The organism is Streptococcus sp. HMSC062D07 (assembly GCF_001814215.1).
Taxonomy (GTDB): Bacteria; Bacillota; Bacilli; order Lactobacillales; family Streptococcaceae; genus Streptococcus; species Streptococcus infantis_I.
This window is the reverse complement of record NZ_KV815325.1, coordinates 1-57,671: the sequence shown is the minus strand read 5'-3', so window position 1 is coordinate 57,671 and position 57,671 is coordinate 1. Positions and strand designations below refer to the sequence as shown.

56 protein-coding genes and 2 tRNA genes (1 of these 58 running past the window's edge) are annotated in these 57,671 nt (G+C 39.8%); 7 read left to right on the top strand and 51 right to left on the bottom strand.

The genetic code is table 11. From position 1 onward, the window contains the following. The 4 genes from HMPREF2957_RS02405 to HMPREF2957_RS02390 form a co-directional block, all read right to left on the bottom strand. On the bottom strand, positions 1 to 512 hold the 5' portion of the coding sequence (locus tag HMPREF2957_RS02405) for a DNA polymerase III subunit delta' (protein WP_070677193.1). Its footprint begins 373 nt before the window's first position; 512 of the gene's 885 nt are visible here — the first part of the coding sequence; it begins with the start codon at positions 510 to 512; the stop codon falls past the left edge of the window. Further along, positions 509 to 1,147, bottom strand: coding sequence for a dTMP kinase (gene tmk / locus HMPREF2957_RS02400; RefSeq protein ID WP_070677192.1), 639 nt, complete (start codon positions 1,145 to 1,147; stop codon positions 509 to 511). The genes HMPREF2957_RS02405 and tmk overlap by 4 nt, the downstream gene beginning before the upstream one ends. Before the next feature lie 270 nt (positions 1,148 to 1,417). Then, positions 1,418 to 2,614 carry an elongation factor Tu gene (gene tuf / locus HMPREF2957_RS02395; RefSeq protein ID WP_004253262.1) on the bottom strand — a complete coding sequence of 399 codons (1,197 nt, stop codon included), beginning with the start codon at positions 2,612 to 2,614 and terminating at the stop codon, positions 1,418 to 1,420. A gap of 199 nt (positions 2,615 to 2,813) precedes the next feature. Then, positions 2,814 to 3,914 carry an AI-2E family transporter gene (locus HMPREF2957_RS02390; protein ID WP_070677189.1) on the bottom strand — a complete coding sequence of 367 codons (1,101 nt, stop codon included), beginning with the start codon at positions 3,912 to 3,914 and terminating at the stop codon, positions 2,814 to 2,816. A gap of 105 nt (positions 3,915 to 4,019) precedes the next feature. On the opposite strand from HMPREF2957_RS02390, the gene pbp3 reads away from it, so the two are divergent. Beyond that, positions 4,020 to 5,261, top strand: coding sequence for a D-alanyl-D-alanine carboxypeptidase PBP3 (gene pbp3, locus HMPREF2957_RS02385; RefSeq protein WP_070677187.1), 1,242 nt, complete (start codon positions 4,020 to 4,022; stop codon positions 5,259 to 5,261). 28 nt (positions 5,262 to 5,289) lie between these two features. Here the strand turns inward: pbp3 and HMPREF2957_RS02380 are convergent, their stop codons facing one another. The 26 genes from HMPREF2957_RS02380 to HMPREF2957_RS02255 all read right to left on the bottom strand — a co-directional run bounded on the left by HMPREF2957_RS02380 (position 5,290) and on the right by HMPREF2957_RS02255 (position 30,918). Further along, complete coding sequence (locus HMPREF2957_RS02380; protein WP_070677185.1) at positions 5,290 to 6,687, bottom strand: APC family permease; 1,398 nt, start codon at positions 6,685 to 6,687, stop codon at positions 5,290 to 5,292. A 139-nt stretch (positions 6,688 to 6,826) separates the two neighbouring features. Beyond that, the gene (locus HMPREF2957_RS02375) at positions 6,827 to 7,396 is read right to left on the bottom strand and encodes a hypothetical protein (RefSeq protein WP_070677184.1); all 570 of its coding nucleotides are present in this window, start codon (positions 7,394 to 7,396) and stop codon (positions 6,827 to 6,829) included. Positions 7,397 to 7,415: 19 nt separating this feature from the next. Further along, on the bottom strand, positions 7,416 to 8,828 hold the full coding sequence (sufB, locus tag HMPREF2957_RS02370) for a Fe-S cluster assembly protein SufB (protein ID WP_004253255.1): 1,413 nt from the start codon (positions 8,826 to 8,828) through the stop codon (positions 7,416 to 7,418). Positions 8,829 to 8,885: 57 nt separating this feature from the next. Then, complete coding sequence (sufU, locus tag HMPREF2957_RS02365; protein ID WP_070677183.1) at positions 8,886 to 9,326, bottom strand: Fe-S cluster assembly sulfur transfer protein SufU; 441 nt, start codon at positions 9,324 to 9,326, stop codon at positions 8,886 to 8,888. Further along, positions 9,313 to 10,539, bottom strand: coding sequence for a cysteine desulfurase (locus HMPREF2957_RS02360; protein ID WP_070677182.1), 1,227 nt, complete (start codon positions 10,537 to 10,539; stop codon positions 9,313 to 9,315). The genes sufU and HMPREF2957_RS02360 overlap by 14 nt, the downstream gene beginning before the upstream one ends. A 10-nt stretch (positions 10,540 to 10,549) precedes the next feature. Further along, positions 10,550 to 11,812, bottom strand: a complete 1,263-nt coding sequence (gene sufD / locus HMPREF2957_RS02355; protein ID WP_070677181.1) for a Fe-S cluster assembly protein SufD — start codon at positions 11,810 to 11,812, stop codon at positions 10,550 to 10,552. A gap of 27 nt (positions 11,813 to 11,839) precedes the next feature. Further along, complete coding sequence (gene sufC / locus HMPREF2957_RS02350; RefSeq protein WP_000114489.1) at positions 11,840 to 12,610, bottom strand: Fe-S cluster assembly ATPase SufC; 771 nt, start codon at positions 12,608 to 12,610, stop codon at positions 11,840 to 11,842. 154 nt (positions 12,611 to 12,764) lie between these two features. After that, positions 12,765 to 12,959, bottom strand: coding sequence for a DUF3272 family protein (locus HMPREF2957_RS02345; RefSeq protein WP_004253242.1), 195 nt, complete (start codon positions 12,957 to 12,959; stop codon positions 12,765 to 12,767). A 22-nt stretch (positions 12,960 to 12,981) separates the two neighbouring features. Continuing rightward, the gene (gene dnaX / locus HMPREF2957_RS02340; protein ID WP_070677180.1) at positions 12,982 to 14,646 is read right to left on the bottom strand and encodes a DNA polymerase III subunit gamma/tau; all 1,665 of its coding nucleotides are present in this window, start codon (positions 14,644 to 14,646) and stop codon (positions 12,982 to 12,984) included. Then, positions 14,646 to 15,143, bottom strand: coding sequence for a GAF domain-containing protein (locus HMPREF2957_RS02335; RefSeq protein ID WP_070677179.1), 498 nt, complete (start codon positions 15,141 to 15,143; stop codon positions 14,646 to 14,648). The genes dnaX and HMPREF2957_RS02335 overlap by 1 nt, the downstream gene beginning before the upstream one ends. A gap of 84 nt (positions 15,144 to 15,227) precedes the next feature. Continuing rightward, positions 15,228 to 16,430 (bottom strand): 30S ribosomal protein S1, encoded by a 1,203-nt coding sequence (rpsA, locus tag HMPREF2957_RS02330; RefSeq protein ID WP_004253232.1) that lies wholly within the window; start codon positions 16,428 to 16,430, stop codon positions 15,228 to 15,230. Between the two features lie 159 nt (positions 16,431 to 16,589). Further along, positions 16,590 to 16,661 (bottom strand) — tRNA-Gln (locus HMPREF2957_RS02325). 9 nt (positions 16,662 to 16,670) lie between these two features. Further along, positions 16,671 to 16,751: transfer RNA gene (locus HMPREF2957_RS02320), tRNA-Tyr, on the bottom strand. A 49-nt stretch (positions 16,752 to 16,800) separates the two neighbouring features. Continuing rightward, the gene (locus HMPREF2957_RS02315) at positions 16,801 to 17,031 is read right to left on the bottom strand and encodes a DUF2969 domain-containing protein (protein ID WP_070677178.1); all 231 of its coding nucleotides are present in this window, start codon (positions 17,029 to 17,031) and stop codon (positions 16,801 to 16,803) included. Between the two features lie 125 nt (positions 17,032 to 17,156). Further along, positions 17,157 to 17,801 (bottom strand): pyroglutamyl-peptidase I, encoded by a 645-nt coding sequence (gene pcp / locus HMPREF2957_RS02310; RefSeq protein ID WP_070677177.1) that lies wholly within the window; start codon positions 17,799 to 17,801, stop codon positions 17,157 to 17,159. Between the two features lie 13 nt (positions 17,802 to 17,814). Further along, positions 17,815 to 18,738 carry a DUF979 domain-containing protein gene (locus HMPREF2957_RS02305; RefSeq protein ID WP_070677176.1) on the bottom strand — a complete coding sequence of 308 codons (924 nt, stop codon included), beginning with the start codon at positions 18,736 to 18,738 and terminating at the stop codon, positions 17,815 to 17,817. After that, positions 18,735 to 19,424 carry a DUF969 domain-containing protein gene (locus HMPREF2957_RS02300; protein WP_004253220.1) on the bottom strand — a complete coding sequence of 230 codons (690 nt, stop codon included), beginning with the start codon at positions 19,422 to 19,424 and terminating at the stop codon, positions 18,735 to 18,737. Before HMPREF2957_RS02300 ends, HMPREF2957_RS02305 begins: the two co-directional genes overlap by 4 nt. Positions 19,425 to 19,458: 34 nt before the next feature. After that, positions 19,459 to 21,426 (bottom strand): peptide ABC transporter substrate-binding protein, encoded by a 1,968-nt coding sequence (locus tag HMPREF2957_RS02295; RefSeq protein ID WP_070677175.1) that lies wholly within the window; start codon positions 21,424 to 21,426, stop codon positions 19,459 to 19,461. A gap of 21 nt (positions 21,427 to 21,447) precedes the next feature. After that, positions 21,448 to 22,470: a branched-chain amino acid aminotransferase gene (locus tag HMPREF2957_RS02290; RefSeq protein ID WP_070677174.1), complete on the bottom strand. Its 1,023-nt coding sequence runs from the start codon at positions 22,468 to 22,470 to the stop codon at positions 21,448 to 21,450. A gap of 126 nt (positions 22,471 to 22,596) precedes the next feature. Continuing rightward, complete coding sequence (gene parC, locus HMPREF2957_RS02285) at positions 22,597 to 25,077, bottom strand: DNA topoisomerase IV subunit A (protein ID WP_083312328.1); 2,481 nt, start codon at positions 25,075 to 25,077, stop codon at positions 22,597 to 22,599. A gap of 218 nt (positions 25,078 to 25,295) precedes the next feature. Next, positions 25,296 to 26,114: an aminoglycoside 6-adenylyltransferase gene (locus HMPREF2957_RS02280; RefSeq protein ID WP_070677172.1), complete on the bottom strand. Its 819-nt coding sequence runs from the start codon at positions 26,112 to 26,114 to the stop codon at positions 25,296 to 25,298. After that, positions 26,104 to 26,646, bottom strand: a complete 543-nt coding sequence (locus HMPREF2957_RS02275) for a hypothetical protein (protein WP_070677171.1) — start codon at positions 26,644 to 26,646, stop codon at positions 26,104 to 26,106. The genes HMPREF2957_RS02280 and HMPREF2957_RS02275 overlap by 11 nt, the downstream gene beginning before the upstream one ends. Positions 26,647 to 26,695: 49 nt before the next feature. Beyond that, positions 26,696 to 28,639, bottom strand: a complete 1,944-nt coding sequence (gene parE, locus HMPREF2957_RS02270; protein ID WP_070677170.1) for a DNA topoisomerase IV subunit B — start codon at positions 28,637 to 28,639, stop codon at positions 26,696 to 26,698. Between the two features lie 145 nt (positions 28,640 to 28,784). Then, positions 28,785 to 29,627, bottom strand: coding sequence for an amino acid ABC transporter substrate-binding protein (locus HMPREF2957_RS02265; RefSeq protein ID WP_070677169.1), 843 nt, complete (start codon positions 29,625 to 29,627; stop codon positions 28,785 to 28,787). A gap of 9 nt (positions 29,628 to 29,636) precedes the next feature. Next, positions 29,637 to 30,266 (bottom strand): amino acid ABC transporter ATP-binding protein, encoded by a 630-nt coding sequence (locus tag HMPREF2957_RS02260; protein ID WP_070677168.1) that lies wholly within the window; start codon positions 30,264 to 30,266, stop codon positions 29,637 to 29,639. 10 nt (positions 30,267 to 30,276) lie between these two features. Further along, positions 30,277 to 30,918: an amino acid ABC transporter permease gene (locus HMPREF2957_RS02255; protein WP_070677167.1), complete on the bottom strand. Its 642-nt coding sequence runs from the start codon at positions 30,916 to 30,918 to the stop codon at positions 30,277 to 30,279. A 216-nt stretch (positions 30,919 to 31,134) separates the two neighbouring features. On the opposite strand from HMPREF2957_RS02255, the gene plsY reads away from it, so the two are divergent. Continuing rightward, positions 31,135 to 31,776 carry a glycerol-3-phosphate 1-O-acyltransferase PlsY gene (gene plsY, locus HMPREF2957_RS02250; RefSeq protein ID WP_070677472.1) on the top strand — a complete coding sequence of 214 codons (642 nt, stop codon included), beginning with the start codon at positions 31,135 to 31,137 and terminating at the stop codon, positions 31,774 to 31,776. Positions 31,777 to 31,806: 30 nt separating this feature from the next. Here plsY and HMPREF2957_RS02245 read toward each other — a convergent pair whose 3' ends face one another. The 9 genes from HMPREF2957_RS02245 to HMPREF2957_RS02205 form a co-directional block, all read right to left on the bottom strand. Then, complete coding sequence (locus HMPREF2957_RS02245; protein ID WP_070677166.1) at positions 31,807 to 32,763, bottom strand: ABC transporter permease; 957 nt, start codon at positions 32,761 to 32,763, stop codon at positions 31,807 to 31,809. Positions 32,764 to 32,765: 2 nt separating this feature from the next. Continuing rightward, positions 32,766 to 33,824, bottom strand: coding sequence for an ABC transporter permease (locus HMPREF2957_RS02240; protein WP_070677165.1), 1,059 nt, complete (start codon positions 33,822 to 33,824; stop codon positions 32,766 to 32,768). Further along, complete coding sequence (locus HMPREF2957_RS02235) at positions 33,817 to 35,352, bottom strand: ABC transporter ATP-binding protein (RefSeq protein ID WP_070677164.1); 1,536 nt, start codon at positions 35,350 to 35,352, stop codon at positions 33,817 to 33,819. Before HMPREF2957_RS02235 ends, HMPREF2957_RS02240 begins: the two co-directional genes overlap by 8 nt. A 140-nt stretch (positions 35,353 to 35,492) precedes the next feature. Continuing rightward, entirely contained in the window at positions 35,493 to 36,548 is a 1,056-nt protein-coding gene (locus HMPREF2957_RS02230) for a BMP family lipoprotein (protein ID WP_004253177.1), read from the bottom strand. Between the two features lie 90 nt (positions 36,549 to 36,638). Continuing rightward, a complete protein-coding gene (locus HMPREF2957_RS02225) occupies positions 36,639 to 37,028 on the bottom strand; it encodes a cytidine deaminase (protein WP_004253174.1) in 390 nt (129 codons plus the stop codon). After that, the gene (deoC, locus tag HMPREF2957_RS02220) at positions 37,015 to 37,677 is read right to left on the bottom strand and encodes a deoxyribose-phosphate aldolase (protein WP_070677163.1); all 663 of its coding nucleotides are present in this window, start codon (positions 37,675 to 37,677) and stop codon (positions 37,015 to 37,017) included. Before deoC ends, HMPREF2957_RS02225 begins: the two co-directional genes overlap by 14 nt. Positions 37,678 to 37,694: 17 nt before the next feature. Beyond that, complete coding sequence (locus tag HMPREF2957_RS02215; protein WP_070677162.1) at positions 37,695 to 38,978, bottom strand: pyrimidine-nucleoside phosphorylase; 1,284 nt, start codon at positions 38,976 to 38,978, stop codon at positions 37,695 to 37,697. Further along, positions 38,975 to 39,565, bottom strand: coding sequence for a class I SAM-dependent methyltransferase (locus tag HMPREF2957_RS02210; protein WP_148131967.1), 591 nt, complete (start codon positions 39,563 to 39,565; stop codon positions 38,975 to 38,977). The genes HMPREF2957_RS02215 and HMPREF2957_RS02210 overlap by 4 nt, the downstream gene beginning before the upstream one ends. Positions 39,566 to 39,672: 107 nt before the next feature. Next, positions 39,673 to 39,939 (bottom strand): 1,4-dihydroxy-2-naphthoate prenyltransferase, encoded by a 267-nt coding sequence (locus tag HMPREF2957_RS02205; RefSeq protein WP_261674142.1) that lies wholly within the window; start codon positions 39,937 to 39,939, stop codon positions 39,673 to 39,675. Between the two features lie 135 nt (positions 39,940 to 40,074). Between HMPREF2957_RS02205 and coaA the strand changes: the two genes are divergently transcribed. From coaA to HMPREF2957_RS02190, 3 genes are all read left to right on the top strand, one after another. Beyond that, the gene (gene coaA, locus HMPREF2957_RS02200; RefSeq protein ID WP_006148720.1) at positions 40,075 to 40,995 is read left to right on the top strand and encodes a type I pantothenate kinase; all 921 of its coding nucleotides are present in this window, start codon (positions 40,075 to 40,077) and stop codon (positions 40,993 to 40,995) included. 52 nt (positions 40,996 to 41,047) lie between these two features. Next, on the top strand, positions 41,048 to 41,296 hold the full coding sequence (gene rpsT / locus HMPREF2957_RS02195; RefSeq protein ID WP_029689886.1) for a 30S ribosomal protein S20: 249 nt from the start codon (positions 41,048 to 41,050) through the stop codon (positions 41,294 to 41,296). A 65-nt stretch (positions 41,297 to 41,361) separates the two neighbouring features. Continuing rightward, a complete protein-coding gene (locus HMPREF2957_RS02190; protein ID WP_070677159.1) occupies positions 41,362 to 41,880 on the top strand; it encodes a DNA topology modulation protein in 519 nt (172 codons plus the stop codon). Between the two features lie 14 nt (positions 41,881 to 41,894). Here the strand turns inward: HMPREF2957_RS02190 and deoD are convergent, their stop codons facing one another. The 9 genes from deoD to HMPREF2957_RS02145 form a co-directional block, all read right to left on the bottom strand. Continuing rightward, positions 41,895 to 42,605, bottom strand: coding sequence for a purine-nucleoside phosphorylase (deoD, locus tag HMPREF2957_RS02185; RefSeq protein WP_070677158.1), 711 nt, complete (start codon positions 42,603 to 42,605; stop codon positions 41,895 to 41,897). A gap of 201 nt (positions 42,606 to 42,806) precedes the next feature. Next, the gene (locus tag HMPREF2957_RS02180; RefSeq protein ID WP_070677157.1) at positions 42,807 to 44,087 is read right to left on the bottom strand and encodes a chloride channel protein; all 1,281 of its coding nucleotides are present in this window, start codon (positions 44,085 to 44,087) and stop codon (positions 42,807 to 42,809) included. Positions 44,088 to 44,089: 2 nt separating this feature from the next. Continuing rightward, the gene (locus HMPREF2957_RS02175) at positions 44,090 to 44,899 is read right to left on the bottom strand and encodes a purine-nucleoside phosphorylase (protein WP_070677156.1); all 810 of its coding nucleotides are present in this window, start codon (positions 44,897 to 44,899) and stop codon (positions 44,090 to 44,092) included. Next, positions 44,899 to 45,456, bottom strand: coding sequence for a DUF1697 domain-containing protein (locus HMPREF2957_RS02170; RefSeq protein ID WP_070677155.1), 558 nt, complete (start codon positions 45,454 to 45,456; stop codon positions 44,899 to 44,901). Before HMPREF2957_RS02170 ends, HMPREF2957_RS02175 begins: the two co-directional genes overlap by 1 nt. Position 45,457: 1 nt before the next feature. Then, on the bottom strand, positions 45,458 to 46,669 hold the full coding sequence (locus tag HMPREF2957_RS02165; RefSeq protein WP_070677154.1) for a phosphopentomutase: 1,212 nt from the start codon (positions 46,667 to 46,669) through the stop codon (positions 45,458 to 45,460). Positions 46,670 to 46,692: 23 nt separating this feature from the next. Beyond that, on the bottom strand, positions 46,693 to 47,376 hold the full coding sequence (gene rpiA, locus HMPREF2957_RS02160; RefSeq protein WP_070677153.1) for a ribose-5-phosphate isomerase RpiA: 684 nt from the start codon (positions 47,374 to 47,376) through the stop codon (positions 46,693 to 46,695). A gap of 104 nt (positions 47,377 to 47,480) precedes the next feature. Then, entirely contained in the window at positions 47,481 to 48,410 is a 930-nt protein-coding gene (locus HMPREF2957_RS02155; protein ID WP_070677152.1) for a peptidase U32 family protein, read from the bottom strand. A 111-nt stretch (positions 48,411 to 48,521) separates the two neighbouring features. Beyond that, positions 48,522 to 49,202: an ABC transporter ATP-binding protein gene (locus HMPREF2957_RS02150; protein WP_070677151.1), complete on the bottom strand. Its 681-nt coding sequence runs from the start codon at positions 49,200 to 49,202 to the stop codon at positions 48,522 to 48,524. A gap of 13 nt (positions 49,203 to 49,215) precedes the next feature. Further along, the gene (locus HMPREF2957_RS02145; RefSeq protein WP_070677150.1) at positions 49,216 to 50,271 is read right to left on the bottom strand and encodes an ABC transporter permease; all 1,056 of its coding nucleotides are present in this window, start codon (positions 50,269 to 50,271) and stop codon (positions 49,216 to 49,218) included. A gap of 369 nt (positions 50,272 to 50,640) precedes the next feature. Here HMPREF2957_RS02145 and HMPREF2957_RS02140 point away from each other — a divergent pair, with 369 nt between their 5' ends. Continuing rightward, on the top strand, positions 50,641 to 50,916 hold the full coding sequence (locus tag HMPREF2957_RS02140) for a DUF3270 family protein (RefSeq protein ID WP_036754234.1): 276 nt from the start codon (positions 50,641 to 50,643) through the stop codon (positions 50,914 to 50,916). 26 nt (positions 50,917 to 50,942) lie between these two features. On the opposite strand, the gene HMPREF2957_RS02135 is transcribed toward HMPREF2957_RS02140, so the two are convergent. The 3 genes from HMPREF2957_RS02135 to HMPREF2957_RS02125 all read right to left on the bottom strand — a co-directional run bounded on the left by HMPREF2957_RS02135 (position 50,943) and on the right by HMPREF2957_RS02125 (position 55,603). Next, a complete protein-coding gene (locus tag HMPREF2957_RS02135; protein ID WP_070677149.1) occupies positions 50,943 to 52,277 on the bottom strand; it encodes a sensor histidine kinase in 1,335 nt (444 codons plus the stop codon). Further along, positions 52,270 to 52,941, bottom strand: a complete 672-nt coding sequence (locus HMPREF2957_RS02130) for a response regulator transcription factor (protein WP_004253103.1) — start codon at positions 52,939 to 52,941, stop codon at positions 52,270 to 52,272. Before HMPREF2957_RS02130 ends, HMPREF2957_RS02135 begins: the two co-directional genes overlap by 8 nt. Before the next feature lie 115 nt (positions 52,942 to 53,056). Then, positions 53,057 to 55,603: a M1 family metallopeptidase gene (locus HMPREF2957_RS02125; RefSeq protein ID WP_070677148.1), complete on the bottom strand. Its 2,547-nt coding sequence runs from the start codon at positions 55,601 to 55,603 to the stop codon at positions 53,057 to 53,059. A gap of 649 nt (positions 55,604 to 56,252) precedes the next feature. On the opposite strand from HMPREF2957_RS02125, the gene HMPREF2957_RS02120 reads away from it, so the two are divergent. Beyond that, positions 56,253 to 57,671, top strand: a 1,419-nt coding sequence (locus tag HMPREF2957_RS02120) for a Cna B-type domain-containing protein (protein WP_261674141.1), incomplete at its 3' end; no start/stop codon positions are given.

Here is a 57,671-nt window from a genome sequence, read left to right as displayed (position 1 = left end):
CTAAGGCTTTCGACTTGCTTCTTAAATTGGAAAATTTGTGTCCGACTTCGAATAGTTGGTAACATCTGTTTTTGATCATTGGTTAAAAAGAAAATATAGATTTCACTTTGCGGTTCTTCAATGACCTTTAGTAGTGAATTGGCGGCATTGGCATGCATTTTTTCTGCTTGTTCAATAATAAAAACCTGACGTTGATTTTCGATTCCTGATTGAGAAAATTGGCCAACTAATTCTCGGATTCGTTCCGTTTTAATGATTTGATTCATCGGACGAATAATGGTGACATCAGGAAATTCTTCCTGATCAATCAACTTACAATTTCGGCAAGACTCGCAAGGTAAGACACCCTGCTTTTCTGTACAGAACAAACTCTTAGACAGAAATAAGGCCATCTCCATGCTTCCGAAATACCCTGAAAAGAGATAGGCATGATTGAGTTGTTTTTGTTCCAAGATATGAACAAAACGGTCAAATTGCTGGGGTTGACAAGCTTTTAATTGCTCTTGATTCATTCTGTCAGCCCCATTCTGTCAAATAAAACTTGTTTAGTATTTTCAACCACTTGATTTAGTGGTAAACTCGCATCGATTTTAACAATACGTTCACCTTCTTTCTCAAGAAGGGAAAGATAGCCTTGACGAACTTTTCTGTGCAGGTCTAAACCTTCCAAATCTAAACGATTGACTTCGCGATCGCTGTTTGCCGCGATTCGTTCAAGCCCCTTTTCTACTTCAATATCAAAATAAAGTGTCAAATCTGGTTTAAGACCATCTGTCGCAAATTGATTGAGCCAGTCAATAGCTTCAATATTCAAACCACGACCAAAGCCTTGATAAGCAACTGAACTATCAATAAAACGATCCATGATGACCAATTTTCCAGCTGCAAGTGCTGGCAAGACCTTCTCTACTAGGTGCTGTCTACGACTTGCAATATAGAGAAGCAACTCTGTCTTTGGATCCATCTGAGTATGACTAGGATCTAAAATGACTTCTCGAATCTTCTCACCAATCAAAACACCACCTGGCTCACGTGTTGTTAAAAACTCAATATTCTTTTCTTCTAACAAAGGGAGGATAGCTTCAAGCACACTCGTTTTACCAGCTCCCTCTGGCCCCTCTAAAGAGACTAAAAATCCTTTTGACATGACGAACTCATTTCTTTTTTTCTTCCTTCTATTCTATCAAAAAAACAGGCATTTGTGAAAAGCTTTTTAACCTAATAAAAATTTATTCTGAAAAACTAGGATATACATTCGTTAATAAATAAGATAAATATTTAATTAAGTTTCTATATTCGTAATCAACTACCATACTGTCTTATTTTGTCTTTGTATAACTAGAAAAAAAGAACCTTGCATAGCAAGATTCTTTTAATGTCTGACTTAAATAATTGTTCTTCTGGGAACTAAATCGAATTAAGCTTCGATTTCTGTAACCATACCTGAACCAACAGTACGTCCACCCTCACGGATAGAGAATGTAGTACCTTGTTCTACGGCGATTGGGTGGATCAACTCAACGTCGATTGTCACGTTATCACCTGGCATTACCATTTCAGTACCTGCTGGAAGTTCGATTGAACCTGTAACGTCAGTAGTACGGAAGTAGAATTGTGGGCGGTAGTTGTTGAAGAATGGAGTGTGACGTCCACCTTCTTCTTTAGTAAGGATGTAAACTTCACCTTTGAATTTAGTGTGTGGGTTGATTGAACCTGGTTTAGCGATAACTTGTCCACGTTCGATTTCGTCACGTTGAACACCACGAAGAAGGACACCTACGTTATCTCCTGCAAGACCTTCGTCAAGTTGTTTACGGAACATTTCAACACCAGTAACAACTGCTTTTGAAGTTTCTTCTTTGATACCAACGATTTCGATTTCGTCGTTGACACGAACAGTACCACGGTCGATACGTCCTGAAGCAACTGTACCACGTCCAGTGATTGAGAATACGTCCTCGACTGGAAGAAGCAATGGTTTGTCAGTGTCACGTTCTGGTTCTGGAATGTACTCATCAACAGTGTTCATCAATTCCATGATGATGTCTTCATATTTAGAGTCACCTTCAAGAGCTTTAAGAGCTGAACCTTGGATAACTGGAAGATCGTCACCTGGGAAGTCGTATTCTGAAAGAAGGTCACGGATTTCCATTTCAACCAATTCAAGCAATTCTTCGTCGTCAACCAAGTCGATCTTGTTCATGAAGACGATAAGGTGTTTAACACCAACCTGACGTGAAAGAAGGATGTGCTCACGAGTTTGTGGCATTGGTCCGTCAGTTGAAGCTACTACAAGGATAGCTCCGTCCATTTGAGCGGCACCAGTGATCATGTTTTTAACGTAGTCCGCGTGTCCTGGAGCGTCGATGTGAGCGTAGTGACGTTTTTCAGTTTCGTACTCAACGTGCGCAGTGTTGATAGTGATACCGCGTTCGCGTTCTTCTGGAGCAGCATCGATAGACGCATAGTCTTTAGGTTGGTTAACTGCTGAAGGCAAGCGACGTGCCAAAACAGTTGTGATAGCTGCAGTTAGGGTAGTTTTACCGTGGTCAACGTGTCCGATAGTACCAATGTTAACGTGTGGTTTACTACGATCGTATTTTTCTTTTGCCATTTGAGTAAAAGCCTCCAATAAAATATATTTTATAGATAGACAGTAGGCAATACAGTCTAACTTTCCTTACTATTTTATCAAATTTTAGCTAAATTGCAAGTGTTTTACAAAGTTTTTATTAATTATTCTTGTTCTTACTATAAGTTGTCGATTTATTGATAAAAAAAGAAACAGATGAATCCGTTTCTTTTTAAAATCTTTATTTTTCTACCACTTCTTGTACTTCTTTATGTTTTTCATAAAGTCGGACTAGGAATTTGGATATTTCTTTGAGAATTGAGTAGGTAGGAACGGCAACGATCATACCTACGACACCATAGATATTACTTGACAACAATAATAGCACGAGAATTGTAATCGGATGAACTTTCATGACTCCACCAACAATACGAGGGTATAGGATATTCCCATCTACTTGTTGGATAATCAGCATATAGATAACTGCTATAATCATCTTTTGAGGATCCGTAAACAGATTTGAAATAATCATCGGAATTAGTCCAATACTCGGTCCAACATAAGGAATCAAATTTGCTAAACCTGAGAAAATAGCAAATACTAATGCATATTTTAAGCCAATCACACTATAACCGATAAAAGCCAAACACCCGATAATGAATGCATCGATTGATACTCCACTTATGTAACGGGAAATAGTCTCATTCAAGTTTGTTATTAAGCCAGATATATTAAGTTTGTCTCGCTTTAAAATAGTTCTTTCTAGCATCGGTAAGAATTTATGACCATCTAAAAGGAAATAAATCAAGAAAACCGGTGTCATAATGATAATTAAAACAGTGCTTACCAAAGCTGAAAGGACACTTCCCACACTATTTGTCACACTATTCAAGATATTCTGCAAAATATCGATGTAGGAAAGATTTAATTGTTGGATTGTTTGTTGAATATCTAGCTCTTGAAAAGCAGGATATTTTGATAATTCTATTACTAAATCTTGGAGTCTACCATAAATACCTTGGCTAGAATTAATCAAACTACTCAACTGATTGATTAAAATCGGTAAAAGATATACTACACCTATCACCAGAGAACCAATGAGGACACAAAGGGTTAACAAAATCCCAATGATTCGATTAATGCGACATTCCTTCTCTAAAAAGATGACGATTGGATTTGTTAAGTAGTATAGAAATCCACCTAGTAAAAAGGGAATCATGATTGTATTTACGACACTTACAAACGGTGTAATAATAGCACCCATTTCTCTCCATAAGTAGAAAATTAAGGTAATTAATAATATCTCAGTGGTCCAGAAGAACAATTTATTTCTCCGAAACATAAGCCACCTCCTCTTTTTCCTATTTTACCATATTTCGAAAAAGATTGATAACCTTCATTATAAAAACAAGAATATTTTTTGTCTTTATGATAGAATACAATTACTATGAAGAAATTATTTTTAACATTACTAACACTTATTTCATTTGGTTCGGCTACTACTGTTTTTGCTCAGGATTTTGATGTCGCAGCAAAACACGCCATCGCTGTTGAAGCTAATACTGGTAAGATTTTATATGAAAAAGATGCCACTCAACCTGTAGAGATTGCCTCTATCAGTAAGTTGCTAACTGTTTACTTGGTCTATGAGGCCCTAGAACAAGGGAAAATCACTCTTTCCACTCCGGTAGAAATTTCAGATTATCCCTACCAGTTGACAACCAATTCTGCGGCAAGTAACGTTCCTATGGAAGCTCGTAACTATACTGTTGAAGAGTTGTTAGAAGCAACATTGGTTTCTAGTGCCAATAGTGCAGCTATCGCGTTGGCAGAAAAGGTTGCTGGATCAGAAAAAGACTTTGTCGATATGATGAAAGCCAAACTTCTTGAATGGGGGATTCAAGATGCTACCCTCGTCAATACAACTGGTCTAAATAATGAGACTCTTGGAGATAATATCTATCCCGGCTCTAAGAAAGATGATGAAAACAAACTGAGTGCCTATGATGTTGCGATCGTCGCTCGTAATCTGATTCTCAAATACCCTCAGGTTCTAGAAATCACCAAGAAACCTTCTTCTACTTTTTCAGGGATGACTATTCATTCTACAAACTATATGTTAGAGGGATTACCTGCCTATCGTGGTGGTGTTGATGGCCTTAAAACTGGTACGACTGATAAAGCTGGAGCATCCTTCGTAGGTACGACTGTAGAAAAAGGAATGCGTATCATCACTGTTGTTTTAAACGCTGACAACCAAGATACCAATCCCTACGCTCGTTTCACAGCAACTTCAGCTCTTCTAGATTATATCTCATCTAATTTCGCTCTTCAAACAATCGTCAATCAAGGAGAAAGCTACCAAGATAGCAAATCTCCAGTTTATGACGGAAAGCAAGATACGGTTACAGCAGTTGCTAAAGAAGATATAAAAATTGTTCAGCGTCTCGGTAGTCGAGCACAGTCATCTGTTACTTACACACCTGATAGTACTGAGCATACTGCACCACTTGAAGCAGGTACAGTCGTTGGACATCTGACCTATGATGACAAGGACTTAGTTGGTCAAGGTTATATCACCACTGACAAACCAACCTTTGAAATGATTTCTGATAAAAATGTAGAGAAAGCCTTCTTCTTAAAAGTTTGGTGGAATCGCTTCATCCGATTCGTCAATGAAAAATTATAAAAAAATCGCGATAACTCGCGATTTTTCTTTATTCATTTTCAGCTACAATCGAATGCTTATAGCCATAAGTAAAGTAAGTAATAACTCCTACTACTAAGGCTAATACAAATGCTATCCAAGTTTCAAGATTGTATTGAAGCATAAAGGACAGACAAATCAGAATCGATAAGATTGGTAGAAAAGGAACCAAGGGCGTTTTAAATTCTCCCTCTTTGGGCATACCCTTATCTTTTCTCAATTTGATAATTCCATAGGCTAAGAGAATAAGATAGGCTAAGGTACAGATATTGAGAAAAGCTGCGATACTTGCCAAAGGGAAGATACCCGCTGCAATCGCTGAAACTCCACCTGTTAAAATGGTTGCATTCTTTGGAACGCGACTAATCTTGGTTACTTGTTTGAAGCTTTGAGGCAATAGTCCATCGCGGGCCAAGCTATAAATCATTCGTGACAAGGCATAGGTCATTGAAATACATACCGTAATCAAGGTAAAAATTGCAACAAGTGAAACATAATTAGCTGCCCAACCAATACCGATACTTCTCAGCGCAAAAGCCACTGCATCATCAACATTGAGCTTGCTATAGTGAACGATACCTGTCAATATCAAGGTAACCATGGCATATAGAATAGTTACAATGATTAAGGATAAAACAATCCCACGTGGAATATTCTTTTGTGGATTTTGAATTTCATCAACTGCCATAGAAATGGACTCAAAACCTAAGAATCCAAAGAACATGAGTGAAGCACCTGCCATAATTCCAGTGCTTCCTCCATAAATCTGACCAAAACCAAATGGTGCAAAATCTGACCAATTTTCAGGTTTAATGTACCAAATACCAACTAGGATAAATAAGGCAAGAGCAGAAAATTTTAAAACAACAAGAATAGAATTAAAACGAAGAGCTGCTTTCGAATTCATGAGGACGACTGCTGTAACAAGCATAATTACTAAAATTGGCAAAAAATCAATATAAGTACCATGCTCAGGATTAAAAGTTCCATTAAAGGCTTGTGGCAAGGTAATTCCGTAATGACTAAGCAAACCCTTAAAATAGGCAGCCCAACCTGAAGCCACACCAGAGACTGCTGTCATAAATTCCATGATAGTTAGCCAACCTGCAATCCAGGCTGGAAATTCTCCCAAAACCACATATAAATAACTATATGCCCCACCAGTTGCTGGAACACGAGAAGCAAATTCTGCAAAAAAGAGCGCCGATAAGGAAACACAGATAGCTGAAATTCCGATAGATACAACAAGGGCAGGACCCGCTAATGTTGCTGCAGCTGTTCCTGTAATAGTAAAGATACCTGTTCCTACCATGGCACCAATTCCCAAGAGAATTAAATCCCATAATTTTAAATGACGATGCATCTCTGTTTTACTTAGACTGAAGTCTTTTGTTCTAAAAATATTCATTCTTCATCTCCACTAACTATAATTGTTTTATTTTACCATAAATAATGGTTTTTGTGAATATTTATAAAATTGTATCAAAAAAACTGAACAAATTTAGAATTTGCTCAGTTTTTATTCATAATGATTACTTATCAGTTCTTTAAATTTCGTAGTATGGGAAAGGACGGTCACTATCTAATGGACGATTTGATATTTCTTTTTCCAAAATAGCGCGCCAACCAGATACCAATTCTTCAAAAGTCAATTGAGCTTCAGGAGAAGCTGTTGTAAGCTTCCGTCCAAACCAAGCCATGGTTGCAGTTTCAAACTGAAGCATAGCGTACTGGATTACTGGTACATTTGCCTCTTCATAATTTTCATTTACTGCTTGGGCAACTTCTGATGCTTGTGGAAGAAGTTGATTGCTGATTTTATCTACAGCACTTGCGTCCATCTCTCGCCAAGAAAGTAATTGACCATCTACCTGATAAAAGAGCTCAAAGGTTTCTTGATTTTTCTTAAAATTGGTAAGAACAAAAGCACGTTCCACTGCCTCTGGACCACCAGCAGCTTTTACAGCGTTTATCAAGAGAAGCTCTTCCGTTTGTCTCCAATAATCATCTGCTTCTGCTTCAAGATCAAAAACAAATGCCTGATCCAACTCTTCAATCGGTGCTTCTCCCTTATTCACTTTTTCAATCGTTCCAAACAATCGCTTTAAGAATCCCATTTGCTTCTCCTTTTGGGTTTTACCCAACTGATCCTTCCATTTCGTAGCTAATCAAGCGGTTGAGCTCAACTGCGTATTCCATTGGAAGTTCTTTGGTGAAGGGCTCTACAAATCCCATTACAATCATCTCAGTTGCTTCAGTCTCTGACAAGCCACGGCTCATGAGATAATAGAGTTGTTCTTCAGAAATCTTAGATACCTTAGCTTCGTGCTCAAGTGCAACTTGCGAGTTGTGGATTTCATTAAATGGAATGGTGTCAGATGCTGACAAGTCATCCATGATAATGGTGTCACACTCGATGTGAGAAACAGATTTCTTAGAGTTTTTATTAAAGGTTACTTGTCCACGGTAGTCTACCTTACCTCCACCTTTAGCGATAGATTTAGAGACAATAGACGAGCTCGTATGTGGAGCATTGTGGATCATTTTGGCACCAGTATCTTGGTGTTGCCCTGCATTGGCAAAGGCAATCGAAAGCATGGTACCACGCGCTCCTTCTCCATCAAGGTAAACAGATGGATATTTCATAGTTGTTTTGGCACCTAAGTTTCCATCAATCCACTCAACTGTCGCATCTTTCAAAGCTTTGGCACGTTTTGTTACCAAGTTATAGACATTATCAGACCAGTTTTGGATGGTTGTATAACGCATATAAGCTCCGTCCAAAGCAAAGATTTCTACAATAGCTGCGTGCAAGCTGTTACTTGAATAAGTTGGCGCTGTACATCCTTCCACGTAGTGAACACTTGCTCCCTCATCAACGATGATCAAAGTACGTTCAAACTGACCAGTATTTTCATTGTTGATACGGAAGTAGGTTTGAAGTGGAATATCTACCTTGACACCTTTTGGTACATAGATAAAGGTTCCACCAGACCATACTGCTGAGTTGAGGGCAGCCAACTTGTTATCCGTCGGCGGTACTAACTTCGCAAAGTATTGCTTAAACAAGTCTGGGTATTCCTTGAGGGCAGAATCTGTATCTGTAAAGATAATTCCTAACTTCTCAAATTCTTCCTTCATGTTATGGTAAACCACTTCTGACTCATACTGGGCAGAAGCTCCAGCTAGATAGGCACGCTCAGCTTCTGGAATCCCAATCCGTTCAAAGGTCTCTTTAATCTTTTCAGGTACATCATCCCAGGAACGGGCTGGTTTATCAGATGGTTTTTGGTAGTAGATCAAGTCATCAAAGTCAATCTCTGACAAGTCTGCTCCCCAAGTTTGCATGGGCATTTTTTTGAAGGTTTCATAAGATTTCAAACGGAATTCCAACATCCACTCAGGTTCTCCCTTAGCTGCTGATAGTTCACGAATGACATCTTCATTCAATCCTTTTCCTGTCGATAGGACAGGCTCTACATCGTCATGGAAACCAAATTTATATTCACCAAGGTCAATTGGTTTTGGTTCTACTCTTTCTTCAGCCATAATATCCTTTCTTTCATTCTTTATTTCTAATGATTTATAAGACAAAGAAAGCTTGTCTTATTTGTTTTCTTGGTCTTCAATTGTTTTTTTAAGGGCATTCCAAGCTAGGGTTGCGCATTTGATTCGCTGAGGGAATTTAGCAACTCCTGATAAGAAAGCTGCATCTCCAAGTTGATCTTGACGCTCATCCTTTTGACCTTGAACCATTTCAGAAAAAATGGTCGCAAGATCTAGGATTTCTTGCTTGGTCTTTCCTAAAACTGCATCTGTCATCATACTAGCAGAGGCCGTTGAAATGGTACAGCCTGAGTTTAGAAAAGCGATATCTTCCAAACGATCGTCAGCACCAAACTTAACAGAGAGATTAATCACATCACCACAGGTCGGATTGTTGAGACTAATTTGCTCAGCATCTTCTAATTTCCCTTGGTGATGGGGATTTTTCGAATGGTCTGCTACCACTGCCATATAAAGGCTATCTAGTTTAGAAAGTGCCATTGAAAAACTCCTTTGTCTTTTGTAAGGCATCGACCAGCTTGTCGCAATCAGCCTTGGTATTGTAGATATAAAAACTTGCACGAGCTGTTGCTGGAACATCCAAATACTGGAGCAAGGGTTGAGCGCAATGGTGACCGGCACGAACTGCTACACCTTCATAATCCAGAGCTGTCGCAAGGTCGTGAGGATGAAGGTCACCTAGGTTAAAGGCAATGACACCTGAACGTTGAGCCAAATCTTGCGAACCGTAAATGGTCAATCCTTCAATTTCCTGCAATTTTGGAAAGACGTATGCAATTAGTTCTTGTTCATGGGCTTCAATGACATCCATGCCAATGTTTTCAAGATAATCCACGGCCGCTGCAAGTCCAATGGCACCTGCCATATTGGGAGTTCCGGCCTCGAATTTCCAAGGCAATTCCTTCCAACTAGCAGATTGCTCGTAAACAAAATCAATCATCTCGCCACCGAACTCAACAGGCGACATTTGCTCCAGATATTTTTCTTTACCGTAAAGAACACCAATGCCAGTCGGACCAGCCATCTTGTGACCTGAAAAGGCAAAGAAGTCCACATCCAAATCCTGTACATCAATCTTCATATGAGGCGTAGATTGAGCACCATCTACCACCATGATGGCTCCAACTTGGTGAGCCATTTGTGTGATTTCTTTGATAGGATTAACCACTCCAAGAACGTTTGATGCATGAGCTAGTGAAACAAATTTGACTTTGTCAGTCAATTTAGAACGCAAGTCATCCATATCCAGAGCTCCATCTTTGAGATAGACATAAACAAGCTCTGCCCCAGTCTTTCGGCAAGCTTCCTGCCATGGAATAATATTGGAATGGTGTTCCATGACAGAAATCAAGACCTGATCTCCCTCAGTCAAGATTTCCTCAGCAAAACGCGCCACCCAGTTAAGACTGGTCGTAGTTCCTCTAGTGAAGAGTACTTCCTTTGTCGAACCTGCATTGATGAACTTGCGAATGGTTTCGCGAGCAGCTTCATAAGATGCTGTTGCACGCTCTGCCAAGGTGTGAACACCTCGGTGGACATTGGCATTGTCCTGTTCATAGTAGCGGTTAATGGCTTCCAGAACAGCTAGTGGTTTTTGTGTCGTCGCAGCATTATCCAAATAAACCAGAGGTTCGTCATTAACAATCTGATCTAAAATTGGAAAATCCTTGCGAATAGCTTCTGCATCTAACATAGGCTTCCCCTTAGCGTTTTGACAATTTTTCTTCGATCGTCGCAATCATTTCATCACGAACTTCTTTGACTGGAATCTCAACGATAACAGATCCAAGGAAACCACGGACAACCAAACGCTCTGCAGTTGCCTTATCCAAGCCACGGCTCATGAGGTAGTACATGTCTTCTGGATCAACTTGTCCAATAGAAGCCGCGTGACCTGCAGTGACATCATTTTCATCAATCAAAAGAATTGGGTTGGCATCGGAACGTGCTTGGTCTGAAAGCATGAGAACACGGCTTTCTTGTTGGGCATCTGCTCCCTTAGCACCCTTGATGATGTGGCCAATACCATTGAAAGTCAAAGTTGCTTTTTCAAGAATAACACCATGTTGAAGAATATTACCGATAGAGTTGCAACCATAGTTAGTTACTCGAGTATCAATCCCTTGCACCTGACGACCACTTGAAAGAGCTACGACCTTGAGGTCTGCATGGCTACCATTTCCAAGTAGATCACTATCAAAGTCAGCAACAACATTTCCTTCGTTCATGACACCGATAGCCCAGTCAATACTTGCATCGTTACCTAGTTTACCTCGACGGCTAATGTAGGCAGTAACATTCTCACCAAGACGATCAATTGCAGCAAATTTCACTTGAGCACCAGAACGTGCAATCACTTCAACAGTGATATTAGCAGTCGCCTTAGCGCTACCCTCACCGCGTGATTCTAAACGTTCGAGGTAGCTGATTTTAGAGTTTTTACCTGCAATGATCAGAATATGCTTGTTAAATGGCACATCACTATCACTATCTTGGTAGAAAATTCCTTCGATTGGTTCTGTGATTTCTACATTGTCTGGAATATAGAGAACAGCACCACTATTAAAGTAAGCTGTGTGGTAGGCTGCCAATTTGTCATCGTCGTATTTTACTGATGACATGAAAAATTCTTCTACGAGTTCCGGAATTTCTTCTAAAGCCGAATGGAAGTCTGTAAAGACCACTCCTTGTTCAGCCAACTCAACTGGAATTTGCTCAAAAACTGTTTGAGTTCCAACCTGCACCAATTTCAAGTGATTATCTAAATCAGTGAAATCAGGAATATTTGCTGATGGTTCACTTTCTGTGATGGTACCATCACCAAGATTCCAACGGTGAAATTTTACACGCTCAATGACTGGCAATTCCAAACTCTCAATCTTATCAAAAGCTTTTTGACGGAGGTCTGACAACCAGCTTGGTTCAGCGTGCATTTCTGAAAAAAGTTTAATAGTTTCTTTAGTCATTTACTTCTCCTAAAAGATACGAGGGAATTACAATTCTTCCTTGTAGTCATAGCCAAGTTCTTCAGCTAGTTTCGCGTATCCTTCACGTTCCAAGCGTGCAGCCAATTCTGGACCACCAGAAAGAACAACACGACCTTCCATCATCACGTGTACTACATCTGGCGTGATATAGTTCAAGAGACGTTGGTAGTGAGTAATGATCATAGCACCAAAACCTTCACCACGCATAGCATTCACACCTTTAGAGACAACTTTAAGGGCATCAATATCAAGACCAGAGTCAATCTCATCTAAGAGGGCGAAAGTTGGTTCCAACATCAAGAGTTGAAGAATTTCGTTACGTTTTTTCTCACCACCTGAGAAACCTTCATTGAGGTAACGCTCTGCCATTTCTTCTTTCATGTTGAGCAATTCCATTTTTTCGTCTAACTTAGTGATAAATTCACGAACTGAAATCTTCTCATCATCTTCTTTACCAGCATTCATAGCTGCACGAAGAAACTCAGCATTGGTAATCCCAGGAATTTCTGATGGATATTGCATGGCAAGGAAAAGTCCCATACGCGCACGCTCATCCACTTCCAATTCAAGGATGTTTACACCGTCAAACAAGACTTCACCTTTAGTGACTTCATAGTTTGGGTTCCCCATAATAGCAGCTGAAAGAGTAGACTTACCGGTACCATTTGGTCCCATGATGGCTGCAATTTCCCCTGTTTTAAGAGTCAGATTGACCCCTTTTAAAATTTCTTTTCCTTCAATTTCAACGTGAAGATCTTTGATCTCTAATACTGACATGATTGTTCCTTTCTTTTCATCCTTTTTACTGTATTTACCTGAAATTTAACCTTTTTAAATCCCTAAAAAAACACAGTAAAATGTCAATAAATATACCTTAATAGTATAACAAAAAAAAGCCTAAAAGGCTTTGATTTTGTCTAGAAGCTAGGAGCTACTTCTTCCCTTGAAAATGATCATCTATAGCGCTCACAATTTTACCCATGATATAACTCACGCGAAAATTTCTCAGGATCAAAATAGCCCAAAGCAAGGCCACGATATACCGTTGCTCCATGATGGATTCATTAAAGAAATAAGTCTCAGCAGCAGTAAATAAGGCCATGATAATAAATTGTTGTCTGTTCATAGTCTTTTACCACCAATTCCCTTTAATCTTCAGCTATAGTCACTTTATCTGCTAAAAATTCAAAGCCTTGAGGAAGAATTGACTCCTCAGTCTCATCCTTCACGACTTGTCCTTGAGAACCTTTAGCTCTGCTTGAAAATGCAGCTCGAACTTCCTTCCATTCTTCCATAGAAATAGCAAGAATCTCTGGAGAAAATCCAGCAGCGCGACTAAGAATATTGCCAAACATAGTGTTTAGATTGTCTCGTTTCATGGTTTGACCAGCATTGAAATTCGATTCAAAAGCCAAAATCGCATGATGTTCATTAGCAGCAACTGGTTTAGAACCAGCCAAGAGTGCCTTATCTGGACCAGATAAGCTTTCAATGACTTCTCCCCAAGCATTCTGAAGACGGATTAAGTTTTGACGGGCTAAGTCTGGATTTTCTACTGCTTCTTGAAGAATAGACTGTACCTTATTTCGATCTACACGATAGATTGATTTACTGTTAGTCGGACGACTTGGTGTAGAAACAGTTTGTTTGGGATTAGAACCAACATTAGCAAGAGCTTGTTTCAATCGTGCAACTTCTTCTCGAAGAGAAGACAATTCCTCAGCCACCTCACCTGAAAGTTCTGGTTGAGAATCAATTTCTGCTAAACGAATAGTCATCATTTCGGCATAAATTTTAGGTTGTAGGCTTGCCTTAATATCAGCTAGACTCCTAGTAGCAAGACTAATCATCTCAAACAAGACATCCTGCGGAAGAGCTAAGTTTTTCTCAAATGCATCACTATGATGTGTATTTTCTCCGCCTGCTTGAACAATTAAGATATCACGTAGATATTGCAGCAAATCGACTACAAAACGTGTCATGCTCTTTCCATTCTCAAAAATCAGATCAAGATTTTGAAGGGCTCCCGGTACATCCTTTTGAGCTAAAGCAGCTACGTAATGATCCAAGGCACTTAAACTAATGGTACCAGTGATTTCTTCTGAGACTGCAGTTGTCAATGTAGCTTCTTGGGTTAAGCTTAATGCCTGGTCTAGAATTGACAAGGCATCCCGCATACCACCCTCAGCTCGGCGAGCAATAATTTCAACAGCTTCTGTTTCGTAATCAATCCCTTCTTTTTCTAAAATCTGGAAGATATGATCTCGAATATCCTGAGTCTTAATGGACTTGAACTCAAATCGTTGTACACGAGACAAAATAGTTGCAGGAATTTTATGAAGCTCAGTCGTAGCCAAAATAAAAACTACATTTGGAGTTGGTTCTTCCAGTGTTTTCAAAAGGGCATTAAAGGCACCTGTCGAAAGCATATGAACCTCATCAATGATATAAACCTTATACTGAGCTATACTTGGAGCATAAGTTGATTTATCACGAATATCACGAATTTCATCAACCCCATTATTAGAAGCAGCATCCATTTCGATAACGTCTTCTAAACTTCCATCCGTAACAGCTTGACAGATATAACAGTTATTACAAGGTTCTCCCCCTACTTGATTAGGGCAGTTCATAGCCTTAGCAAAAATCTTAGCCACACTAGTCTTACCAGTTCCACGAGGCCCTGAAAATAGGTAGGCGTGACTAATCTTATCCTGTTCCACAGCCTGTTTAAGAGTTCTAGCAACAACTTCCTGGCCCACTAACTGTGAAAAATTTTGACTTCTATATTTTCGATAAAGCGCCTGATACATTATGCTTTCTCCTCAAACATTGAAAAATTCCATTCTGTCTTATCTAGTAAAATGGACACAAACTCTTCTAAATAGCGTTGATCAATTTCATCATAATCATCAACATGAGATGAGTCCAAATCTAATACACCCAGAAGCTGTCCATTTTTTACCATTGGAAGTACGATCTCGCTACGAGCACTACTATCACAAGAAATATAATTTGGATAAGTCTTGACATCACCAACGATAACTGTTTGACGGCTAGCCGCTGACTCACCACAAACTCCTTTTCCGAGAGCGATTCTAACACATGAGACTCCACCCTGAAAAGGGCCTAAAATAAGCTCATTTCCGTCATATAAATAGAAACCTGCAAAGACAGTACGAGGAAAGTTCATTTTTAAGAGAGCACTGGCATTCGATAGATTAGCCACCACATTGGTCTCCCCTTCTAAAAGACTAGAGAGTTGTTCATTTACAATTTGGTAAATTGATTCTTTTTCGGAATGTAACATAAATCCATTATATCAAAAAATACTAGTTGAAAAAAGAAAAATCCCTTGTTTTACAACAAAGGATTTATAATTAGTTCTGATTGATTAAAGTTCGATGTCTCCGAACAAGTCAGCCATTGAGAATCCCGTTTGAGTTTCAGGAAGTTCAAAGTCACGTTTTTCTTGACGTTTTGGACGACGTGGACGTGGAGCACGTTTTTCTTCGTTTTGTCCTTCTTCTTGAGCTGGACGTTCTTCAAGAGCTTTGATAGAAAGTGATACACGTTCTGCATCAGCATTAACATCAAGAACTTTAACAGTAACTTCTTGACCAACTGTAAGAGCTTCTTTTGGATTTTCAATACGTTTGTGTGAAATTTGTGATACGTGAACAAGTCCATCGATACCTGGCAATACTTCAACAAATGCACCGAAGTCAGTCAAACGTTTAACTGTACCTTCTACAACGTCACCTTTAGCCAATTTTTGCTCAACGCCATCCCATGGTCCAGGTGTTGTTGCTTTAAGTGAAAGTGATACACGTCCTTCTTCTTCGTTAAGGTCAAGGATTTTCACTTCTACTTCTTCACCAACAGTTACAACTGATTTTGGTGAAACGTTACGTTCGTGTGACAATTCAGTCAAGTGAACCAATCCGTCAACACCACCAAGGTCGATGAAAGCACCGAAGCTTGTGATACGAGCAACTTTACCAGTTACTACATCACCAGCAGCCAATTTACCGAAAACTTCTGCACGAGCTGCTGCAGTAGCTGCTTCTACAACTTCACGACGTGAAAGGATGAAGCGGTTTTCTTTAGGGTCAACTTCTTTGATTTTAGCTTCAAATTCTTGACCTACAAAACGCTCAGTGTTACGTACGAAACGAGTATCCAACATTGAAGCTGGGATAAATCCACGCAAACCTTCAAATTCTACTGAAAGTCCACCTTTAACAGCGCGAGTTCCTTTAACTGTAACAACTTCTTCTTCGCGTCCTACAAGTTTGTCCCATGCTTTGCGAGCTTCAAGGCGTTTTTTAGATACAAGGTATGTTACTGTATCAGTATCTTTACCAACTACTTGACGAAGTACAAGAACATCAAATACTTCACCTACTTTTACAAAGTCATTGATATCTGCATCGCGATCGTTTGTCAATTCGCGAAGAGTCAAGACACCTTCAACACCAGTTCCAGAGATTGCAACGTTAGCTTGATTAGCATCAACTGTCAATACTTCAGCACTAACAACATCACCAGGTTCAACTTGGCTAACGCTATTTAGCAAATCTTCAAATTCATTCATCTAAAAAATCCTCCAACAATCAAGTCTTTTTAACTTGACATACTTATAATTTTTTTCCTAAGCACCCGCAACGACATGAACATCTCGAACGTCCTTCAATTATAAAAATAAAATACCCTAAGATATTTTTCTTTTTATCTTGAATTTATTACCTAAGAACTGGGGTAGCTGGATTCGAACCAACGCATGAGGGAGTCAAAGTCCCTTGCCTTACCGCTTGGCTATACCCCATTGATGATATGGAGAGAGAGGGATTCGAACCCCCGAACCCGAAGGAGCGGATTTACAGTCCGCCGCGTTTAGCCTCTTCGCTATCTCTCCGACAATCAACGAAAACTATTATATCATGAAAATTTGCAAAAAACAAGCATTATTTTGCTAAATTATAGTTCTCAATCAATATTTCCACAGCTTTTTCAAGATTCTTGTAAAAACTATCGACATTTCCATTCTTTATGATTGCAAATTGGTTGTCTAGTTCGGCAATTTCGCCGATTAACTTTTTACCAATCATTAAAGTATAACCAGCGTACTTATCTTTTCCAACTACTACTTTAGCATCTGACAATTGAATCTCAATTTTTTTATCCTTTTTGCTCATACCATACCTCTTTTCACTTTTTCTATTTTACAAGAAATTCCCTAATCTAGCAAGAAAAAACTCTCTACCATGCTTATCTTGACAGAGAGTTTAAGGAATATTTTTTTAATTTGAAAATTGAATCATTAGTGAGTCGTCCCTCCGACCAACTTCAAATCTTTATCTTTATGGTCCACGATAGCACCAATAGCAGCTTCGATACCTCGGACAATATCTCTTAAGCACATGGATGCAGTATTAGGCTTATTTACCACTTGCTCTGTCATATAGGGAATATGCATAAATCCTGCTCTCATATTGGGAAATTTCTTATCCGCTAAATAGAGAGCCTGATACATCAGATGATTGCAAACAAAGGTTCCAGCTGTATTGGATACTGTAGCAGGTAGCCCTTCTTCTTTTATGGCTTGTACCATTGCTTTGATAGGGAGTGTGCTAAAATAGGCGGCTTCTCCATCAAGGCGAATTGGAGTGTCAATCGGTTGATTTCCTTGGTTATCTGGAATTCTAGCATCATCTTGATTGATAGCAACTCTCTCAGGAGTTAAAGCAGCTCTTCCTCCTGCTTGTCCGATGCAAAGCACAACATCTGGATGGTATCGATTTATTTCTGCTTCTAAAACCTCTGCTGATTTATAAAAGACCGTTGGGATTTCTACCCAATGGAGCTCTGCACCATTGATTTCAGACGGTAATGATTTAACAGCTTCTAGAGCTGGATTGACCTTTTCACCACCAAAAGGATCAAATCCTGTAACTAATATTTTCATTTTATTTCCTTTACTAAAATGCCAAAAAGTACATCAGAAATACATGTATGATAATCATGACAATAGCTACTCCTACTTGTGCTTTGATAACGCCATTTGGATCTTTCATATCCAAAAGGGCTACAGGTAGAGTATTGAAATTAGCAGCCATTGGGGTTAATAGAGTCCCACAACAACCTGCTGTCATAGCAAGAGCACCCGCCATAATTGGATCTGCTCCCAAGGAAAATACAAAGGGCACACCAATTCCAGCAGTAATGACAGTAAAGGCCGCAAAGGCATTTCCCATAATCATTGAAAATAGAACCATTCCCAACACATAAGCCACTACACCCATCAACCGACTCCCCGAAGGAACAAAACCACTTATCAGATGTGACATTAAATCTCCAACTCCTGCTACGGTAAAAATCGCTCCCAAAGCCCCTAAAAGTTGGGGCACAATCCCACTAGTTGAGACTTGCTGAACCATGCGATTATTTTCTGCCAGCAAGCTTTTAGGAGAACTTTTAGTAATCAATAAAAGAGAGATGGTTGCAAGAAATGCTGCAAGGCTGATAGCAATCTTACTAAACTCAGGGATCATTTTTGCTAATACTAAAGCAATCAAAGCCATCAACATGACCGGAATAAAAATTTTATTCTTCAACCGTTTAGCTTCAATATTTGCCTTGACTTCATTCAGAGACGGCAAGGTTCCGATACGAACCTGTTTAAAGAGTGTTAGTAGGGCTAAGAGCACTACGATAATTCCAATACAGATAGATGGTAGATAGGAACCACCAATAAAACTGATTCCCAATAAAGCCCAAAACCCAGCTGTTCCATATCGAACTGGGTTTGTTTTGTCTTTGTAGCTACAATAGGCCGTGTGAAGAAATTGACAACCAATCACAATATAGGTTAACTCTAATAACTGTCTTGCTAGATTGGTCATTCTTCTTTTCCTTTACTAAGCTTATTCGCTAGCAGTTTTCTATCAAATAAGTAATTGTAAATCCCTACCACAAGTAGGGCAACTCCTGCAACAATAAGAGAATCCGAAGCGATCCCTGCATAATTACTTTCGTAACCTAATTGGTCCAGAGTGCCCCCAACTAAGAGGACACCACCTGCACCAACGAAAGTGTTCTGAGCAAAGAAATTTGCAAAATTATCATTTGCTGCTGCACGCGCTTTTAGCGCTTCGCTCTCCTGCTCCGTTAATTTTCTACCTAATTGTGACTCTGCCGCTGCTTGTCCCATGGGTTGAACCAGAGGCCTTACAAACTGTGGCTGCCCTCCGATACGAATGGCAAAGAAGCTGTCGAGTTCCCGAAAAAAGAAATAAACGGTATAAAAACTTCCTACGGTCAGCCCCTTTATCCTTTGAATCAAGTCAATCGAACGTTGCTTGAGGCCAAAAGTTTCAGATAAACCAACCAAGGGCAAGGTTACCATAAAAATCGTAAGAACTCGTTGATTGCTAAATTCTCTTCCTAAAATTTCCAAGAACTCAACAAGAGAAACTCCAGAAACTAGAGCTGTAACTAAACTAGCTAAGACTACCGTTGCGATGGTATCTAATTTATAGATAAAACCAACCACAATGATAACTATCCCTATTAGTTTAATCCATTCCATATAGGCCCCTTTATTCCAAAAATACTAGTCTGTTTTATTTGACATGACTTTCTAGTTCTTTTTGGTATTTACTGTTTGATTCCAATTTTTCTTTTTGCCATTTTTCAAGAGCTGCTTGATATTCTTTAGCAGATACAATTTCTTTTTGCAATTTCATTCCCTTGAAGATATATGGATCACCCTTAATACCTACTTGTGAGTATGGTTTAGAGAATGGAACAACGTTGCTGACAACTGGTGAACCACCTGATGAAGCTGTTGGCATCAAGAGAGAACTATCAGTGAGCCAAGCTTGCGCTTTAGCATATTTTTCATATCTCTTGTCCAAATCGTTTGTTTCAGAAACTGCATCATCCAAGAGTTTCTTATATTCATCCAGACCAAGTTGAGCTACTACTTCCTTGTCTTTACCTTTCGTAATACCAAGGTGTTTCATAGCAGAACCAGTCTTAGGATCCATGATATTGAGATAACTTGCTGGGTCTTGGTAGCTTGGAGCCCATCCAGTACTGTTCAAGTCATAGTCTTTTTGTGCTGGAACACGCGCTTGCGATGTAATGCTTTCCTTTTCGTTATCGGTCATCTGAAGGACATCAATCACGACATTTTCAGAACCAAGAGTTGACTCGATTGATTGTTTGAAGGAATTGCTTTGTTGAACGGCGATTGTATCTGTCTGTTCAACTGGAACATCCAAATGAATTGGGAAGGTTACACCTTTTGCTTCCAATTCTTTCTTAGCTTTCTCGAATGAAGCCTTAGCTTTGTCAGGATTGTAGATAGTATCTTTTCCGTCTACAAGCTCAACGCCTTTCCATTGGTCTCCATAGTTGACCAATTCTGCTTGAGCGATGTCACCAAAGTTTTTACCGCCAGATTGTACAAAGTTATCTGGAACTAGACTGTTACGAATAATCTTGTCCGCACCATCTTCACCATTGAGTTGTGCAGCATAAGAATGACGGTTGAAGGCAAAGTTGATTGCTTGACGGAAGTCCTTGTTCAACATCGCTTCTTTTGTAGAAGTTTTCTGTTCTTCACTTGTTTTCGCAGTCTTATTGTAAGATTGACGGTTTACGTTAAAGGTAAAGTAGTAACTAGTTGAATCCTGTGGACTGTATGTGATTTTATCTCCGTATTGTTCCAATGTAGAAGCAAAGTTTGAGCTACTTGGGAAGATACGAGCTGTTGTATAAACACCTGAAGAGAAGCTACGGATTAATGATTCTTGGTCTGAGCCATCATAGTAGGTCAATTTTACTTTCTCAATTTTAACCTTCTCTTTATCCCAATAATTTGGGTTCTTTTCGTATTCGATTAAAGATTTTGAAGTCAATGTCTTCAGGATATACGGACCGTTATAAAGAATACCAGATGGACTTACTGCTCCGTAGTTCTTACCTGAAGCTTTGAGGAATTCCTCGTTTACCGGCAACATAGTTGCTGAAGTTACTTTCGAATTCCAGAAACTTTCAGGTGCATTAAGAGTATACTGGACTGTGTAGTCATCCAATGCCTTAACCCCAACTGTAGAGAAGTCATTAGTCTCACCAGTCATATATTCATTCAATCCCTTAATGGAGTTTTGAATAAGAGTAACACCGTCTGATTTACCATCTGCTACGTGTTTTAGTCCAGTAACAAAGTCATGCGCAGTTACTTCAGCATATTCTTCACCCTCTGAGGTATACCATTTAACTCCTTTACGAAGTTTATAAGTATAAGTCAAACCGTCTTGTGAGACACTCCAATCCTCAGCGAGGGAAGGAATCAAATTCCCATATTCATCGTTTTCCAACAAACCATCAACGACGTTACCAATAATATCCGTTGTTGAAGTACGAGTTGCAATACTGTAGTCCAAAGATGATGGGTCTACTCCATAGACATAAGAGAAGGTTGTAGGTGCATCTGCTTCTTTATCAGCTTTACCACAAGCCACAAGAAGAACTGCTGTACTCAGGACAACTCCTGCTGTTAACATCCACTTTTTCGTTTTCATAAAGATCTCCTTTAATAATGTTTAATCTACTTTTACAATCCAACCTTCTGGCGCTTCAATGTCACCAAATTGGATACCTGTCAATTCATCGTATAGTTTACGAGTCACTGGACCAACCTCTGTTTCGCTGTAGAAAACATGGAAATCATCACCGCGTTGGATTCCCCCAATAGGTGAGATTACTGCTGCTGTTCCACAGGCCCCTGCTTCTACAAATCGAGCCAGACTATCAATTGGTACATCCCCCTCGACAGGCTTCAATCCTAAACGATGTTCTGCTAAGTAAAGCAAAGAGTACTTGGTAATCGATGGTAAGATTGATGGACTCAATGGCGTTACAAACTCATTATCAGCTGTAATTCCAAAGAAGTTTGCTGAACCAACTTCTTCAATCTTGGTGTGGGTTGATGGGTCGAGATAAATAACGTCTGAGAAATGACGTGATTTAGCCACTTTTCCAGGCAGTAGACTAGCTGCATAGTTACCACCAACCTTGGCAGCTCCTGTTCCATTTGGTGCAGCACGGTCATACTCATCTTGAATCAAGAAGTTTGTTGGAACCAATCCACCCTTAAAGTAATTTCCAACTGGCATAGCAAAGATGGTAAAAATATACTCCTCGGCTGGTTTTACCCCGATGATGTCTCCGACACCAATCAAGAGCGGACGAAGGTAAAGGGTTCCACCAGTTCCGTAAGGCGGTACGTATTCTTCATTAGCTCGAACTACTGACTTACAAGCCTCTACAAACATTTCTGTTGGCACTTGTGGCATCAAGAGACGATCACAGGTACGTTGCAGACGTTTAGCATTTTCATCTGGACGGAAGAGTTGAATACTGCCATCTTTTGTACGATAGGCTTTCAATCCTTCAAACGCTTGCTGTCCATAGTGAAGGCTTGGAGATGATTCTGAAATATGCAAGGTTGCATCTTCTGTTAATTCTCCTTGAGTCCATTGTCCATTTTTAAAATAAGCGATATAACGATAAGGTAGTTTCATATAGGAAAAACCGAGATTTTCCCAATCAATCGTAACGGTCATGACAATCTCCTTTATTCTAATCAAGCTTTGTGTTCTATTCTACACTATTCTCCTAAAAATTCAAGTATTATTTGTAATTTTCTGAAAATTTTACTTATAAAAAATCAGTCACTAGGACTGATTTTCTTATGAATTATCTTTTTCTTCTTTAAAGACTTCTTTGAGGTAGGCATCGAAAACTTCCTCGTCTGAAATAGTATCTGAGATAAAGCTTCCATTGCTTGTGCGCTCTGATAGATTCAAATCTTGCAAGATTGATTCGTAAATTGTTCCATTATTTGATTGAACAACCAGAGTTTGTTCACCATCTTCTACTTCTGTACTGAAGAGATCTCCGATAAATCCTTGTTCTGAGACAGCACCGGCCAAGAAGACGCGATGTGGTTTACTCTTCAATTCTCTCAGAACTTGAAGACCACGCTTAGCACGACTGGTTGCTGGAATTTCCTCTGTTGAAACGCGTTTCAAACTTCCACGTTGTGTCAAAATATAGAAAGATGAAGTATTGCAGATAAAGGCAGCTTGAAGCTCATCATCTGCTTTCAGATTCATAGCTTTAACACCTGCAGCCTTGGCTCCAACAACTGGAACCTCTTCGATATTAAAGCGAAGGGCATATCCATTTTTACTAATCAACAAAACATCATCAAGTTTGATTGGTGCAACAGCTACAATCTGGTCAGTCTCGTCTTTCAACTTAGCATATTTGACAGACTTAGAACGATAGGTTCTCCATGGAGAGAATTCTTTTCGTTCGACACGCTTGATCTGTCCAAGGCGAGTCGCTGCAAAGTAGGTCGTCGCATCATCAAACTGATCCACAACTTCAACGTATAGCACTTCTTCATTGGTTTCAAAGTTGGTAATCGTTTGGCTCAAGTGCTCCCCGATATCCTTCCAACGAATATCTGCTAATTCATGGACAGGACGGTAGATAACATTTCCTAGTGTCGTAAAGATTAAGAGATGTTGAGTTGTCTTAACAGATTGGATAAATAGCAATCGGTCATCATCCCGTTTACCAATTTCCTCTAACGTTGAAGCTGAGAAAGAGCGAGGGCTAGTACGCTTGATATAGCCAGCCTTCGTCACGCTGACATAGGTATCTTCCTCTGCGATAAGGCTAGCTGTATCAATCTCGATCACTTTTGCTGTATCTTCTAAAGAACTCAAACGAGGTGTCGCAAACTGTCTCTTGACCTCACGAAGTTCTTTTTTCATGAGATTGTACATAGTCCGTTCGTCACCAATGATAGCCGCTAGCATAGCAATTTTTTCGCGAAGTTCTGCTTCTTCTTCCTGCAAGACAACTACGTCTGTATTGGTCAAACGGTATAGTTGCAAGGTAACAATAGCTTCAGCCTGCTCTTCAGTAAAATCATAACTGACCTTGAGGTTCTCTTTGGCATCAGCCTTGTTCTCAGAAGCACGGATAAGAGCAATGACTTCATCTAAAATAGAGATGACACGAATCAAACCTTCCACGATATGGAGACGTTTTTCAGCCTTTTCCTTGTCAAAGCGAGAACGTGCCAAGATGACCTCACGACGGTGGGCAATATAGCTAGATAAGATAGGCACAATTCCAACCTGACGAGGGGTGAAATTGTCAATCGCAACCATGTTGAAGTTGTAGTTGATTTGCAAGTCAGTATACTTGAAAAGGTAGTTGAGAACAAGCTCTGTGTTGGCATCTTTCTTGAGTTCGATAGCAATACGAAGACCGTCACGGTCGGACTCATCACGAACCTCAGCGATACCTGCTACCTTGTTATTGACACGAACTTCATCAATTTTCTTGACTAAGTTAGCCTTATTAATCTCATAAGGAATCTCAGTGATAACGATTTGTTCCTTACCACCTTTTAACTTCTCAATTTCAGTCTTGGAACGAACAACCACGCGCCCCTTACCAGTTTCATAGGCCTTTTTGATCTCGTCACGACCTTGGATGATAGCTCCTGTAGGAAAGTCTGGCCCAGGTAAGAATTCCATCAACTTATCAACCTTAGCAGTTGGGTGATCAATCATGTAGACTGTCGCATCGATAACTTCAGCCAAATTATGCGGTGGAATATCTGTCGCATAACCAGCTGAAATACCTGTCGAACCATTGACTAAAAGGTTTGGAAAGGCTGCTGGTAAGACAGTTGGTTCTTTCTCGGTATCGTCAAAGTTCCAAGCAAAGGGAACTGTCTTTTTCTCGATATCTTGAAGAAGGTAACCTGCAATCTCTGACAAACGGGCCTCGGTATAACGCATAGCTGCAGGCGGATCTCCGTCCATAGAACCATTATTACCGTGCATTTCAACTAGAATCTCACGGTTTTTCCAGTCCTGAGACATACGGACCATGGCATCATAGATAGAAGAATCTCCGTGTGGGTGAAAATTACCCATGATGTTCCCGACAGACTTGGCAGACTTACGGTAGCTCTTGTCAAAAGTATTGCCATCCTTATTCATCGAATAAAGGATACGGCGTTGAACCGGCTTCAATCCATCCCGAATGTCTGGCAAAGCCCGGTCTTGAATGATGTACTTGGAGTAGCGACCAAAGCGCTCTCCCATGATGTCCTCTAAGGACATATTTTGGATATTACTCATATAGGATACAAAGCCCGTAAAATGCAAAGTGAAAATAGGAAATTCTTACAGTGAGCGATGCTCACAAGAGAATTTATCTTTTTCACACAGCATTTAGGGCGTGTTCAACTCCTTTCAAAAAAAGTAGAGTAGGTTTTATAGAAAAGGATTTCAGTTACTTTATATAACTAAACTATCCTTTCTGTAGTTTAAAGTTTTGAATTGTGTTCTTTATTTTCTTAGTGATTTAGAAGTTTTTCCTTAGCATATCTCATCATCTTATCAGCCACTTCTTTTTCATACTTAAATCCCATCTTTTGAGCAAGACTTTGAGCTTCTTGATGAAAAAGTTGCATGGTAGCAAATAAAGACTGTGTGATTTTGTCTAAACTTGATAAATCAAGAAGAGCAGAGAATTCCTTCTCTTTCTCTGTTTGTAAATACTGGAAAAGATACTTGTAGTTCTTACCGATGTCGACTACTCCTCTATCTCTTGCGACCTTCCAAGCTAAGATTTTCAAGAGTTCTTGCTGGCAAATACCGTAGAGATGGTCAGTCGCATAAATGACTTGCTTACGACAAATTCCTTTGACCACGTAAGCTGACACCCACCAAAATTCATTACAAGTTTTTTCAAAATCCGTCTCACTAGCTGGGCTTGTCCAGAAACGCTGAGGACTGGGAGAATAGGACTCGAACAAGCCCTTCTCATCTACTAAAACTGTGAATCCTGTCTCACTATCCACCCATTCTTGGATGTGCTCTTTTGGGCAAAGGGTTAAATCGATTCGGTTGCCGTCTTCGAAAAGCATGAGGTAGAGACGACGGTTTCCTAGGATATTATGTTGCTCAATGTTACGTGTACCAAACTGGTGCAACCAAGCGAGATCTCTTGTTAGAGTGTCTAAATCATCCACGACATAAACCACGTCGTAATCCTGAAACTCATCTTTTGGCGCTTGACCCTCTGCTCTTGAACCAGATAGAGCCACGGCTTCGACTTTTAAGGTTTTCGCAACTTGTAAGAGCAAATTTAGTATTTCTGTTTCAGTTCTCATCTATGTCACCGTCGTTTGAAATTGAGTCTGGGATAGGAACATCTTCTTGCTTTTGTTGTAGAAGATTCTGAACTCTTTTTCTTTCAAGCTCTCCGACTATAAATTGAATGATAGAACTAATTCCAAAAAGTGGTAGTAGTAACATAATTCCCATTTCTTCCGTCAGCATTAAAAAGAGGAAGTTAATAACTGAAAATATTTCTAAAAACCAGGCATTTATCTTAAGAAATTTTGAGTAACTACTAGGATAATGTTTGAGATGTTTATTGCTCTTATAAATAGCTGTAAATCCAAAAGCTAAGCTAGCTGGTGTGAAAATAAAAATGTCAAAAGTATAGAATAGCAAACCTGCATAAGGATTGGATCTAAAAGGATTATCAAATAAAAAGACACAGGCGGTTACTATAGCTAATAGTAAGAATTCAAGAAAGCGAATTTTCTCAGGTTTTCCTTGTTTAGCTGTTATAAACATAACTGCACCTATAGCTAAAACTATCGCAAGAAAAGGAGTATGATACAATAAACTTATCATGATGTATACCTCTTTTAAAGAGCCAAGATTATTAAGAAGGAAAATCTACTTAAAACACAGTCGCTTCTTCCAGCGTAAACTTGACATTATCTTCAATCCACTTACGGCGTGGTTCAACCTTATCACCCATGAGGACGTTTACGCGACGTTCTGCGCGTGCTAAGTCTTCGATGGTAACACGGATAAGGGTACGGGTTTCAGGATTCATAGTCGTCTCCCAGAGCTGATCGGCATTCATTTCACCAAGTCCCTTGTAGCGTTGAAGGGTGGCTCCTTTGCCAAACTGCTTGCGGAGTTCTTCCAGTTCTCCGTCTGTCCAAGCATAAGCCACTTCTTCTTTCTTGCCTTTACCTTTGGACATCTTGTAAAGAGGAGGAAGGGCAATATAGACATGGCCTGCCTCAACTAACGGACGCATGTAACGGTAGAAAAATGTCAAGAGCAAGGTCTGGATATGGGCACCATCGGTGTCCGCATCGGTCATGATAATGATCTTGTCATAGTTAGCATCTTCAAGAGAGAAGTCTGCCCCCACACCAGCACCGATGGTATAAATCATGGTGTTGATTTCTTCGTTTTTGAGGATATCTGCCATCTTGGCCTTGGCTGTATTGATGACCTTACCACGAAGAGGCAAAATAGCCTGAAACTTGCGGTCACGACCTTGTTTTGCAGAGCCACCGGCAGAATCACCCTCGACTAGGTAGAGTTCATTCTTAGCTGGGTTTTTAGACTGGGCTGGCGTTAATTTACCAGAAAGCAATCCCTTGTCTTTTTTGTTTTTCTTGCCATTCCGGCTCTCATCACGCGCTTTTCGTGCTGCTTCACGGGCATCACGCGCCTTGATAGCTTTACGAATCAGATTAGAAGCCAACTCTCCATTTTCCATAAGGAAGAAGGTCAGTTTTTCAGCAACAATACTATCAACGATTGGACGAGCTAGTGGACTTCCAAGTTTGTCCTTAGTCTGTCCCTCAAATTGCAGATGTTCTTCCGGAACCAAGATAGAAAGAACGGCCGCCAATCCTTCACGGTAATCTGAACCTTCAAGATTTTTATCTTTTTCCTTGAGAAGCCCCGTCTTACGTGCATAGTCATTCATAACCTTGGTGATGGCTGACTTAAGTCCTGTCTCATGCGTCCCACCGTCTTTGGTACGGACGTTATTGACAAAGGACAAGATATTATCTGAAAATCCATCATTATACTGGAGGGCTACTTCTACTTGGAAACCATTGTCTTCCCCTTCAAAGTAAAGGACTGGCGTCAAGGTTTCCTTGTCTTCGTTGAGGTAGGAAACAAAGTCTTGTACCCCGTTCTCATAATGGAACTCGATTGCTTCATCTGTTCGCTTGTCCGTTAATGACAAGGTTACATTCTTCAAGAGAAATGCTGACTCATTAAGACGCTCTGAAATGGTATTGTACTTGAAGTCTGTCGTAGAAAAGATACTGGCATCTGGCATGAAGGTCACTTTGGTACCTGTTTTTGACTTAGGTGCCGTTCCAACCTTTTCAAGAGTTGTTACTGGCTTGCCTCCATTTTCAAAACGTTGTCTATAAACTGCTCCATCACGAGTAATTTCTACCTCTAACCAACTAGAGAGGGCATTGACGACAGAAGATCCAACTCCGTGGAGACCTCCTGATGTCTTATAACCACCCTGACCGAATTTTCCTCCGGCGTGAAGGATGGTAAAGATAACCTCAACCGTTGGAATTCCCATAGCGTGCATTCCAGTCGGCATTCCACGTCCGTGGTCTTGAACCGTTAAACTTCCGTCTTTATTAATGGTCACATCGATACAGTCACCAAATCCAGACAAGGCCTCATCGACCGCATTATCGACGATTTCCCAGACTAGGTGATGGAGACCTGCACCATCGGTCGATCCGATATACATCCCTGGACGTTTTCGGACCGCATCCAACCCTTCTAGCACTTGAATGGCATCATCATTATAATTGTTAATATTGATTTCCTTTTTTGACACAAGGAACCTCCTATTTATTCATCTTTTCTATTTTACAGGTTTTCGAAGGATTTTGCAAAATTTTCTAGTTAAAAAGCCTATTCACAAGTCCTTTTTAGCAAAAAATCGTCCATCTTCACCAAAAAAAGAAACCAAGATATACATCTTAGTTTTCTTTTCCTTTAATTTGGCTTGTAGCCACGTCTTCACCAAACCATTTCTGGCTGATTTCTTGGAATTTCCCTTCTTGATAGAGTTCCTTAAAAGCTTTATTTAAATTTTCTAGTAAGGTCTTATCAGCCGGTCTCACTCCAACTGCAAAGGATTCACTCTCAAAACCAGCTGGGAAAATCTCATACTGGTCTAATATCCCTTCAGTTTTAAGATAATAGTTGGCATACACACGGTCAATTAAAAGGGCATCAATCCGATCATTTTGCAGGTCAATCAAGGCTTCATTAAAACTTTGATACTGGTTAGCCTTTCGATCTTTTACGATATTTTTCAAGAGTTCAGGCTGAGCTTCAAAGTCTAGATAGCCAGAAGAACCTGCCTGAGCACCCAAAATCTTACCTGTCATATCAGACACTGTTTGGATATTTTGTGATTTCTTAGAGACAAGAACCTGCTGATTTTCCATGTAAGGGATGCTAAAAGCAACCTTCTCACGGCGTTCATCTGTTGCGGAATATCCATTCCAGATAGCATCAATGGTGCCGTTTTGAAGTTCTGTTTCCTTCATATCCCAATCAATGGGTTGAAACTGTACCTTGAAACCAAGTTTCTCAGAAACAGCCTGTGCTAAATCAATGTCAAATCCAGCATATTGCCCATTCTTTTCTTCAAAGCCCATGGGAACAAAGGTATTGTCAAACCCGATGGTAATTGTACCCTGTTCTTGGTATTTGTCCCAATTATCGATTTTGGGATCACTAGCTTTTTGTGTGCATCCTACCAGGAAAAAAGCCATAAAGAATACCAAAACAAGGCTGATTTTCTTTCGATTCATAGATACCTCCTACTTAGGCTCTACTTTGAGAATCTGGTCAGCAATATTCTCTGCAAACTGGAGATCGTGAGTCACGACAATCTGAGTCATGCCTAATTCTCGATTTTGTAGAATCAGTTTTTCAACCTCGAGACGCAACTCAGGGTCAAGGGCTGAAGTTGGTTCGTCATACCCAATCACTTCAGGATCTATCATCATAGCGCGTGCTAAGGCAACCCGTTGCTTTTGACCACCCGATAATGAGTATGGATAGGCATCTGCATGAGCTTCGAGACCCAGACGAGTGAGTAAGTCGACCGCCTTCTTCTTAGCATCTGCTTCAGACATCCCCATAGTCTTGATAGGTGATAAAATCAAGTTCTCCATAACGGATAAGTGAGGAAAAAGCTGAAAATCTTGAAATACAAAACCTAACAAGTGGAGTTTTTCAAGTTCATCTAAAGGTAAGGATTCTCCATTATAAAAAATTTCACCTGAATCAATGGTTTCAAGTCCAGCCAACATTCTAAGCAAGGTTGTCTTCCCACCACCAGAAGGTCCAACGATGGCCAAAATTTGCTTTTCAGGAATTGTTAAATTGAAATTGGATAGAATTTCTTTTTTTCCAAATTTTTTGCTGATATTTTTTAACTCTAACATGGATAACCTCCTATCTATAGTAGCTAAACTTTTTCTCAAGTTTCTTAGCTATAATCGTAACAATACCAATCATGAGAAGATAGATAGCTCCTGCTAAAAACATTGGAATCAAGCTCGCATCACGATTGGCAGCAGTACGACTAGCTAGGATTAAATCTGAAATACCGAGTGCATAGACCAAAGAAGTATCTTTAACCAAACTCATAACCTCGTTAAATACACTTGGTAAAACAATCTTGGTTACTTGTGGCAACATAATATAGCGGACGGTATCGATAGGTTTGAATTTCAAAACCTTAGCTGCTTCATATTGTCCTTGAGGAATGGTTGCAATCCCTCCACGGAATATTTCTGCAAAATAAGCTGCATAATTAAGCGTGAAGGCAATAATCGCAGCTGGTACTCGATCTAGTCGAATTCCGATACTTGGGAGGACATAATAAATAAATATCAACTGCAAGAGTAACGGTGTCCCACGCATCACCCAGATATAAACATCAATCATGTAATGGAGGAGTTTCCAATGCACCTGTAGGCAAAAGGCAACCAAAACACCTAAAGGAATTGAAAAGAGTAAGACCAGTGCAAATACTTGTAAAGTCATTGTCGCACCGCTCAATAAACTAGGTAATATCTCAAATAAGTAAGACATACTCCACCTCCTAAAAATAATTGTTCCTATTATAGCATAAATAAACACAAAAACAAGTCTTTCAGAAACTTTCATGAATTTTTAAAACTTTAGCCTTTATTTTTGAATAAAAATGGTACTCATGATAAACTTATCAACTTTGATAAAGTATCAGATGTCACAGCTAGTAAACAGATTCAGTTTCGTTTCTCTCCTAATTCATGGTATAATAGAAACATGATGACAATAGTATTATTAATTTTAGCTTATTTATTGGGTTCAATTCCTTCAGGTTTGTGGATTGGACAAATATTCTTTAACATCAATCTAAGAGAACATGGATCTGGTAATACTGGAACGACCAATACCTTCCGAATCTTAGGTAAAAAAGCTGGAATGGCAACCTTTGTAATTGATTTCTTTAAAGGTACTTTGGCCACTTTACTTCCACTAATCTTCCATGTGCAAGGTATTTCACCAATCGTCTTTGGACTTTTAGCAGTCATTGGCCACACCTTCCCTGTCTTTGCCAAATTTAAGGGTGGTAAGGCTGTTGCAACCAGTGCTGGAGTTATTTTTGGTTTTTCTCCTCTCTTTTGTCTTTACCTTGCAGTTATTTTCTTTGGAATCCTTTATCTAGGAAGTATGATTTCCCTCTCTAGTATTTCAGCTGCTATTGCTGCAATTATTGGCGTCCTTCTGTTTCCTCTCTTTGGATTTATTTTAACTAGTTATGACCTACTTTTCACTGTGATTATTATCGGTCTTGCTAGTCTGGTGATTGTTCGACACAAGGACAATATCAAACGTATCCAAAGTAAAACAGAAAATCTCATTCCTTGGGGACTTAACCTAACGCACCAAGAACCAAAAAAATAAAACGTCAGTTTCAACTGACGTTTTTTTATGTTATTTAGACTTGATATAGTTGATACCATCTGCCTTCGGCGCAACAGCTTTACCAAAGAAGGCTGCTAGGACGATAATGGTCAAGAGATATGGTGCGATTTGCAAGTAAACGGCTGGTACTCCTTGCAAGAATGGAAGCTGAGAACCAATAACTGCCAAACTTTGTGATAGCCCAAAGAAAAGACTTGAAAGCATAGCACCAACAGGATTCCATTTACCAAAGATCATGGCTGCAAGAGCGATAAATCCAGGTCCTACGATAGTTGTAACTGAGAAGTTGACGGAGATTGACTGAGCGTAAATAGCTCCTCCGATTCCTCCAAGGAAGCCTGAAATCACAACTCCAAGATATCTCATCTTGTAGACATTGATACCCAAAGTATCTGCTGCTTGTGGGTGTTCACCAACTGAACGAAGGCGAAGTCCAAAGCGAGTCTTAAAGAGGATAAACCAAGCTAGGAATGAGAAAGCAATTGCTAGGTAACCTAGTAGACTAGTTGACTTGAAGAAGATATCTCCGATAACAGGGATATTAGCTAATACCGGAAAGTCAAAACGACCAAAAGTTTGTGTTAAGTTATCCGTTTGTCCCTTATTATAAAGCACCTTCACCAAGAAAACTGCCAAGGCTGGCGCCATCAAGTTAAGCACAGTACCACTGACAACATGGTCTGCACGGAAATGAACTGTAGCTACTGCGTGAACGAGCGAGAAGATAGCTCCGACTAATCCACCAACTAGAAGAGCTAACCAAGGAGTTAATGCTCCCAAATCTTGAGCAAATTCAAGGTTAAAAACAACTCCAGAAAAGGCACCCATGACCATGATTCCTTCAAGACCAACGTTAACAACTCCACCACGTTCTGAGAAAACTCCTCCGATACTTGTGAAAATAAGTGGTGCTGCATAAATCAACATCGAAGAAACCATAAGGGTTAACATTGTTGTAATCGACATCCTTATTTACCTCCTTTAAGTTGTTTTCTTGGTTTGACAAAGCGTTCGATGATGTAGTGAACGCTGACAAAGAAGATAATTGAGGCTGTAACGATACTTACAAGCTCAGATGGTACTTGTGCAGCATTCATACCAGGGGCTCCAACTTGAAGAACACTGAAAAGGAAGGCTGCAAATAGAATTCCAACTGGTGAGTTTGAAGCAAGTAGGCTTACTGCCATACCGTTAAATCCGATTGCTAATGATGAACCTTGAACATAAACGTTTTGGAAGGTACCAAGTCCTTCTACTGCGCCACCAAGTCCTGCAAGGGCACCAGAAATAATCATTGATAGAATAATGGTGCGTTTCGCTGAAATACCTGCGTATTCAGAAGCATTTGGATTGAGACCAACTGCACGGATTTCAAATCCAAGAGTTGTTTTCTTGAGCAAGAACCAGATAACCGCTACTGCTATGATAGCAAAGAAAATCCCAATGTTCATACGAGAGTTTCCAGTTAACTCAGCAAGCCATGGTGTCTGATAAGTTGCATTTGCACTTACTCGAATGGATGAGTCAGTACTTTGCATGATTTCTTTAGGGAAGTGATGAATAAAGGCATTGCCCACATAAAGAACAATGTAGTTCATCATGATGGTTACAATAACTTCAGATGTCCCAAGGTAGGCTCTTAAGATACCAGGAATAGCACCAACGATCCCTCCTGCAACTAAGGCAATTATAATCGTCGCAAGAATCATCAATGGTCGTGGCAAATCTGGGAAAGACAGAGCGAACCAGCCACTCATAACCCAACCTGCGAGAGCTTGTCCTGGAAGACCAACGTTAAAGAAACCAGCACGACTTGCAACTGCAAATCCGAGAGCAATCAGAATTAAAGGTCCCATAGCACGGAAGATTTCACCGATTCCACGAACACTACCAAATGCTGTGTAGAACAGTTCTTCATAGCCCCAGATAGCATCGTAGCCGAAAATCCACATGACGATGGCTCCGAGTAGAATTCCTAAAATAACAGAAATCAAAGGAACCGAAATTTGTTGTAATTTTTTAGACATCACTCTTCTCCTTTTCCAATTCACCACCAGCCATCAAGACACCAAGCTCTTGCTTGTTGGTTGTTTCTGGCGTTACAATCCCTTGAATCTTACCATCATGGATAACAGCAATTCTATCAGAGACATTTAGAATCTCATCTAGTTCAAAGCTGACTACAAGGACAGCTTTCCCATTATCACGTTCTTGAATCAAGCGTTTGTGAATGTACTCAATAGCACCGACGTCCAAACCACGAGTAGGTTGACTGACGATTAGGAGATCAGGATTTCGATCGACTTCTCGAGCGATAATTGCTTTTTGTTGATTTCCTCCAGAAAGAGCTGATGCTGGAACAATCTCACTAGCAGCACGCACATCGAATTCTTGCATTAACTGTTTAGCGTACCCGATGATATTGGTGTAGTTTAAGATTCCCTTCTTGCTAAGAGGTTCCTTATAGTAGGTTTGAAGAGCGATATTTTCAGAAATCATCATTTCTAAAACTAAACCATCACGGTGGCGATCTTCTGGAACGTGGCCTACACTCATTTCTGTAATTTGACGAGGGTGTAAACCTACGATAGACTGGCCTTTCAACTCCACGCTACCAGACTCAATCTTACGAAGACCAGTGATAGCTTGGATTAATTCAGATTGACCATTTCCATCAATACCGGCAATTCCGACAATCTCACCAGCTCGAACATCGAGTGAGAGATTTTTAACAGCAGGAACACCACGGTTTTCGTTTACTACTAGGTCATTAATAGACAGAATAACTTCTTTAGGTTGAGCTTCCTGTTTCTCAGTTTTAAAGGAAACAGAACGTCCTACCATCATCTCAGCTAAGTCAGCATTAGTCGCACCAGCAATCTCAACTGTTTCAATAGATTTACCACGACGGATAACTGTAACACGATCTGATACAGCACGAATCTCATCCAACTTATGGGTAATCAAGATAATTGATTTACCTTCTTTAACCAAGTTCTTCATGATAGCCATCAACTCATCAATTTCTGATGGCGTCAAAACAGCAGTAGGTTCGTCAAAGATAAGAATATCAGCTCCACGATAAAGTGTCTTTAGGATTTCAACACGTTGTTGAGCGCCGACAGAGATGTCTGCAACTTTGGCAGAAGGATCCACAGCAAGACCATAACGTTCAGACAACTCATTGATTTCTCGAGTTGCACGAGCAATATCTAGCACACCATTTTTGGTCAATTCACTCCCCAAAATGATATTTTCAGCAACAGTGAAAGCTTCTACCAACATAAAGTGTTGGTGGACCATCCCAATTCCTAAGCTAGCCGCTTTTGATGGCGAATCTAGCTTTACAACTTGACCGTTGACCACAATTTCACCACTAGTTGGTTCTAGAAGCCCCGCTAGCATGTTCATAAGAGTGGACTTACCAGCTCCATTTTCTCCTAAAAGTGCATGAATTTCACCTTTACGAAGTTCAAGGTTAATCTTGTCGTTAGCGACAAATTCACCAAAAACTTTGGTAATTTCACGCATCTCAATGACATTTTCGTGTGCCATGTGCTCTTCCTTTCAGAATTATATTTTGTTTCAATAAAACCTGCTAAAGAAATTTAGCAAGCTCTATTGAGACAAAACCATTTGTCTCAATCCTTAAAGAAGCGGCCACTGGCCGCTTCCTAAGAAATGACTTCCTTCAATTATTTTTCAGGAACTTTGATGCTACCATCAAGGATTTTAGCTTTTGCATCTTCAACAGCTTTTTTACCTTCTTCAGAAAGGTTTGTCACTGCCAAGTCAACACCTTTATCCTTCAATGAGTAAACGATAACTTGACCACCAGGGAATTCACCTTTTTCAGCCTTGTTTGAGATGTCTTTAACTGTTGTTCCAACTTGTTTCAATGTAGAAGCAAGCACGAAGTTAGCTTCTTTACCGTCTTTAGAAGTGTATTTACCTTCATCAACTTGGTCACGGTCTACACCGATAACCCAAACTTTTTCGTTTTCATTTTTACTTTCGTTCAATGATTTAGCTTCAGAGAAGACACCTGCTCCAGTACCACCAGCTGCTTGGTAGATAACGTCTGCACCTGCAGCGTATTGAGCTGCAGCGATTGTTTTACCTTTAGCCGCATCACCAAATGATCCAGCATAGTCTACTTGAACCTTGATAGATGGGTCAACTGACTCAACACCAGCTTTAAAACCAGCTGCGAAACGAGAAATAACTTCAGATTCCATACCACCTACAAAACCAACTTGTTTAGTTTTTGTAGTTTTAGCAGCTGCAACACCTGCAAGGTAAGCTGCTTCGTTATCTGCGAAAGTAACGCTAGCAACGTTCTTTTGATCTTTAATCACATCGTCAATCAAAACATAGTTTTTATCTGAATGTTCTTTTGCTGCTTCTTCAACAGCGTTGTGAAGAGCAAAACCAACACCGAAAATCAAGTTGTAGCTTCCAGCTGCTTGGTTCAAGTTGTTAGCGTAGTCAGCTTCACTTGTTGATTGGAAGTAAGTGTAACCATTGTCTTTTGAAAGGTTGTGTTCTTTACCCCAAGCTTGAAGACCTTCCCAAGCTGATTGGTTAAATGATTTATCATCAACACCACCAGTATCTGTAACGATAGCTGCTTTAGTCTTCACATCAGAAGAAGATGAAGCTGCGTTACGAGAAGAGCGATTGCCACATGCAGCAAGTCCAAATGCTGCTACTGCAACTAGACCAAGGCCTAGCCATTGTTTCTTGTTCATTACTGAACCTCCTAAATAAGATGCGCAACTAAGTTGCAAGTATGAATTGATTGGTCACGAGGACCCTTGCCACTCAGAGAGTGACACAGACTATTGCAAGTCTGTAAAAGAATATGGAAGTAATTCCCCGACCGTCATCTCGACCGTCGTTTTATCTTTGGCGACTAGAGTCACCTTTAGATCTGGTTTAAAAAATTCGACCATAACTTGCCGACAAGCACCGCAAGGCGAAATTGGTTTTTCAGTTTGACCATAGACAATCAATTCTGAAAAGTCTCGTTGTCCTTCAGAGACCGCCTTAAAGATTGCAGTTCTTTCGCCACAGTTGGTCAAGGGGTAGCTAGCATTTTCAATGTTAACCCCTGTATAGATACTTCCGTCCTTGGCTACCAAAACAGCGCCAATCGGAAAATGTGAGTAGGGAACGTAAGCTTTCTTACTAGTTTCAATTGCTAATTCAATCAACTCAGTAGTCGCCATCAGCTAATTCTCCTTTTAAGATTGCAACACCAGAAGATGTTCCAATACGAGTAGCTCCTGCTTCAACAAAGGCAACTGCATCTGCATAAGAACGAGCTCCACCAGCTGCTTTGACCCCCACATCAGGTCCAACTGTCTGACGCATTAATTGAACATCTGGCAAAGTTGCTCCACCTGTTGAGAAACCTGTAGAAGTCTTGACAAAGTCTGCACCAGCTTTTTGAGCAAGTTGGCAAGCCAGAACTTTTTCTTCATCCGTTAACAAACAAGCCTCGATAATAACCTTAACCAATTTGTCTCCACTTGCTTCAACAACTGCTCGAATATCTGATTCGACCAAGTCAGCATTCCCGGACTTAAGCGCTCCAACGTTGATAACCATATCAATTTCGTCAGCACCGTTTTGGATGGCTTCTTTGGTTTCATAGGCTTTGACAGCTGAAGTTGTAGCTCCAAGAGGAAAACCTACAACTGTACAAACCTTGACATAAGTATCTGTTAGACCAGCTTTTGCATGAGAAACCCAGCAAGGATTCACACAAACACTGGCAAAATCGTACTCTCTTGCTTCAGATAGCAAACGATCGATTTGTTGTTCGGTCGCATCTTGCTTTAAAAGCGTATGATCAATGTATTTATTTAATTTCATTTCGGATTTTCCTTAAATTAGGAGATGATTTCGATGATTTCACGCGTTTTAAGCGTTTCATCACTTATTTTAATTTTAACATATTTTTGGAAATCTGTAACTAGTTCCGGAGAAATTTTGCCATTTGCATATACTTTTGCGACAATTTCACCTTTTTTGACTGATTCTCCAACTTTCTTCTCAAAAACAATTCCTGTCTCATAATCAAGAGCATCTGTTTTGACTGCACGACCAGCACCTAATCTCATAGCGAAAAGACCTAACTCCATGGCTGGCAGTGCCTCAATAACACCATCTTCCTGAGCAGGAATTTCTACCACATGATCAGCAGTTACAGGTCGATAAAGATCTTCTAAATCTCCACCTTGAGCGGCAACCATCTCTTCGAACTTCTTAAGCGCCTGACCATTTTCAAGATGTTGCCTTACTTCCTCGACTGTTTTTTCAACATTTGCCAGAGAAAGCATAATCTGGGCTAACTCACAGATAAAGTGGCTAATATCTTGACGGCCTTTACCTTGAAGAATTTCCAGAGCTTCTAGAATTTCCAAGCGATTCCCAATGGCACGTCCCAAAGGTTGACTCATATCCGTAATGACTGCTACTGTCTTGCGACCAACAGCTTTCCCGAGATTCACCATGGTTTGAGCTAGTTCACGCGCTTCGTCGACTGTCTTCATAAAGGCACCTTCACCGACAGTAACATCAAGCAAAATAGCATCCGCTCCAGCTGCAATCTTTTTACTCATGACAGAACTAGCAATCAGTGGAATAGTATCAACTGTTGCTGTCACATCACGTAGTGCATAGAGCAACTTATCCGCTTTGACTAGTTGGTCAGATTGACCAATAACTGAAACCCCGATATCCTGAACCTGTTTGATAAAGTCATCCTGACTGCGTTCGACTTGAAAACCTTTGATAGATTCTAATTTATCGATAGTACCTCCGGTGTGCCCCAGACCTCTACCACTCATCTTGGCAACTGGTACGTCAAAACTAGCGACTAATGGAGCTAAAATCAAGGTAACCTTATCTCCTACTCCCCCGGTAGAGTGTTTATCGACCTTTATACCTTCAATAGCGGATAAATCAAATTCCTGACCTGTCTTGACCATGTTCATAGTCAAATCAGAAATCTCACGTGTGGTCATGCCTTTAAAATAAACAGCCATAGCAAAAGCAGACATTTGATAATCTGGAACAGTTCCAGCTACATAGCCTTCTACCAGCCATTTGATTTCACTTGAGGTCAGTTCTTGACCGTCTCTTTTTTTCTGGATTAGATCTACTGCTCTCATTCTTTCACACTTCTAAGGATATAATATCCCTTGTCTTTCTTCACGACCTCACAATTACCAAAGACTTCTTCCATCTTGTTTTTAGCACTAGGAGCTCCCTGTTTCTTTTGGATGACAATGGTCAAATCTCCACCATCCTTAAGATAATCAATACTGTTCTCGATGATTTCATGAACGACCTGCTTGCCTGCACGAATGGGCGGATTCGAAATAACATGATCGAATTGACCTTCTACCTGCTCATAAATATTGGACTGGAAGATAGTCGCTTGAACATTGTTTTTTACTGCATTTTGCTGGGCTAAATCCAGGGCACGATTATTGATATCCACCATGGTCGCTTGGGCACCATAAGCTTTAACCAAAGACAAGCCGATGGGACCATAGCCACAACCAACATCAAGGATTTTTTCATCTTTTTCGACATCTAGACATCTTAACAATAACTGACTTCCGAAATCAATCATTTTTTTACTAAAGACACCAGCATCTGTCAAAAAGGTCATCTTTTGCCCAAGTAGGTCAACTCTAAGTTCATGAACATCATGGGCTGCATCTGGATTTTCTGCATAATACATTTTACTCATAGTTTCATTTTACCACATAAATAAGTTAATTGTAAATCGTTTACATGACAACAAAGGCTTTTCTTTGCCATCGATTTATTGAAAAATAATATAAGTTGAATTTCCTTTTAAGGACCGAGCAAGTAAGAACCCAATGCCATAGTGATAGCAAAGGAAAAAATACAGGCTAGACCAAACAAGAAAAGCCACCATTTTCTTGTTAAAATGGCGAGAATCAAGTAGATAAAACCAATAATTGGTAGCAAGAACAACAAGACAAAGGCAGACCAGCTAAAGGTTTGACTTCCTAAACTAACGGTAAACTCAATCAAAGTCGGAGATAACCACAGAATCACTGCTAGTAAGCTAGTCAGTTTTAGAATTTTATCACTCACCACTAGTCTCATAACACCACCTCTTTTGATGTTTATTCTACTTCTATTCTAACAAAGAGAGCGCTTTTTCTCAAATGATTCAGATGTCTTTCTTTGTAAATTATGGTATACTGAGGTATCAAACGAGGAAATTTTATGACCAACGAATTTATACATTATGAAAAAATCAGTCGCGGAACTTGGCAATCTTTACATCGTAAAACTACACCTCCTTTAACCGAGGAGGAATTGGATTCGATTAAGAGTTTTAATGACCAGATTAGTCTCCAAGATGTAACTGATATTTACCTGCCGCTAGCTCATCTGATTCAAATTTACAAACGCTCCAAAGAAGACCTAGCCTTTTCAAAAGGGATTTTCCTCCAAAGGGAGAGTAAAAATCAGCCATTTATTATCGGAATTTCAGGTAGTGTCGCTGTTGGCAAATCAACTACTAGCCGACTCTTACAAATTTTGCTTTCCCGTATTTTTCCAGAAGCAAGTGTTGAATTAGTGACAACTGATGGATTTCTGTATCCCAACAGTATCTTAAATGAGCGAAATATCCTAAATCGAAAAGGTTTCCCTGAGAGTTATGATATGGAAAGCTTGCTCGATTTCCTTGATCAACTTAAAAACGGGCAGGATGTAGATATTCCCGTTTATTCTCACGAAATCTACGATATCGTACCTGATAAAACACAAAGAGTCCAAGCAGCGGATTTTGTCATCGTAGAGGGTATCAACGTCTTTCAAACACCACATAACAGCCGTCTTTATATTACAGACTTCTTCGATTTTTCAATCTATGTAGATGCTGCAGTTGAGGATATCGAGAGCTGGTATTTGGACCGTTTCTTGAAACTCCTTAGCTTTGCACAAGATGATCCAAACAACTATTACTATCGTTTCACCCAGCAACCAATTAGTGAAGTCAAAGATTTTGCCCATCAGGTTTGGACAAGTATTAATTTGACCAATCTACAAAACTACATCGAACCGACCAGAAATCGGGCTGAAGTCATTCTTCATAAATCTAAAAATCATGAAATTGATGAAATTTATTTAAAAAAGTGATTTCCCCTTGTCAAAATAATAGTTTTCAGATATAATGGTATAGTTAGTAAATATGGAGGTAAGAACATTGGCAAACATTAAATCAGCTATCAAACGCGCTGAATTGAACGTTAAACAAAACGAAAAGAACTCAGCTCAAAAATCAGCTATGCGTACTGCTATCAAAGCTTTTGAAGCAAACCCATCTGAAGAACTTTACCGTGCTGCTAGCTCAGCCATCGATAAAGCAGAAACTAAAGGTTTGATCCACAAGAATAAAGCTAACCGTGATAAAGCACGTCTTGCAGCTAAACTTGGTTAATCTTTAACTGGATACAAAATGAGCTCTTCGGAGCTTTTTTTGTACACATTTTTCTGGAGGTTATCATGAAAATTGCTATTATAGGATATTCAGGCTCAGGTAAATCTACTCTGGCAGAAAAACTTTCCAACTACTACTCCATTCCTAAACTCCATATAGACCGATTGCAATTTCAGCCTGGGTGGCAAGATAGCGATCGTGATTGGATGTTAAAGGAGATGAAGACTTTCCTTTCTAAACATGAGGATTGGGTTATCGACGGCAACTATAGCTGGTGTTGCTATGAGGAAAGAATGGTGCAAGCTGATCAGATTATCTTTTTAAACTTCTCAGCATGGAATTGTTTAGCAAGAGCCTTTAAACGCTATCTAAGATACAGAGGAAAAGTTAGAGAAAGTATGGCAGATGGTTGTCCTGAACGTTTTGACTGGGAGTTTATCCGCTGGATTCTTTGGGATGGACGTAACTCTTCTCACAAAGACCATTATCAACAGATCTGTTCAGACTATGCTGACAAGGTAACCATAATCACTAATCAAAAAGAACTAGATGGCTTTCTTCATAAAAAAGAGGTTTCTTATTAAGGAAACCTTTTTTCTTATTCTGCAATTAAAGTCTCTAGACCAACCTTCATCATATCAGTGAAGGTGTTTTGACGTTCTTCTGCTGTAGTGTCCTCTTCTGGATTAACCAAGCTATCAGAAATGGTCATGATAGCTAAAGCATCGACGTGGTGTTGGGCAGCAAGATAGTAAAGAGCTGCTGCTTCCATTTCTACAGCTTTCACACCCCATTTACCAAGCTCGATGTTCTTTTCACCATAGTTTGAATAGAAAACGTCTGATGACAAGACATTTCCGACGTGAGTAGTCATACCAAGGTCTTTGGCAATATGATAAGCCTTATCTAAAAGATCAAAGCTAGCGATTTGTGGGAAATCGTATTGAGGCCAATCGTTGCGGATGATGTTTGAGTTGGTTGCAGCTGCTTGAGCCAAGACCAATTCACGGACGTGAACATCCTCATTCAAAGAACCAGCCGTTCCCACACGGATCAATTTCTTTACTCCGTAGTCGACAATCAACTCGCGCGCATAAATAGAGATGGATGGCATCCCCATTCCTGTTCCCATAACAGATACACGGTGACCTTTGTAAGTACCTGTGTAACCAAACATGTTACGGACTTCGTTAAAGCAAACAGCATCTTCAAGGAAATTCTCAGCGATAAATTTCGCACGAAGAGGATCTCCAGGAAGAAGAATTTTATCAGCAATTTCACCTTGCTTAGCAGCAATATGGATAGACATAGTTTATGATACAAAGAGCGACCAGAAAGCGACTGAAAATTAGGAATCTGACGAGAAATCCTGATTTCTCAGTCAGATTATCTATTTTCCGAGCTTTCCGCTCGTGTTCAAATCTGAACACATGCTCTGCCTTTCTTTATTAAATGATATTGATTATAAATTTAAAATATACTTTGGATTAGAAAAACTAGAGTATTCTTATTAATTTTCTTTTATCCTTGTCTTTGGTCGTAAGTATTTCTCCCAAGGGATTCGGTCCAGCATTTTAGCAAAACCAAATGCCAAGTAAGCAGTCACCAAAAGAAAAGGTATAGCCTCTAATGATTGACCAGTGAACCCCATTACCAATCCAGTTGCAGACAGGGGTGCCTTCAAGGTCACAGCTAAAAAGCAAACCGAACCTAATAGTAAGACTGCTGGCTGGTTGCCACCTCCTAGAATCATGGTCAAGAGTGCAGCTCCTGCCATCCCTAAGGCAAAAGATGGGGTCAAGGTACCGCCATAGGCACCTGCCCAAAGGGTAACTAAAACGACCAAGGCTTTCAAGACAAATAAGAGGATTACCGTCTTGGCATTACTGCCGTTTAAAATTTCCTGAGCCATCATACGCCCATTACCAAGTAGATGAGGCAAATGGTTAGCCAATCCAACAAGGAAAAGGAATGTTACAGGCAGAGTATAGAGTATCCGCTTGTCCTTTATTCTCTTTGAAGAAACTTGTTTGTTGAAGCGACTAAAAAGCCAAGCGAGTGGAGTCAGGAAAAGAACTAATAAGGGAATAAGCCACATATCACCTAGTGACCAAGTCAAAGCTGGAATCTGGTAGAGAGCATGATCTGAAACAACAAAGCCTGCTGTAAAGGCTGATACATATGTAGTCAGACCGACCAAGAAAAAACGTTTGACAGATAAAGCAATTCCCAAGGTTTCAAAAACGAAAAACACACTCGTTAACGGAACCTGATAGACAGCTGCTAAACCCGCACTAGCTCCACAGGCAATGAGAAAGATTTGGTCCTTCACGGAGAGAGAAAAAATATTGGCAATAGGTCTTGCAAATAAAGCTCCAATCTCCCGCGGCGCAGCTTCCTTACCGATAGGAGCTCCTCCTCCAACTGCAACAATCTGCCAAATTGAATGAACTAGCTGTTTTAAAAAATGAAGTTTATATTGTGACGTTTCATCTTTCATCTGCGCTTTGATGGAAAAAATCTTTGCTTTTCTTTGCAAGAAATACCAGACCAAGGCAGAACTGACACCCACGATGATTAAACTGAAGCCTATTCGTGATGAGGCAACACCATCTGTCAAGAATCCAGTGTTATGCTCTGTCTGACCAAAAGCAATCCCTTCAACCAGCTCTAAAAGATAATGGAGCAAAATTCCGAATATACCTGTAACTAGCCCCAGCATGATAACCGCTAGGACTAATTTGAGGTTATATGGGATCTTCTGAAGACTCCTCCTCAACTTATGTACCATGATTATAATTCAGCAAGAATCGCTTTCAGCAATCCTTTGAAGTCGCCTTTGACGCGTTCTGTCACTTCCACTACTTCTTCGTGGTTGAGTTCTTCTTGGAAACCAGCAGCATGGTTAGTGATACATGAAATTCCTAGAACTTTTAAGCCTGAGTGGGCTGCCACAATAACTTCAGGAACAGTTGACATACCGACAGCATCTGCACCAAGAGTCTTATATGCACGGATTTCAGCTGGAGTTTCATAAGTTGGACCTGTCACACCGATATAAACCCCATCATCCAGTTTAATGCCCAATTTGTCTGCTACTTGATGAGCAGTCTCACGGTATTCTGGAGTGTAAGCTTTCGACATATCAGGGAAACGTGGACCAAAGTCATCCAAGTTTTCACCAATCAATGGGTTTTGACCAGTCATATTGATGTGGTCAGTAATAGCCATCAAGGTACCAGGACCGAAGCCGATACCTCCAGCAGCGTTGGTTACAAGCACTCCTTCACATCCCAAAACTTTCATGACACGAACTGGGAAAGTCACCACTTCAAGAGGATTTCCTTCGTAGAAGTGGAAACGACCTTGAAGAGCCAAGACTTTACGTCCAGCAAGATCACCATAAACCAATTTCCCAGCATGTCCGACTACTGTGGATTGACCCCAGTTTGGAATGTCAGAGTAGTCTACTACGACTGCATTTTCGATTTCTTCAGCCAATTCTCCAAGACCTGAACCAAGGATCAAACCGAACTCAGGAGCTTCGATTCCTTTGCCCTTCAAAAATGCTGCTGTTTCATTGATTTTATTTAATAATGTCATTAGGTATCTCCTTCTTTATGTTTTAAAAATTGACCAATTTTGTCAAAGGTATTAGCGTTACGAATGGTAATATTGCGATAGAAAGGCATCTTAAGCAAGTGCTTGTGATAAGCTGTTTTAGAGTAGCTAGCTTCTGACAATTTACCCCAGAAGATCCCTAATTTCCCAAAATGAAGTACTTCATCGACCAGTTCCAAACTGTTCACTTTCTCGATGACTTGATCCACATCCAAGCTCTCAGTGTAAAAGAGCACATCCTTGCGAGCCATCTCATGATTCCACCAATCAGGAAGATTTCTAAGCTCCTTTTCATAGTCTTCAAGACTCAGCAAGGAAAAACTCTGAATAAATGGATAGCGTCTTTCAAAGAAAGCCTGTAAATTCTCTATTAATTTAGTTCTAGGCACAATGCTATTAAAGAAAATATTACCACTATTGATGTAGGTTTCTACATTTTCTAATCCCAACTCCGTCAATTCTTGACGCAGTTGAGCCATGACCACCTTGTTCTTTCCACCGACATTAATACCTCTAACAAGTAGAGCGTAGCGAATCATCTTAAACTAATTTATCTAAGAAACTTTCACCAATCATGGCAGTTTCAACTCCAAAGTTATCCGCAACCGTTGCTGATATGTCGGCGAAGTGTCCAACTGGAATTAATCCATTGCCTTTAAAGGATGGACTGTATGCCAAAAGTGGAATATATTCACGAGTATGGTCAGTACCAGCATAGGTTGGGTCATTTCCGTGGTCAGCAGTAATCAAAAGAAGGTCGTCTTCTCTCATTGCTGCCATAATTTCTGGCAAGCGCTCATCAAACTCATGCAAACAATCACGATAGCCGTGTGGATCACGACGGTGTCCATATAAAGCATCAAAGTCTACCAAGTTTGTGAAGGAGAACCCTTTTTCAAATTCAGGAAGTCCCATAGTCTTCAATAGTGTATCAATTCCATGACTATTTGACTTATTGTGACCCATATCGTGGTTGATACCAGCACCGTTGAAGATATCGTTAATCTTACCAACTGCATATGTATCAATACCGGCTTCATTCAATTTGTCCAATACAGTTGGAGCAAATGGAGATACAGCCAAGTCACGACGGTTAGCCGTACGAGTGAAGTTTCCAGGCTCACCAACATAAGGACGAGCAATAATGCGTCCGAGAAGAGCTGGACGCTCTAAAGTAATCGAACGAGCGTATTCACAGATACGGTAGAGTTCATCCAAAGGAATGATGTCTTCGTGAGCTGCGATTTGAAGAACTGGGTCAGCTGATGTATAGATAATCAACTCGCCAGTTTCCATCTGACGTGGTCCAAAGTCATCGATGACAGCTGTTCCTGAGTATGGTTTGTTGGCTTCGCGGATGACCTTGCGACCTGAGAATTCTTCGATTTTTGTCAAGATTTCTTCTGGGAATCCATTCCAGAAAGTATCAAACGGTTCTGTAATATTAAGACCCATGATTTCCCAGTGACCTGTCATGGTATCTTTTCCAAGAGAGACTTCTTCTAACTTCGTAGCGTAACCAGTTGGATTGCTCTCAGCTGGAACAGTCTTCAAGGCTTGTTCACGAGGAATGTTCCCAAGACCAAGTTTTGCCATATTTGGAACATTCAAACCTACTGATTTTGAAATGTGTCCAAGCGTGTCTGATGCACCATCAGGAACACCAGCGTTGACAAAGTTATGAGCATCTGGTGCTGCACCGATTCCTACAGAATCTAGTACCACCAAGTGAATACGATTAAATTTTGGCATAGTGTGTCTCCTTTTTATTTTGATTATTTTGCTTTTGTTGAAGTTAAAATCTGAACGCCCTCTTGTCCAGCAAAGATGACCTTATCCACCATTTGGTTAAACAACCCATGCTCGACGACACCAACGACATGATCCAATTCTTGTCCCAGAGCAATTGGGTCTTCAATCACTTCCAGGGCCAAATCGATGATAAAGTTTTGCATATCCGTCACAAAACGTTGACCATCTTTTTCACGAAAGCTCGGTTTATAGCCAGTTCGTTCAAATCGACGGAAGACCTGTTCAGCACCATATTGAACAACCTCTACTGGTAATTTAAAGGCACCAAGTTTCTCTACTAGCTTACTTTCATCAACAACCCAGATATATTCTTTAGATGGAGTTGCGACAACCTTTTCCATGAGAAGGGCCCCACCACCGCCTTTGATTCCGTTAAACTGACTGTCTACTTCATCTGCACCATCAACTGTCAGGTCTACAAAGTCCACTTGATCAATAGACTTAAGAGGAATATTGAGTCCTTCTGCCTGCTTGCTGGTCACACTAGAGGTCGTTACAGCTGTAATCTGTAAGCCCTCTTCCTTGATACGACGACCTATTTCTTCTACGAAATAGTAGGCAGTTGAGCCTGTTCCAAGCCCGACAACCATACCATCTTTGACGAACTCGGCAGCTTTAATCCCTGCCATTTTTTTCAGATTTTCCACTTATACACCTCCAAATAAAGCTACTTCTATTATATCATGAATACGCTTCAAATTCATCCTTACACTAGAAAAACCCGAACATTTTATTTCGGGTTTTGTGATGTTTACTTAACCATATCAGGGTCATAGTCGTAAAATCCAGTATCCAAGAAACGATTTTTAGGATGGAGCTTGCGAACTTCTTCATCAAGCAAGAAGGCTTGGTCATGTGTAAAGTTACCTTCTTGAATCAAATTGCGCGCTTGGATAAAGAGTTTTGCAATTTCTACAAAATTTTGGCCAGGTGTATAAAGACCTTCAAGCTTCCAATGAGTGAAACCATGTTCTACTAGTTCAGTCAACTTGGTCATCAAATCAAGGTCATTGTTAGCAAAGATATGAGTCCCATGATTGTCTTCAAAAATAGAATAATGGCTCTCTGGGTCACTTGGCTCAGCCAAGAACAAGTCACGTTGACGAGATTTTTCATCATCAATCTGTGTGAAATTATAGTAGTTTTGCAAGAGTGGACGCTTAGAATGGTGGATGACACTAGCACCGTATACCAAGACCTCAGCAGGAATTTCTAAAATTTCAGGCATTTTGAAGAGTTCTGCAGATGGGATTTCACGCGCCAAAACAGCTTCTGACGCTCCTGCTTTTTGTCCCCAGAAGTTAATCTGACGACTGCTTGTGACCATGGTTGAGGCATCGTAAATCGTTTTGAAAGAATAGTTATCACGGTTAACCACATAAAAGACACCTGCGTCTCCAACTGTGATATAGTCCGTTTTGATTTCTTCTAAAAAGTCCAAGAAGGGCTTGATCCGGTCCATCATGTCTTGGTGCATAAGAGAATTGACCGCAACGATTAATTCCTTACCGGCATCATGAACAATTTTTGCGATTTCACGCAATTCTTCATGGCTAAAGGTCGTTGGCAAACGAAGACCAAAATCTTTCTCACCGACATAAATTCGGTCGACACCAGCTTCAAGTAGCTGTTTTACTTGTTCAATACTTTCAGCAGTTGCTGTAATGATAATCTTTTCCATAGAGAAAATTATACCACATTTCCAAAAAATCAGCTATATAGAAAAGTGGGTCTTGTTAGTCCAAATTTTTAAAAAAAGTGAACCGTACCAATAACAGTTCACTTTTTAGATTTATGCCTGTGTCTTTTCAACAAGTCGTCCGTCATTCATCACATAAACACGGTCAACCTTATCTAGTAAGCGAGTATCATGTGTAATCATGACAACACCCCTACCTTGCTCATGGGCAATTGAAGCCAACATATCCGTCACTTGATAAGCACGTTGTGTATCCAAGCTAGCTGTCGGCTCATCTGCAAGTACGATACTAGGATTATTATAAAGGGCTCTAGCAATTGCAGCTCGTTGGCGTTCACCACCAGAGAGAGCTTTGGGATAGTGATTTTGAACCTTTTCCAAATCCAACAAACTGAACAACTCTTGTCGGTCACTTTTTATAGATTTCTTTTTATCCAAACGGTCAATTAAATCTAATTGCTCCTTAACCGTTAAAAAGGGAATCAGATTTGAAGCCTGGAGGATAAAACCAAATTCACTAAAGCGCAAATCCGTTTTTTCTTTTTCAGATAAATGCCCAGTCTCTTTTCCCTTTACTAGGATCTTTCCACTTGAAGCTTCCTGAAGTTGGCCTAGAGTCGTTAAAAAGGTTGTTTTACCTGATCCAGAAGGCCCCACAATCGCTACAAACTCCCCAGCGTTTAGCTGAAAATTGGTCTCATGGAGAGCTGTAACTTTCATATTGCCTTCGCCATAAGTTTTTGTCACTTGAACCATCTCAATTAATGTCGTCATATCATTCTCCTTATCATTCTGCAATCGCTGTAATTGGATCTACTTTAAGTATACGCGGAAGCGAAATGACGCCACCTAGTAGTGCCATCAAGCAAATGACCAGGCTTAGCATAAAGTATGCCAACCAACTAGAGTAGAAAAAGAAGGTTGCAGGTAAAACTAAGATGACAGCCCAAATGGCTACTAAGGCCAATCCAATACCCAAACCAGATAGAAGAAAAATCTGACAGAAAAGGGACCATACGATAGATTTTATCTGAATCCCTTGCGCTCGCATAATGCCATAGAGGCCTAATTTTTGAATGGTAATGATGTAGATAAAAATGCCTACAATCAGACCTGTAATGACAATCATAGCCAGAATCATTCCTGAGAATACATTGACCTGAGGGGTATAGCCAGGAATTTTCGAAATCATTTTTTTAATAGAAATCTGCTTCAAGCCATCGCCAGTCACTTCTACATCATTTTGCAATACCAATGCAGAGATAGAGCGATTAGCTTTTGTTGTTCCTTGTAAATTCCAATAGGTTGTTAGGCTCGTAAAAACAACAGGTTCTGTGAAAAATTTATTTCCTTTTGTCAAACCTACAATCTTAAAACTTGTCTCACTTCCGTTGAGTTGAATTGCGTCCCCAAGTTTGATGCCGTAATTTTCAAAAGACTGATCCACAACAACTTCTTGGTCATTTTCTGGGTAACGCCCTTCAATCAAGGACGGAGAGATAAAACTGTCCCACTCTTGACCGAAAATAGAGACATTCATCTTGTCACTACTATCGACAAGGTTTGTCACGGCAAACATGTAGCTTAGAGGAACAGCATCCCCAGACACTTTATCTTTGTAGTCTTTTTCTGGTATAAAGGATGCAGTCAAATTATCATTTGCATAATCGGATAGCACAACTCCTGTTGCTTGCCAATTATCAATAGCAGCCCTGTTATTTCGAACAAGCCCGAGAGCCAAACTGGTCATAAAAAAGACCATAAAAGCAATGAGAAAAATAGTTGTTAGAATTAAACTGTAACGCAGTTTATTCTGTAAAATTTCTTTGATAGCAAGATACATGCCAATCTCCTTTAAGTATTCTGTTGTCGAGGGAACAAATCTCCTCTTTACCATAGCACTAAAGATAGAAAACTATCTCGACATGAACAACTAGAATCAATTTAAAAGAATCCTGTCCTTACTTCAAAATTGAATTTATTTGCATCTGTGTATGATTTTTATTCGTTTTAACCATCAAATTTCCCCTCGTTGAAATAAGAGAAAAATAATAAAGTTTAAACGGTTTACTCATCCTATCATTTTCCCATCAGCATGTCAAGAAAACCGAAATTGGCATTGATAACAGATTTTATGCAATTTGTAACAATCCTGTAATAATTCTCTCTTTAAAAAATGATAAAATAGTAATGTACTGTTAAGGAGAGAAATATGCCCGCAAGAAAACTACACCCGTATGAGTTAGAACAAGAAAGTATAAAAACTACTCAGTTTCAAGATTATATCCCAGAAAATACTTCTGTTGCTAGTGTAAAGGAAGTCCTATTTTTTGTAAACATTGCTTGCTTCTGTGTCTTTTTAGCTATCTTTAGCTTTATGTTCTTATCGCTTAAATTGAACACTGTTTTATCATTTGCTTTGGCTATCGGCCTCAGTCTTGTAGCTTTACAATTTCAGCGCACTTTTATCAAGAAAAAATTCAAATAAAAACCTTCGATGAATCGAAGGTTTTTTTATTTATTCTTTCGTTTTGATGGTGTTGTGATAGCTATCTTGACTTCAAAAATTGTTCCGTTAGGTTTGTTATCTTTCACACTGATAGAGCCTTTTAAGGCATAGACGATCTGCTTAGCTAAAGACAAGCCTAAACCGAAACCACCCTTTTGCCGTGTACGTGCCTTATCAACACGATAAAAACGATCAAAGATTTTCTTTTTATCGGCTGCAGAAATACCGATCCCATTATCAGCTACCGTTAGATAAAGGCTTCGTTCTTTCGTTGAAATCTCAAAATATATATCTCCTTCTTCTTCTGTATACTTGACCGCATTGTCAAACAGAATGGTCATCAATTGCTTGAGGAGGAGTTTATCCGTGATAATGGTGCGATGAACACGATTTTGAAAACGAAAAACACGATTATTCTCGGACGCAATCATCTCATAGTTAGTAAAGGTTGTATTAAAGAAGTCTGGCTCTACCTCTCCAAACTCAGGCTTGATTCCATCATCTCTACGTGCCAGATTGAGAAGGTTAGTCGTTAGAAACTTCATATTTCGAACTTCTTCCAAACTAGAAGCGATGCTCTCACTTGACTCCATAATAGTCGCCTCTGGTTTTCTAAAAAGAGTTTCCAGACGGTTCTGAAGAACTGCCAACGGAGTCCGTAATTCATGACTGGCATTTTCCACAAAGCTTTTCTGCTTTTGCATACTTTCAAGTAAGGGTTTAACACTGACACGTGCAAGATAGAGACTGGCTAAGATAGATAGAATCCAAAAACTTGCCATCACCACCACGATTAACTGCTCGTGGTTTTGACTAATTTGCTCTAGTTGGCTTGTGTTAATCAGGATAGCAGCATACTTAATATTAGTCGAAACAGAATCAATATTCATTTCCGTTAAGACCACCCGATAAATCTCATCCTGGCCGTAGCTATTCACAACATGAAGCTGTCGGATATGGTTTAAATCCTTTTTATTGAACGTTATTCTGTCTAATCCCAAAAAGCGATTGCCAGTCACTAATTGATTCAAATTTGAATCTAGCAAAATCACTTCAGTATTGGAACTCACATTTGGTTTTTTATCAGATGCTGAAGCGACACTGCCACTATCTAAATCCTTAACATCTTCAGTTGCACGATTGACCGCCAATTGAATGATGTCCTGAGGATTGTTGCTGAGAGATAGCAGTTTCTCATCCACTGATGTGTAGAGACTGGAGTGCATAACCTGCAAGATAATCAAGGTCATGGCAGAGAAAATTAGGGTGAAAACACCAAAATTACGGATAAAGTAGCTAAAATCTTCTGCGTACCAATTCTTTTTTAATTTCTTAAACATGTTTTAAAATATACCCAACACTACGCAAAGTTTGGAGATTTTCAGCAAAGGCTGAACCTTTCAATTTCTTACGAACTTTTGATACATAAACTTCTACAACGGAAATGGTTGTGTCACTGTCAAATCCCCATAAACGGTCAAAGATTTGGGTTTTTGGTAAGATGACATTTTGGTTTTGGAGGAAATAGACCAAGAGTTCAAATTCTTTACCAAGTAGCTCAACAGAGGCATCTTGAACCTTAACTTCATTCGTAGATAGATTGACTGTCAAATCACCGTACGTTAAGGTATTTTCGTTAAATTTCCCTGAGCGTTTGAGGAGGGCCTGAATACGCATCTTGAGTTCTTCTAGATAAAATGGTTTGGTTAGATAATCATCTGCTCCCAGCTCAAACCCATGTCCTTTGTCATCGAGACTTTCCTTGGCTGTCATGATGAGAACAGGAGTCGAAACACCTTTTTCACGTAGTTCTTTCAAGACTTGGAAACCATTTTTTTCAGGTAACATCAAATCAAGGAGAATCAAATCATAGACGCCACTTTCAGCCTCGTAGAGACCTTCTTCGCCATCAAATACCTGCATAACATCTGCAAAATCATCCAAAAAATCAAAGACTGAATTTGACAGGCCTAGGTCATCTTCCACTAATAGAATTTTAATCATCAAAAATTCCTCCTTATTATATCCATTATAGCAAAAATATCTTAAAAAAAACTCAACTTTCCTTGTTTTTCTAAGAGAAAGTTGAGTTTTTATATACTATTTAGTCAAGAAGTTTTTAAGCCTTGCCATATTGTGCAACAACTGCTTCAACCGCTGCTTTTTCACGTTTAATCAATTCAACGCGCGCTGCGATATCCTTGATACCCATGCTGATATTACGGCTAAGGGCAAGATCAGAAAGTTGTGGTTCAAAGAAGGCCTTATACTCTGCCAAACGTTGTTCTGTTTTAAAGATGTGTGATGGGAAGATAACAAAGCTATCAAAGCTCATATCTCCACCAAGGGCTGCCTTGATCCAATCCCAGTTTTCACGAGCCCAAACCCAAACAGTTTCTTGGGTAGCTTGGTGTCCAAGGAATTGGAGGTACCATGCTGAAAGGTCTTGTGGTTTCACGACAAATTTGTCCTTCCAAGTTGCAAGAAGAGTTTGGATGTTTTCTGCATCTGTACTGTATGCAAGCGCAGCTGCTAATTGACGTTTGAAAACGGCATCTGTTGCATGAGTGTATAGGTCTAGATAAGTTGCAACCAAGTTCTTAGTCTCATTGTGTTTGATCTCATTGATAAGGACTTGAGCACGAATGGCTGCTGGAAGTCCTGCAAGATTTTCTTTATGGGCTGCAAAGATTTGACTTGCTACCTGACTAGCTTTCTCATCATTTGAACGAATCATCATAGAAATGGTCAATTGACGAACCAATTCATCCTCATCTGATTCTCCGTCTTTAGCTTCAAAACCAAGTCGTTCATAGTTGTGACGGGCCAATTTAGCAACCAGAGTGTTAAAGGCTTTCTCAGCTTCTGTTCCTTCATCGATAAAGCGCTCAAGGGCACCAATAACCTGAGAAACTGCAGCAACAACCAGGTAAGACTCTTCCTTAGCAAGTTTATCAAGTACTGGCAACAAGTCTGCATATGATACATGTCCTGCTTCAGCAAGCAAACGACGTTCTTGGACGATTTGAAGCTTACTTGTGTTATCAAGTTCAACTAATTCTGAAAGGATAGCATCCAGTAATTCACCTTGATAGTCAGTAATGTAGTGGGCAGTGTTTTCAGTGTTGAGACGAAGCGCTGTTTTGTTTTCAGCAAGAAGGGCTGCATAACCTGGAATTTCGATGCTTTCAGTTTCGAGTGTATCTGGCAAACCTTTCCAGTTACTGTTAAGGGGTACTACCCAGAGACGGTTCTTGTCTTCATGCTCACCGATGAAGAATTGTTTTTGTGAGATCTTCAAGACATCATTTTCAACTGTAGCAGTCAAAACTGGATAACCAGGTTGCTCCAACCAAGAATCCATAAAGGCTGCTACATCACGGCCTGATGCTTGACCAAGGGCATTCCAAAGGTCACGACCAATAGTGTTTCCGTATTGGTGTTTTTCAAAGTAAGCATGCAAACCTTTAGCAAAATCAGCATCTCCTAACCAACGACGAAGCATGTGCATGAGACGGCTTCCTTTGGCATAAACGATAGCAGAGTCAAAGAGAGTATTAATTTCATCTGGGTGTTTGACTTCGACGTGAACAGACTGAACACCATCAGTCGCATCACGTTTAAGTGCGGCTGGCACTCCACTTGTTTGGAAATCTTCAAAGATATTCCAACTTGGCTCAATGGCATCCACACAGACGTACTCCATCATATTGGCGAAGCTTTCGTTGAGCCAGAGGTCATCCCACCATTTCATAGTAACAAGGTTACCGAACCATTGGTGAGCAAGCTCGTGGGCAATGACGAGGGCTACTTGTTGACGGCTGGCAAAGGTAGAGTTCTCATCCACAACCAAGTAGACTTCACGGTAGGTCACGAGACCCCAGTTTTCCATAGCACCTGCTGAGAAGTCAGGAAGGGCGATGTGAAGAGATTGAGGGATTGGGTACTTGACTCCGTAGTAGTCTTCGTAAAATTCGATAGAACGAACAGCGATGTCTAGTGAGAAATCAAGGTTTGAAAGTGGATGGGCCTTGGTTGAGTATACACCTACCAAGGTACCGTTTTTAGTTGTAGCAGTTACCCCCTGCAAATCACCAGCTACGAAAGCTAGCAAGTAAGAGGACATACGAGGTGTAGTTTCAAACTTCCAGATGCCAGTTTCTTTGCGATTTTCAACGTCAATCTCAGGCATGTTTGACAAGGCAAGTTCGCCTTCTGCTTGGTCAAAACGAAGAGCTAGGTCAAAGGTTGCTTTCGCTTCTGGCTCATCCACACATGGGAAGGCTTCACGGGCAAAGTGGCTTTCAAACTGCGTAGACAAAACTTCTTTCTTGACACCATCAACTGTGTAGTATGATGGATAGATTCCTGTCATGTTGTCTGTGATTTTACCTGAAAAAGCAATAACCAATTCAACTGAACCTGCTTCTGCAAGTTCGATATGAAGGGCTTCATTTTCGTTATCAACTGTAAATGGACGAGCTTGACCTGCTACTTCAACTGAAGCAATTTCCAAGTCTTTTTGGTGAAGGGAAATACGGTCACTTTTAGCTTGACCAGTAATGGTTACTTTTCCTGAAAACGTCTTGGTCTCACGACTCAAGTCTAAAAATAAATCATAATGTTCAGGAACAAATGTTTCGATATAATGTTCTACTGCTTGCATCATATTCTCCTATTCTAAATTTCTGAGCATATGCTCTAGTTCAAACATACCTATTTTATCATATTTTAAGTCAGAAAAAAGCTTTGAAAGTTCATTTATATAATTATTGTCTTTTTTAACCAAAATAATAAGAAAATATTTTTGTTAACACCTAGAATTTCTATATTTTAAGCCTGTTTTGGTATTTTGTCAAAAAAAGTCAAAAGACTCCAAAATTTATAGGAAATTCGCACCTATTTCGTTGACTAATGCATACGTTAGTGCTAAAATTAGTGTGTTTGGTATATTAATACTTAATCTATGACAATCATTATGTTTTTTTAATATATTGCACTTCTATTATTAGTTTTCTTCAGAAGTGAATCCAATATTTAAAAAATTCATTGGTTATTTTTTAAATATTGGATTCACGTCCATGAAATAAACTAGCAGAAAATCCCTTTTACGTTAAAAAGTCACTCTAAATGTAAATTAGTTAATAACATACGGAGTCTTAAAACTATTGCATTAATTTATCTTCAATGGAGCTGGAGTAAACTGCAATAAAGAAAGGATTTTTCGTCAGAATAGGACTGTCAATTTTATTAAATGATATCAATCAACATTTTGGGTGTTATTACCAAACAAGAAGATTTTATGGAAGAAAGGAATGGAGGAACAAGTGAAAACTTTCTATAAAAAATTATTCGCGTTTGTAACAATGTTCAGTGTAGTTGCTCTTGGTTTGTCAATCATCAAGCCAGTTTCTGCAGCAACTGTCACTCCCACTATTACAAACCTTAAAGCAGATACATCTGGTCAAAAGGTCACATTTTCTTTTGACTGGGATTTAACAGGTAAATCTGTTAAAGAAGGAGATACTTTTACCATCGACGCTCCCGAAGGTTTAAATATCACAGAACTCGCAACGCAATCACTTCAAGCCAACGGTGCTGAAGTAGCTACCTTGTCAATGACAAACAAGAAGATTACTTTTACTTTTAAAAAAGCAATCGAAGCCATGAACCAAAATGTTAAGGGTGGATTCCAATACCGAGCAGTGTGGGATAGCACTCCAGGAAATCCTGGAAACAAGACCGCCACTTCTAAAGTCGGTTCAGAATCTGTCATCATTACACGCCCTGATGGACCTGGCGTATTTGAATCAGTCTTGAATAAATACAACCTTACAGGTGACTATGTATCTAAGACATTCAAATTGGATGTTTCTGAAAACTATGCTTGGATGAATGTTGGAGATGACTACTATCTAACAAAATGGTTTATCCGTATCAATGGAGATGGTAAAAAACAAGCCATCACAAACCCTGTTGTATCAGATAAAATCCAAGCTCCAGCCGTCGATTACTCAAAAATCACTTTTGCTCCTGCTGCAAACCACGCTGCAAATGAATTCTTTGTAGGAACTTACTTGAAACCATCCTTCACTTTAAGAAAAGGTGGACAAGTGGTTGCTTCAGGATGGGATTTCTGGAAACATGTTAAATTCGATGCAGACGGAAATGGATTTACCGTTAATTTATCAGACGTAAGTGATGTTTTCAAAACAGCTACGGACGAAGAATTAATCGTTGAATACCAAACATTAATTCCTAAAACAACCATCCGTGTTGACAACAATGCAACCTTGACAGCTGATGAAATCACAACACCTCAAACTGATCCAGCTTTCTGGAACAATAATGAGTTGAAATTCTGGGTATCTGGTGATACAACTGTGACCGTTCAGAAAGAGTGGGTTGGTGACGAAGAATCTGACCGTAAAGATATCACTGTTCAATTGTATGCTGACGGCCAAGCCTTAGAAGGGTTGACACAAACTCTTACAAAAGCTTCTGGTTGGAAAGCAGAATTTACTAAATTACCAGGTATCAAAGACGGTAAGAAGATTGAGTACTCAGTAGTGGAAACAAATACACCTGAAGGTTACACTTCTAAGGTTGAAAAAATTGATGATGCAAACGTGATTAAGGTCGTCAACACATCAAACAAACCAACTACAACAACTACTGAGGCTCCTACAACTACTGCAGTCCCAACAACTACTGAAGCCCCAACAACTACTGAA

What these genes read in the sequence shown, in the direction of transcription:
- sufU (WP_070677183.1), bottom strand. Translation starts at nt 9,326, where the DNA reads ATGGCACTTTCTAAACTAGATAGCCTTTATATGGCAGTGGTAGCAGAC.
- HMPREF2957_RS02180 (WP_070677157.1), bottom strand. Translation starts at nt 44,087, where the DNA reads ATGGTACATAAGTTGAGGAGGAGTCTTCAGAAGATCCCATATAACCTC.
- HMPREF2957_RS02135 (WP_070677149.1), bottom strand. Translation starts at nt 52,277, where the DNA reads ATGTTTAAGAAATTAAAAAAGAATTGGTACGCAGAAGATTTTAGCTAC.
- HMPREF2957_RS02305 (WP_070677176.1), bottom strand. Translation starts at nt 18,738, where the DNA reads ATGACCAATCTAGCAAGACAGTTATTAGAGTTAACCTATATTGTGATT.
- HMPREF2957_RS02245 (WP_070677166.1), bottom strand. Translation starts at nt 32,763, where the DNA reads ATGTCGATTACAACAATGTTAACCCTTATGGTTTCTTCGATGTTGATT.
- rpsA (WP_004253232.1), bottom strand. Translation starts at nt 16,430, where the DNA reads ATGAATGAATTTGAAGATTTGCTAAATAGCGTTAGCCAAGTTGAACCT.
- HMPREF2957_RS02215 (WP_070677162.1), bottom strand. Translation starts at nt 38,978, where the DNA reads ATGAGAGCAGTAGATCTAATCCAGAAAAAAAGAGACGGTCAAGAACTG.
- parC (WP_083312328.1), bottom strand. Translation starts at nt 25,077, where the DNA reads ATGAGTAATATCCAAAATATGTCCTTAGAGGACATCATGGGAGAGCGC.
- HMPREF2957_RS02295 (WP_070677175.1), bottom strand. Translation starts at nt 21,426, where the DNA reads ATGAAAACGAAAAAGTGGATGTTAACAGCAGGAGTTGTCCTGAGTACA.
- sufB (WP_004253255.1), bottom strand. Translation starts at nt 8,828, where the DNA reads ATGGCTGAAGAAAGAGTAGAACCAAAACCAATTGACCTTGGTGAATAT.
- HMPREF2957_RS02380 (WP_070677185.1), bottom strand. Translation starts at nt 6,687, where the DNA reads ATGAATATTTTTAGAACAAAAGACTTCAGTCTAAGTAAAACAGAGATG.
- HMPREF2957_RS02140 (WP_036754234.1), top strand. Translation starts at nt 50,641, where the DNA reads ATGCCCGCAAGAAAACTACACCCGTATGAGTTAGAACAAGAAAGTATA.
- HMPREF2957_RS02155 (WP_070677152.1), bottom strand. Translation starts at nt 48,410, where the DNA reads ATGGAAAAGATTATCATTACAGCAACTGCTGAAAGTATTGAACAAGTA.
- HMPREF2957_RS02210 (WP_148131967.1), bottom strand. Translation starts at nt 39,565, where the DNA reads ATGAGTAAAATGTATTATGCAGAAAATCCAGATGCAGCCCATGATGTT.
- rpsT (WP_029689886.1), top strand. Translation starts at nt 41,048, where the DNA reads ATGGAGGTAAGAACATTGGCAAACATTAAATCAGCTATCAAACGCGCT.
- HMPREF2957_RS02275 (WP_070677171.1), bottom strand. Translation starts at nt 26,646, where the DNA reads ATGATAAGTTTATTGTATCATACTCCTTTTCTTGCGATAGTTTTAGCT.
- HMPREF2957_RS02360 (WP_070677182.1), bottom strand. Translation starts at nt 10,539, where the DNA reads ATGTTAGATGCAGAAGCTATTCGCAAGGATTTTCCAATTTTAGATCAG.
- HMPREF2957_RS02300 (WP_004253220.1), bottom strand. Translation starts at nt 19,424, where the DNA reads ATGGAATGGATTAAACTAATAGGGATAGTTATCATTGTGGTTGGTTTT.
- coaA (WP_006148720.1), top strand. Translation starts at nt 40,075, where the DNA reads ATGACCAACGAATTTATACATTATGAAAAAATCAGTCGCGGAACTTGG.
- HMPREF2957_RS02170 (WP_070677155.1), bottom strand. Translation starts at nt 45,456, where the DNA reads ATGATTCGCTACGCTCTACTTGTTAGAGGTATTAATGTCGGTGGAAAG.
- HMPREF2957_RS02255 (WP_070677167.1), bottom strand. Translation starts at nt 30,918, where the DNA reads ATGTCTTACTTATTTGAGATATTACCTAGTTTATTGAGCGGTGCGACA.
- HMPREF2957_RS02150 (WP_070677151.1), bottom strand. Translation starts at nt 49,202, where the DNA reads ATGACGACATTAATTGAGATGGTTCAAGTGACAAAAACTTATGGCGAA.
- HMPREF2957_RS02130 (WP_004253103.1), bottom strand. Translation starts at nt 52,941, where the DNA reads ATGATTAAAATTCTATTAGTGGAAGATGACCTAGGCCTGTCAAATTCA.
- HMPREF2957_RS02390 (WP_070677189.1), bottom strand. Translation starts at nt 3,914, where the DNA reads ATGTTTCGGAGAAATAAATTGTTCTTCTGGACCACTGAGATATTATTA.
- pbp3 (WP_070677187.1), top strand. Translation starts at nt 4,020, where the DNA reads ATGAAGAAATTATTTTTAACATTACTAACACTTATTTCATTTGGTTCG.
- HMPREF2957_RS02145 (WP_070677150.1), bottom strand. Translation starts at nt 50,271, where the DNA reads ATGTATCTTGCTATCAAAGAAATTTTACAGAATAAACTGCGTTACAGT.
- HMPREF2957_RS02335 (WP_070677179.1), bottom strand. Translation starts at nt 15,143, where the DNA reads ATGTTACATTCCGAAAAAGAATCAATTTACCAAATTGTAAATGAACAA.
- sufD (WP_070677181.1), bottom strand. Translation starts at nt 11,812, where the DNA reads ATGACTAAAGAAACTATTAAACTTTTTTCAGAAATGCACGCTGAACCA.
- HMPREF2957_RS02225 (WP_004253174.1), bottom strand. Translation starts at nt 37,028, where the DNA reads ATGGCGACTACTGAGTTGATTGAATTAGCAATTGAAACTAGTAAGAAA.
- dnaX (WP_070677180.1), bottom strand. Translation starts at nt 14,646, where the DNA reads ATGTATCAGGCGCTTTATCGAAAATATAGAAGTCAAAATTTTTCACAG.
- deoD (WP_070677158.1), bottom strand. Translation starts at nt 42,605, where the DNA reads ATGTCTATCCATATTGCTGCTAAGCAAGGTGAAATTGCTGATAAAATT.
- HMPREF2957_RS02230 (WP_004253177.1), bottom strand. Translation starts at nt 36,548, where the DNA reads ATGAACAAGAAACAATGGCTAGGCCTTGGTCTAGTTGCAGTAGCAGCA.
- tuf (WP_004253262.1), bottom strand. Translation starts at nt 2,614, where the DNA reads ATGGCAAAAGAAAAATACGATCGTAGTAAACCACACGTTAACATTGGT.
- pcp (WP_070677177.1), bottom strand. Translation starts at nt 17,801, where the DNA reads ATGAAAATATTAGTTACAGGATTTGATCCTTTTGGTGGTGAAAAGGTC.
- HMPREF2957_RS02265 (WP_070677169.1), bottom strand. Translation starts at nt 29,627, where the DNA reads ATGAATCGAAAGAAAATCAGCCTTGTTTTGGTATTCTTTATGGCTTTT.
- HMPREF2957_RS02165 (WP_070677154.1), bottom strand. Translation starts at nt 46,669, where the DNA reads ATGCCAAAATTTAATCGTATTCACTTGGTGGTACTAGATTCTGTAGGA.
- tmk (WP_070677192.1), bottom strand. Translation starts at nt 1,147, where the DNA reads ATGTCAAAAGGATTTTTAGTCTCTTTAGAGGGGCCAGAGGGAGCTGGT.
- HMPREF2957_RS02375 (WP_070677184.1), bottom strand. Translation starts at nt 7,396, where the DNA reads ATGGGATTCTTAAAGCGATTGTTTGGAACGATTGAAAAAGTGAATAAG.
- HMPREF2957_RS02345 (WP_004253242.1), bottom strand. Translation starts at nt 12,959, where the DNA reads ATGAACAGACAACAATTTATTATCATGGCCTTATTTACTGCTGCTGAG.
- HMPREF2957_RS02190 (WP_070677159.1), top strand. Translation starts at nt 41,362, where the DNA reads ATGAAAATTGCTATTATAGGATATTCAGGCTCAGGTAAATCTACTCTG.
- HMPREF2957_RS02280 (WP_070677172.1), bottom strand. Translation starts at nt 26,114, where the DNA reads ATGAGAACTGAAACAGAAATACTAAATTTGCTCTTACAAGTTGCGAAA.
- plsY (WP_070677472.1), top strand. Translation starts at nt 31,135, where the DNA reads ATGATGACAATAGTATTATTAATTTTAGCTTATTTATTGGGTTCAATT.
- HMPREF2957_RS02290 (WP_070677174.1), bottom strand. Translation starts at nt 22,470, where the DNA reads ATGACCGTTACGATTGATTGGGAAAATCTCGGTTTTTCCTATATGAAA.
- sufC (WP_000114489.1), bottom strand. Translation starts at nt 12,610, where the DNA reads ATGTCAGTATTAGAGATCAAAGATCTTCACGTTGAAATTGAAGGAAAA.
- HMPREF2957_RS02315 (WP_070677178.1), bottom strand. Translation starts at nt 17,031, where the DNA reads ATGAGCAAAAAGGATAAAAAAATTGAGATTCAATTGTCAGATGCTAAA.
- HMPREF2957_RS02175 (WP_070677156.1), bottom strand. Translation starts at nt 44,899, where the DNA reads ATGACATTATTAAATAAAATCAATGAAACAGCAGCATTTTTGAAGGGC.
- HMPREF2957_RS02125 (WP_070677148.1), bottom strand. Translation starts at nt 55,603, where the DNA reads ATGCAAGCAGTAGAACATTATATCGAAACATTTGTTCCTGAACATTAT.
- HMPREF2957_RS02260 (WP_070677168.1), bottom strand. Translation starts at nt 30,266, where the DNA reads ATGTTAGAGTTAAAAAATATCAGCAAAAAATTTGGAAAAAAAGAAATT.
- HMPREF2957_RS02235 (WP_070677164.1), bottom strand. Translation starts at nt 35,352, where the DNA reads ATGGCACACGAAAATGTCATTGAGATGCGTGAAATTACCAAAGTTTTT.
- HMPREF2957_RS02240 (WP_070677165.1), bottom strand. Translation starts at nt 33,824, where the DNA reads ATGTCTAAAAAATTACAACAAATTTCGGTTCCTTTGATTTCTGTTATT.
- deoC (WP_070677163.1), bottom strand. Translation starts at nt 37,677, where the DNA reads ATGAAATTAAATAAATACATTGATCATACGCTTTTAAAGCAAGATGCG.